The organism is Promicromonospora sp. AC04, assembly GCF_003058225.1.
GTDB lineage: Bacteria > Actinomycetota > Actinomycetes > Actinomycetales > Cellulomonadaceae > Promicromonospora.
Genome location: NZ_QBUG01000007.1, coordinates 163,498 through 219,964, shown reverse-complemented (window position 1 = coordinate 219,964; position 56,467 = coordinate 163,498). Strand labels below are relative to the sequence as shown.

The following is a 56,467-nucleotide window of genomic DNA, read 5'->3' as shown; positions in this document are numbered from 1 at the left end:
TCGCGCTCTGCGTCGACATCCGGGCGAACCTCCGGGACGACCTGGCGATCGTCGCGACCTCGGCCACGGCGGACACGGTCCGGCTGAGCCGCGCGCTGGGCACGGACGTCCCGGCGCCCGTGATCACCGCGTCCGCCGCGCTGTTCGACGTGGCGGTCGAGTGGGCCCCGCCACCGGTCCCCGCGCCGCTGCTCCCTGGCGGGCGGGTCGACCCGCGCCTGCTGGACCACGTCGCCGCCGTCGTCCGGCGAGCATTGACCGAGAATCACGGCGACATCCTCGTGTTCGTACCAGGGGAGGCCGAGATCAACGGTGTGGCTCGCCGGCTCGCCGGTGAGAACGTCCTGCCGTTGTTCGGTCGCCAGTCGCGGGCCGAGCAGGACCGCGCGCTGGCGCCGTCCGCCACTCGCCGGATCGTGGTCACGACGTCGGTCGCGGAGAGCTCGCTGACCGTGCCCGGGGTCAGGGTCGTGGTCGACTCGGGGCTTGCCCGGGAGCCGCGGACCGATCAGTCCCGTGGGCTCGGTGCGCTGGTCACCTGCCGGGTCTCGCGGTCGTCGGCCGACCAGCGGGCGGGGCGCGCCGGTCGGGAGGCGCCGGGCCGGGTCTATCGCTGCTGGTCCGCGACCGACCACGGCCGCCTTGACGAACACGCGGCGCCGGAGATCGCGATCGCAGATCTGGCGGCCTTCGCCCTCGACCTCGCGGCGTGGGGTGCGCCTGGTGGTGACGGTCTGACCTTGCTCGACGCGCCGCCGGCGGTGGCGATGACGACGGCCATCAACCTGCTGCGCCGCATCGATGCTGTTGACGACCGCGGCCGGATCACCGAACGGGGCCGGCGGATGATGGCGATCGGGGCGCATCCCCGGCTGGCTCGTGCGTTGCTGGACGGGGCGCCGCGGGTCGGCGTCGACCGGGCACGCGAGGTCGTCGCGATGCTCTCTGACGACTCCGGCCGGGGCTCCGGCGACGATCTGCCGGCCCGCTGGCGGGCCCTTCGCCGTGGCGAGGACCGCGGAGCCACTGCCCGTTGGCGAGAAGAGACAAAGCGCCTCGGCCGAGGCGCGACCGCCGGCGACCGGCCGGGTGGGCCCGCCGGTCGGGAGACGCACGGCGTTCCGGATGATCTCGCGGCGGGGATCGTGGTGGGGCTGGCGTATCCGGACCGGATCGCGCGGGTCCGGGGGACCGACTCGGCGACGTACCAGATGTCGGGTGGTACGGGCGCCGCGCTGGACCCGCAGTCGCAGTTGCGGACCACGACCTGGCTGGCGATCGCGGTCGCCGACCGGGCACCCGGTCGCGCCGACGCCAGGATCCGTTCCGCGGCGCCGATCGACGAGGGGACCGCGCGAGACATCGCGGGCGACCTCGTCTCGACCACCGACCAGATCCGCTGGGACGACGGCCGGATCGTGACGCGACGCGTCGAGGCGCTCGGCGCGATCGTGCTGGGCGATGTTCCGCTGGCCAAGCCCGACCCGCTGCTCGTCCAGGCGGCCGTCCGTGACGGCCTCCGGCGCAGCGGTCTGTCCGTGCTGCGCTGGTCGGAGGCCGCGCTCGCCCTGCGGGAGCGGCTCGCGTTCTGCCACGCCCACCTCGGCGCCCCGTGGCCCGCGGTCGACGACGACGCGCTGCTGGCCGATCTCGACGGATGGCTGGGTACCGAGCTCGGCGCGGTACGCGGCTCGCGCGATCTGGCCCACATCGACGTGGCCTCGGCGCTCCGGCGACTGCTGCCATGGCCCGCAGCGGCCCGGTTCGGCGAGCTCGCGCCGGAACGGCTCCAGGTCCCGTCGGGCTCCGAGGTCCGGCTCGCGTACGACGGCGTCGAGCCGCCGGTCCTCGCGGTGAAGCTGCAGGAGGTGTTCGGCTGGACCGTCACCCCAGCCGTCGCGGACGGTCGGGTCCCCGTCGTCCTGCACCTGCTGTCGCCCGCCCGCCGCCCGGTCGCGATCACGAGCGATCTCGCGTCCTTCTGGAAGCAGGGCTATCCCCAGGTCCGAGCCGACCTGCGAGCCCGCTACCCCCGCCATCCGTGGCCGGAAGATCCGCTGACCGCCGTCCCGACCAGACGAGTAAAACCTCGCCAGTGAACTGCACCGCGGGGCCTTGTCGTGTCTCCGGAGACCGTGCTCAGTGCGTCGTGACGGGGTTCAGGTAGAGCTGCGGGGAGCAGCCCATCTCGCCTCGGTTCAGCAGGATCCGGTCGAAGTCGGAGAACCGGAACGCACGGTTCGCGGACGCTCCCGGGTCCGGCCCGTACGGCGACCTCTCGTCCACGCGGCACCTCCATCCGGTATCGGCTCGACGAGGACATCGCCGCGCCGTGGCCGTTTCTAGCAGGATGACGGCCGTCCGGACAGGAAAGTCGGCGGCCGGTCCCGCCGGGGCGAGGCCGTGCGGACTCGTCCCGGCCCGCCCGAGGTCCGTATTCTCATCGGCATGACCTGGCACAGCGACCGTTCAGACCGACGAGGAGGGGCCGGAGCCCAGGTGTCGGGTGGTGCGCCGCCCGTGACGACGTCCGTCGCTCGGGCGGACGGGCTCGGCACCGCCTCGGCCCTCGGCGACGACTGGGTCCCGGCGCCGGACGGCGTCCGCGAGCGCTCGGCGGCCCGCGTCATCCTGGTCGACGACGCCGGCCGCGTGCTCGTGCTGCGCGGGCACGACGTGAACCAGCCGGAACGCTCCTGGTGGTTCACGGTGGGCGGCGGGATCGACGCGGGGGAGACCCCGGTGCAGGCCGCCCTGCGGGAGACCCGCGAGGAGGTCGGCATCGTGCTGGCGGACGGCGACCTGGTGGGCCCGGTGCTCACGCGCACGGGCATCTTCGACTTCTTCGCGGAGACGTGCCGTCAGCACGAGGTCTTCTACCTCGCGCGGACACCGAACGCTGTCGAGGTGACCGCCGACGGCTGGACCGACGCCGAGCGCGAGCTGCTCGACGAGGTCGCCTGGCTGACGGCGGCACAGCTGCGCGAGCAGCCGCTGGAGGTGTTCCCGCCGGAGCTGCCGGACGTCGTCGACCACCTCTTGGCGGGATGGGACGGCCAGGTGCGGCACCTGGGTGTGCAGATGGACGACTGAACGGAAAATCTCACGACGACCGGCTCCTGAACGCTTGTTGTTCAGGGGCCGGTCGTCATTTTCCGGGGATTTCGCGTAGAGAAATCATCGATTTTCTTCGGGTAATTGTCCGTCGATTGTTCGGCGTCGCTCGCCGGTATCGGCGCTGCCTGGTGCGCGAAAACTTGGGCGCCGAAGGTGTTGCTCTATGCGTTTTCATGGGCGCTCTAAACCCTCGCAATGCGGGATAGGGCAGGCAAGTCCGGCTGAGGATTACTCGATTAGCCGGGTGCACGGCTGAAAAGCCAGGATCTAGCGCGCGCATTTCCAGGAACCTGCATAACGTGATGAGTGCGAGGGGCAACCATCATGGAAGGTTCCAGTCATGGAAAGACTTACCAAGGCGGCGCTGGCGACGGTCGGTGCCGCCGCGCTGCTCGTCGGAGGAGCCGGGACCCTGGCGTTCTGGACCGATGACGGCCTGTCGACCGGGACCGACGTCACGGCCGGCTCGCTGGCCGTGACCGACGGGGTGTGCGGCGAATGGACCCTCGACGGCGGCGGGGCCGTCACCGACGGCATAGTGCCCGGCGACACGATCACCACCAATTGCAGCCTGACCGTCGCTGGCGTCGGTGACCACATCGCGCTGAGCGACATCACGGTGTCCGCGCCCACCTGGGCGGCGGACAACGCGCTGACAGCCGTGCTGGACGTGGGCACCGACAGCGCGACGCTCGACGGCGCGGAGCTCACCCTCCCGCTGACCGAGCCGGTGCCGGTGGCGGCGGCCTCGCCTCTCGTGGTCACCGTCTCGGCGGAGTTCCCGGCGGACTCCGCGAACGACACGCAAGGGCTCATCGCTGCCCTGGAGGACGTGACCGTCCAGGTGACGCAGGCGCACGTCGTCCCGGCGCCCTGACCGCGCCGAGACTCCGGCCAGAACCATGCAGACAGCCGCCCGTCTCGCTGGGCGCGTGCTCGCCGTCGTCGTCATCGTGGTTGCGGGTGCCGCGCTCGTGCTCGGGGTGATCGTGCCCCGGTTCGCCGGTGCGACCCCGTACGTGGTGCTCACCGACTCGATGGAGCCCAGCCTCCCGGCGGGCACCCTCGTCGTATCGCGTCCGGTGGAGCCCGAGCAGATCCGCACCGGCTCGGTGATCACCTACCAGCTCCGCTCCGGCCAGGAGCAGCTCGTCACGCACCGTGTGGTGGGCATCGGCACCACGGTGGGCGGCGAGCGGACGTACGTCACCCAGGGGGACTCGAACGACGTGCCGGACGCGCAGCCCGTGCGCGACGTCCAGGTGCGCGGCGCCGCCTGGTACCGGGTGCCGTACCTCGGTCACGTCGCCGGTGTGTTCACCGGCCAGCGCGCGATGGTCGGCGTCGCGGCCGCGGTGCTGCTCCTCGGTTACGCGGGCTGGCAGGTGGCGCGTGCGATGCGCGAGCGGTCCGCGCGGGCGCGGGCGCGGCCCGCCGTCGTCGGCCCTGGGGTGGCCGACGACGCGGGTGCGTCCAGCGACGAGGTTCTCGCTCCCGGGGCGGACCCGGTCGAACGGGCTGGTCCGATCGACGACGGAGGGGGACGATGAGGCCGGGACGACGGACGGCCCTGGTCGCGGTGCTCGTCGCGGGGTCGGCCGCGCCGGCGCTCCCCGCGTCCGCCGCGGTGCCGGCGGCCACCGACGACCGGCTGGTCCTCAGCGTCGACGGGCGGACATGGTCGCCCGACGTCACGACGCCCCTGTTCGACCCGGGCCTTGTCTGGGTGCCCGGAGACGTCGAGACCGGCACCCTGTACGCGCGCAACGAGTCCGGCGAGGACGCCCGGGCCGCCGCCTCGGTGGTCCTGGCGGACGGTGAGGGTGCGGCGCTCGCCGACGAGCTGCACGTCAGGACGCGGCTGGGGGCGGGTCCGTGGACCGACGGCGTGCGGTCGGCCGTCATCGACCTCGGACCGGGCGAGGTGCTTCCGATCGGGGTCGAGCTGGCGTTCGACCCCGGTGCGACGAGCGCGCCGAAGGTGCGGACCGTCGAGATCGACGTGGTCGTGACGCTCTCGACCGCGGGACTGGGCGGGCCCGGTTCGGACGTCCCAGGTGCCGACGGGCCGGGCGGCCCGGGCAGCCTGCCGCGGACCGGGGTGGACCTGCTGCTGCCGGCAGTGGTGGCGGTGGCCGCCGTCCTGCTCGGGAGCGCGCTCCTGCTGCTCCGGGAGCGCGGTGGACCGCGCGGGCCGCGTGGGCCTCGCGGGCCGCGCGGGCGAAGGCCCGAGCATGGCTGAGCCCGACCGCTCGTCCTCGCAACGCTCCGGCTGGTGGGGCGCCGCCCGGCGGCGTGGGCTCGCCGCGCTCGCGCTGGCCATGCTGCTGCCTGGCGCCGCGGTGGCGTGGGCATGGTGGGGCGGCGCGGGGGCGGTGACCGCGGAGCAGATCACCGCGGGCACCCTGGACCTCACGGTGGGACCGGTGACGGGCGCGGAGCAGCTGGTCGGTCCGGGCGGGTCGTGGACGTACACGGCGCTGGGGCTCACTGGGATGCTGCCGGGGGAGAGCGTCGCCGCCACCGTCGTGCTGCGCAGCTCCGGTACGACGGCCGTCGACGTCTCCGCGTCGGTCACGTCACCGACCGCGGCGCTGGGGCAGAACCTGCTCCTGAGCACGACCACGGGCGGGGCCGCGACGAACACCACGACGAACGGCCTGCGCACGGGGGCCTGCACCGGCACGGTCTCCCGTGCGACGGCGCCGGTGACCACCACGGCGACCTCCGCCCTGAGCGCGGTGCCGGTGGCGTCCGGTGCGACCGTGACACTGTGCGTGGTGCTCGGCCTGAGCGCCGGCGCGCCGTCGTCGGTCCAGGGCGTGTCCAGCACGGCGACGTTCCTGTTCACCGCGAGCCAGGCCGGTGCACCGTGAGGCGGGCGGCGTTCGCGGTCATCGCCGCGTTCGTGCTCCTGCTGGCGGTCATGGTCCCGCGCGGCCCCGCGTGGGCTGCCTGGTCGGACACGGGAACCGTTGCCTCCGACGCGCTGAGCGCCGGGACGATCCCGGTGACCACGGCGAGCTGCGGGACCCTCGGCATCGGATCTGTGACGTTCACCTGGACCGCCGTGACCGGCGCCACGGGCTACGTGGTGCACTACGGCGCCGGCGGCGCCACGACGCAGACCCTGTCCGCGGGGACCACCTCGTTCCAGGCCACCGGAGCCGTCACGAACGGGACGTTCTACGTCGAGGCGCAGCGGCAGTTCGCATCGACGACCTGGACATCGGCGCAGTCGAACTCCCGGACCTACACGGTGGTGGCGCTCGTGCTCGGCGTCTGCGTGTGACCGGGGTGTCCTGACCCGATGGACCGATGACCCGCGCCGGGCCGCATAGAATCGAATGCTGTGACAGCACCGACCATCGGCGTCCTCGCCCTGCAGGGCGACGTCCGCGAACACCTGGCCGCCCTCGAGTCCGTGGGCGCGCGTGCCGTGACCGTGCGCCGTCCGGCCGAGCTGGCCGCCGTCGACGGGCTCGTGCTCCCCGGCGGGGAGTCCACGACCATGGACAAGTTGCTGCGCATCTTCGAGCTGGACGAGCCGCTGCAGGCCCGGATCAAGGAAGGCCTACCGGTGTTCGGCTCGTGCGCGGGGATGATCCTGCTCGCGGACCGCATCCTCGGCGGCACCGAGGACCAGCGCACGCTCGGGGGCATGGACGTGGTAGTGCGGCGCAACGCGTTCGGGCGGCAGGTCGACTCGTTCGAGACCGACCTCGAGTTCGCGGGCATCTCCGACGTCGGGGACGGCGGCCCGGTGCGCACCGCGTTCATCCGCGCCCCTTGGGTCGAGGAGGCCGGGCCCGAGGTCGAGGTGCTGTCCCGCATCCCGGCTGTGGATACGCAGGGCCGTCCTGTGGCGGCCGCCGGTAGGATTGTCGCAGCACGGCAGGGACCACTGCTCGCCACCGCATTCCACCCCGAGATCACGGGGGAAGCGCGGGTGCACGGGCTGTTCGTCAGCATGGTTGCGGGCGGCTGAGCGGTTCCCACCGCGATCTCGAGAGCCATCGATAGCAAGGAGTCAGGTAGAGGCATGTCAGGTCACTCCAAGTGGGCCACGACCAAGCACAAGAAGGCCGCGATCGACGCCAAGCGCGGCAAGCTCTTCGCGAAGCTGATCAAGAACATCGAGGTGGCGGCACGCACGGGCGGCGGCGACCTCGCCGGTAACCCGACGCTGTTCGACGCGGTGCAGAAGGCGAAGAAGTCGTCTGTCCCCAACGACAACATCGACCGCGCGCTGAAGCGTGGTTCGGGCGAGGGCGCCGACGCCGTCGACTACCAGACGATCATGTACGAGGGCTACGGCACGAACGGCATCGCCGTCCTCGTCGAGTGCCTCACGGACAACAAGAACCGCGCGGCCTCCGAGGTGCGCCTGGCGTTCTCCCGCAACGGCGGCAACCTCGCCGACCCGGGATCGGTGTCGTACCTGTTCTCCCGCAAGGGCCTGATCGTGGTGCCGAAGGCCGACGGCGTGGGCGAGGACGAGGTGATGCTCGCCGCGCTCGACGCCGGCGCCGAGGACGTCACCGACCAGGGCGAGGTCATCGAGGTCCTGACCGAGGCGACCGACCTGGTGCCGGTGCGTACGGCCATCCAGGAGGCCGGCATCGAGTACGACTCCGCGGACGTGATCTTCCACCCGTCGATGCAGGTGGAGGTCGACGTCGAGGGCGCTCGCAAGATCATGCGCCTCATCGACTCGCTCGAGGACAGCGACGACGTGCAGAACGTCTACGCGAACTTCGACGCGAGCGACGAGGTCTTGGCGGCCCTCGACGAGGACGACTGACGTTCCCGCTGGTCGAGCCTGTCGGGACCACGCCCTCAGTCGTGAGAATCTGACGCCATGCGCGTCCTAGGAGTCGACCCCGGCCTGACCAGGTGCGGCGTCGGCGTCGTCGACTCCCTGCCCGGGCGGCGGGCCCGGATGGTCGCGGTCGGGGTGATCCGCTCGGACGCGGACCTGTCCACGGACCTGCGCCTGCTGAAGATCGCGGACGGCCTGGACGCCTGGCTGGACGAGCACGTGCCCGACGTCGTCGCGGTCGAGCGGGTCTTCGCGCAGCACAACGTCGGCACGGTGATGGGGACCGCCCAGGCGGCGGGCCTGGCCATGGTGGCCGCGGCCCGCCGGGGCGTGCCCGTCGCGCTGCACACGCCGTCGGAGGTGAAGGCGGCGGTGACCGGTTCGGGGCGCGCCGACAAGGCGCAGGTGACGACCATGATCACACGCATCCTCGACCTCTCCGATGCGCCGAAGCCCGCCGACGCCGCCGACGCGCTGGCGCTCGCGGTCTGCCACCTGTGGCGTCCCGCGGGCGCACTGCAGGGCGGCGACCGGCACGAGCTCACCCCCGCGCAGCGCGCCTGGGCCGCGGCCGAGCAGGCCGCCAAGCAGCGCCCGCGCCGCTGACCCGCCGCCGACCGCAGACTTGGTCGCCGCCACTTTCGGCGACTGCAGACTTCGTTGCGGATCCGGGCCCGGTATCCGCAACAAGATCTGCAGTCGGCATCCGTGGCCGCGACCAAGTCTGCGGTCGCTGGCTGGCGGCGTGGCCTGCTCAGGTGGCATGGTGGCGCTTGTTAGGCTCCTCGCACGGACGTTCGATCGGGTCCCGGCAAGCTCGACCACCAAGAGCCGGGACCCAGACGCAAGGAGGGGGAGCCCGTGATCGCCTCGCTGACGGGGACCGTGGCCCACGTGGGCCTGGACCGTGCGGTGGTCGACGTCGGCGGCGTCGGCTACCTGGTGCACGCCACGCCCACCACCCTGGCCGGGCTGCACGTCGGCGAGACCGCCGGCGTCGCCACGAGCATGGTTGTCCGCGAGGACTCGATGACGTTGTACGGGTTCGGTGACCCCGATGAGCGCGACGTGTTCGAGGCGGTGCAGACGGTGTCCGGCGTCGGGCCGCGCCTGGCGCTCGCGATGCTCGCGGTGCACACCCCCGACGCGCTGCGCCGCGCCGTCGCGGGCGAGGACCTGGCCGCGCTGACCCGCGTGCCGGGCATCGGCAGGAAGGGCGCCCAGCGCCTCGTCCTGGAGCTGGGCGACCGGCTCGGCCCGCCCTCGGGCGTATCCCCGGCAGGGGCCGCGCCGGGGTCGGCCACCGAGGTCAACGTCGCCGACCACTCCGAGCGGGTGGTGGAGGCCCTGGCGGGCCTCGGCTGGCCCGCCAAGCAGGCCGACGACGCCGTGGCGAAGGTGCTCGCGGAGGCGGGGACCGACGCCGTGACGGCCGACGACGTCGCCTCGACTCTGCGCGCCGCGCTGCGGGTGCTGGGCGGACACCGTGGCTGAGGTCTCGACGGGCTCTGCCACCGGGACGGACGGCGCCGGCGGCCGGATAGTCGCCCCGAGCGCCGACGAGATCGAGCGGGCCGCCGAGGCCGCGCTGCGGCCCAAGGGCCTGGACGAGTTCGTAGGGCAGCGGGTCGTGCGCGACCAGCTCTCTCTGGTGCTCCAGGCGGCGATGGCGCGCGGCAACCCGCCCGACCATGTGCTGCTGTCCGGCCCGCCAGGGCTCGGCAAGACGACGCTGGCCATGATCATCGCGGCTGAGCTCGCCTCGCACATGCGGCTCACCAGCGGCCCCGCCATCCAGCACGCGGGCGACCTCGCCGCCGTCCTGTCCTCCCTCGAGGAGGGAGACGTGCTGTTCATCGACGAGATCCACCGCCTGGCCCGTCCCGCCGAGGAGCTGCTGTACGTCGCGATGGAGGACTTCCGGGTCGACGTAGTGGTCGGCAAGGGCGCCGGCGCGTCCGCCATCCCGCTCGCGCTGCCCCGGTTCACCGTCGTCGGCGCCACCACCCGCTCCGGCCTGCTGCCCGCGCCGCTGCGCGACCGCTTCGGGTTCACCGGGCACATGGACTACTACTCGCCCGAGGAGCTGGAGCGCGTGATCCTGCGCTCCGCCGGGCTGCTCGGCGTGCACCTGGACCACGCGGCCGCGCACGAGATCGCCGGCCGCTCGCGCGGCACCCCCCGCATCGCCAACCGGCTCCTGCGCCGCGTCCGCGACTGGGCGCAGGTGCGCGGCGACGGACGGCTCGACCTGCACGCCGCGAAGTCCGCCCTGGAGGTCTACGAGGTCGACCTCATCGGCCTCGACCGCCTCGACCGCGCGGTGCTCACCGCCCTGTGCACCCGGTTCGGCGGCGGACCCGTGGGCCTGTCCACGCTCGCCATGACCGTGGGCGAGGAGGCCGAGACCGTCGAGACCGTCGCCGAGCCCTACCTCGTCCGCGAAGGCCTGGTCGGACGCACCCCGCGCGGCCGTGTCGCGACCCTCTCGGCCTGGGAGCACCTGGGGCTCACGCCGCCCGCGCAGGCGCCGGGGGGCGGTGCTGGATCCGCGGAGCAGGGAACTTTGCTCGACCCCTGACGTTGTTCTTGTGGCGCCCCTGGTGGGCGACCCGAGGATCCGGCCCCGGCACTACACTGGGTTGGATCCTCGTCGTACTTGCGCCACGTGTACGAGAGATACGTGCGCAGCACATCCGACACAGCAATCGAACAGGGACCTCACCGTGGAAATGCTCATTCTCGTCGCGATCCTTCTCGTGGCGATGTTCTTCATGTCCTCCCGCTCCCGCAAGCAGCAGCGCGCGGCGGCGGAGTTCCGAAACAACCTCACGGTCGGAACCAAGGTGATGACCGCGTCCGGCATGATCGGCACCGTCGTCGACGTCGACGACGCGAACGACCAGGTGACCATCGAGTCCTTCCCGGGCAACCCCACCACCTGGCTCCGTGCGGCCATCTCCAAGCAGATCGACGAGCCCGTCGCCGACGACGCGGACGCCGAAGACGCGACCGATGAGTCCGAGGTCACAGAGAACAGCGAAACGGCAAGTACGATCAGCCCCGACGCGAACGACGTTCCCGACGACCTGTCCGGCCTGGACACCGCCAAGCGCGAGTACCGGGAGCAGCAGCGACGGGACGCGGACGCGGACGGCAAGTGACGGCCGCGCCGTCCGGTAACCCCGGGCGGCGCCGAACCCGCGCCGGACGTACCCCCGGCGCGCACACGAGAAGAGACAGACGTTGGCGACTGACACCCGGCGCTCGCGGCCGGTTCGCACGATCGTTCTCCTGACGATCCTGACGATCCTGCTGCCCTTCGGCGCCCTCTTGGCCGGTTGGCAGCTCGACGAAAAGTCGAGCGACAATCCGAACGGCGCGAGCCTGGCCCCCGGCCTGGCGCTCGACCTGCAGGGCGGCACCCAGGTCATCCTGAAGGCAGTCACCTCCGACGGGTCCGAGGTGACCCCGGAGGCGATGGAAGAGGCCATCGGTGTCATCCGGCAGCGGGTGGACGCCAACGGCGTCACCGAGGCCGAGATCGCCGCCCAGGGCAGCAACCAGATAGTGGTCGAGATCCCCGGCGAGGTGGACGACGAGACCATCGCGCTGATCTCGAAGGCCGCGCAGATGAAGTTCCGGCCGGTCCTGACCTACGGCGCCCCGCAGCCGACGCCGACAGCGGAGCCGTCCGCGTCACCCAGTGCCTCCGGCGACGACGCCGCGGCCGACGACGGCGCGGGGGCGACCGTCAAGGAGATCGCGGCGCTCGAGAAGAAGATCACCGCGGAAGCCAAGGACGTCGACCCGACGGACCCGAGCGACCTGGCGCAGATCACGCCGTCGGTCCAGAAGCTCTACGACGAGCTGGACTGCACCGACCCGAAGAACCTCGAGGGCGGTGGCGGCGACCACCCGGACCAGGTGCTCGTCACGTGCGACCAGACCGGCGCGGCCAAGTACATCCTGGGCCCCGTCGAGGTGGACGGCACCAACCTGAGCGGCGCGGCGTCCGGCCTCATGCCGGGCGCGAACGGCACGGTCACGAACACGTGGGGCGTGACCCTCGACTTCAACTCGGAGGGCGCGACGCAGTTCCGCGAGACCACCGAGCGGCTCGTGGCGCTGGAGTCGCCGCGCAACCAGTTCGCCATCGTGCTGGACGGTCTGATCGTCTCGGCGCCGAGCATCAACGAGCCGATCACCAACGGTGAGGCCCAGATCTCCGGCTCCTTCACCCAGGACTCGGCGGCGACGCTGGCCAACCAGCTGAGCTTCGGCTCGCTGCCGCTCACCTTCGAGGTGGAGGGCGAGAACCAGATCTCTGCGACGCTGGGCTCGGAGCAGCTGCAGCGCGGCCTGTTCGCCGGCCTCATCGGCCTGGCGCTGGTGGTCGTGTACTCGATGTTCCAGTACCGCACGCTCGGCCTGCTGACGGTCATGTCGCTCGTCGTGGCCGGTGCCATGACCTACGTCGTGATCGCGCTCCTGAGCTGGGGCATGGGCTACCGCCTCTCCCTGCCGGGTATCGCTGGTCTGATCGTGGCCATCGGCTTCACGGCGGACTCGTTCATCGTGTACTTCGAACGTATCCGGGACGAGCTACGTGACGGCAGGTCGCTGCGGCTCGCGGTCCAGCGCGGCTGGGTGCGTGCCCGCCGCACTGTGCTGGCCGCCAAGTCCGTGAACCTGCTCTCGGCCGTGATCCTGTACTTCATGACGGTCGGCGGCGTGCGCGGCTTCGCGTTCACCCTGGGCCTGACCACGATCATCGACATCATGGTGGTCTTCTGGTTCACGCACCCGGTCATGGAGCTGATCGCGAAGATCCCGTTCTTCCGGGACGGCCACAAGTGGTCGGGTCTCTCGGCCGACCGTCTCGACCTGAACAGCGGCCCGCGGTACCGCGGGGCCGGCCAGTTCTCCGGCCCGAAGCAGCCCGCGGCGGACGCTCCCGACCTCGGCGCGCCGAGCGAGGAGCGCGAGCTGGTCACGGCGCAGTCGGTCACGCCGGTGCCACGCACGGCCGAGGACGGCCGAAGGATGACTATCGCGGAGCGGCGTGCCGCCGAGCGCAAGGCTGCCGCCGAAGCGGCTCAGAACGAGGAGAAGCACTGATGGCCGGCAGCTTCGCTCATTGGGGCAACGACCTCTATACCGGGCGCAGGTCCTACCCGATCATCCAGCGGAAGAGCCTCTGGTTCTCGATCGTCGGCCTCTTCTCGGTCGCCTCGATCCTCGTGCTGGTGTTCCAGGGCCTGAACCTGGGCATCGACTTCCGCGGCGGCTCCGAGTTCACCGTCTCGGGCGTGGCCAGCACGGACGAGGACATCGCCCTCGACACCGTCGCGGAGGTCGCCCCGGGCGAGGAGCCGCACGTCACCCAGCTCGGCTCCGACTCGGTCCGCGTGCAGGTCTCGCAGCTCGACAACGACGAGACGGGCCGGCTCCAGGACGCCCTGGCGCAGGCGTACGGGGTGGATCCGTCAGAGGTCACGTCGAACTTCATCGGCCCCACCTGGGGTGAGTCCGTGAGCATGCGGGCCCTGTGGGGCACCGTCGCGTTCGTGATCGCGGCGGCGATCTTCATGGCGCTGTACTTCCGCGCGTGGCGCATGTCGGTGGCCGCCATCGTGGCGATGCTCATCGACGTGCTGGTCTCGGCCGGCGTGTACGCGGTGATCGGCTGGGAGGTCACGCCGTCGACGATCATCGGCTTCCTGACCATCCTGGGCTTCTCGCTCTACGACAAGATGGTCGTCTTCGACAAGGTGCGCGAGAACACGGTCTCCGTGACCGAGCAGTCCCGCAGCACCTACGCCGAGCGGGCCAACCTCGCGGTGAACCAGACCCTGGTCCGGTCCATCAACACCTCCGTGGTGGCGCTGCTGCCGGTCGCGGGCATCCTCTTCGTGGGTGGCTTCCTCCTCGGGGCGGGCACGCTGAACGACATCTCGCTGTCGCTGTTCGTCGGCATCGCGGTGGGTGCGACGTCGTCGATCTTCCTGGCCACACCGCTGGACGTGGCGCTGCGCGAGCGTGAGCCCAAGATCGCCGCGCACACCAAGAAGGTCATGGACCTGCGCGCGGGCCTCGTGGCCGAGGGCGCCGACGAGGGTATGCTCGCCGCCGCCGCGTCGGGTTCCGCCCAGCTCGTCCCCGGGCACCACCAGGGACACACCGCCCAGCCCAAGCGACGCCGGTAGGCTCCGCTTCGTGGCAGACGACATGACCGCCGTCGCCCTCTCCGGCCTTGCGCCGGAGAGGGCGACGCGCATTCGCGACCTGATCTCAGACGTACCGGACTTCCCCTCGCCGGGAATCCTCTTCAAGGACATCACGCCCCTCCTGGCCGACGCCGAGGGGCTGGCCGACGTCGTGGAGGCGTTCACCCGCCTGGCGCTGGCCGACGGCGTAGATGTAGTGGCCGGTATGGAGGCCCGCGGCTTCCTGCTCGGCACGCCGGTGGCCCACGCGCTCGGCCTGGGGTTCCTGCCCCTGCGGAAGGCGGGCAAGCTCCCGCCGCCTACGCACCAGGTGTCGTACGACCTGGAGTACGGCTCGGCGTCGATCGAGCTGCGCTCGGGAACACTCACCCCCGGTGCGCGTGTTCTCATCATTGACGACGTCCTCGCCACGGGCGGTACCGCGGCGGCCGCAGCAGAGCTGGTGGAGCAGTGCGGAGGAGTGGTCGCCGGGCTCGCGTTCCTGCTCGAGCTGGAGGCGCTCCACGGACGTGACAGGCTCCAGGGCCACAACGTCGATACTCTCCTGCGAGTGGACACGACGTCCGGTGAGTGAGCCGATCGGACGGGGAATAGAGGTCCAGGGATAGACTGGCGATTCCGGGTCTCACCCGGGTAAGGAGGCGCGTACATGGCGGAGAACACGGTGTCACGCGCTCCTGTGCCCGAGAAGAACCCGACCACCCCGCCCGGTGGCAACAGGATGCGCAACCGGCTCGTGCGCCTCGGCGTGCGCAGCGTGGGCGGGGGTACCCCCGCGGCGATCGAGCCGCTCCTGCAGGCGATCCGCAGCAACCACCCCAAGGCCGACGTCGCGCTGATCGAGCGCGCGTACGTCGTCGCGGAGAAGGCCCACCGCGGGCAGATGCGCAAGAGCGGCGACCCGTACATCACGCACCCCGTCGCCGTCTCCACGATCCTCGCGGAGCTCGGCTTCGAGGGCACCACGATCGCGGCCGCGCTGCTGCACGACACGGTGGAGGACACCGACTACTCGCTGGACACGCTGCGCGGCGAGTTCGGCGACGACGTCGCGCTGCTCGTGGACGGCGTGACCAAGCTCGACAAGGTGAAGTACGGCGACGCGGCGCAGGCCGAGACCGTGCGCAAGATGGTCGTGGCCATGGCCAAGGACATCCGCGTGCTGGTCATCAAGCTGGCCGACCGCCTGCACAACGCCCGCACCTGGAAGTACGTGCCGTCCAAGTCGGCGGAGCGCAAGGCGCGCGAGACCGTCGAGATCTACGCGCCGCTGGCCCACCGACTGGGCATGAACACGATCAAGTGGGAGCTGGAGGACCTCTCCTTCCAGACCCTGTACCCCAAGGTGTACGACGAGATCGTGCACCTCGTGGCCGAGCGGGCCCCCGCGCGCGAGGAGTACCTCGGCGTGGTGAAGGGCCAGATCGAGTCGGACCTGCGCAGCGCGAAGATCAAGGCCACGGTGACCGGCCGGCCGAAGCACTACTACTCGATCTACCAGAAGATGATCGTGCGCGGTCACGACTTCGCGGAGATCTACGACCTCGTCGGCACGCGCGTCCTCGTGGACACCGTGCGCGACTGCTATGCGGCGCTCGGCGCCATGCACGCGCGGTGGAACCCGGTCCCCGGCCGGTTCAAGGACTACATCGCGATGCCGAAGTTCAACATGTACCAGTCGCTGCACACGACGGTGATCGGCCCGGGCGGCAAGCCCGTGGAGATCCAGATCCGTACGCACGACATGCACCGGCGGGCCGAGTACGGCGTCGCGGCGCACTGGAAGTACAAGGAGAAGACACCGGCCGGCGGCGCAGGCGGGAACGACCCGAAGAACCAGGACATGGCCTGGCTGCGCCAGCTCGTGGACTGGCAGCGCGAGACGGCCGACCCGGCGGAGTTCCTTGACTCGCTGCGGTTCGAGATCGGTGGCGACGAGGTCTACGTCTTCACGCCGAAGGGCATGGCGATGGCGCTGCCGGGCGGCGCGACGCCGGTCGACTTCGCCTACGCCGTGCACACCGAGGTGGGCCACCGCACCATGGGCGCCCGCGTGAACGGCCGCCTGGTGCCGCTGGACTCGCCGCTGGAGAACGGCGACGTCGTCGACATCCTCACGTCGAAGTCCGAGACGGCGGGGCCGAGCCGCGACTGGCTCGGGTTCGTGAAGTCGCCGCGCGCGCGCAACAAGATCCGGCAGTGGTTCACCAAGGAGCGTCGCGAGGAAGCCGTCGAGACCGGCAAGGACGCGATAGCGAAGTCGATGCGGAAGCAGGGCCTGCCGATCCAGCGGCTCATGTCGCACGAGACCCTCCTCGGGGTCGCGGACGAGATGAACTACCAGGACGTGACCGGCCTGTATGCGGCCGTCGGCGAGGGGCAGATCTCCTCAGCCCACGTGGTGGAGAAGCTCGTCAAGGCGCTCGGTGGCGCGGACGGCGCGGAGGAGGACGTCGCCGAGGCCGCCAGGCCCGGTGGGCTCACCGCCCGGCGGGTGCGCTCGGGCGACCCGGGCGTCAAGCTCAAGGGCTCCGACTCCGCGGACGTGTGGGTCAAGCTCGCCAAGTGCTGCACCCCGGTGCCGGGCGACGACATCGTCGGCTTCGTGACCCGCGGCCAGGGCGTCAGCGTGCACCGCACGGACTGCGTGAACCTGGACGGGCTGCGCAAGCAGCCGGAGCGCCTGGTCGACGTGGAGTGGACGCAGGGCGCGAACACGATGTTCCTGGTCCAGATCCAGGTCGAGGCGCTCGACCGGTCGCGCCTCCTGTCGGACGTCACGCGAGTGCTGTCCGAGAACCACGTCAACATCCTCTCGGCGTTCGTCTCGACGTCGGACGACCGGCTGGCGGTCTCCCGGTTCATCTTCGAGATGGCCGAGCCCGCGCACCTGGCGACCGTCCTCGCGGCGGTCCGGAAGGTCGAGGGCGTGTTCGACGTGCACCGCATCACCGGCACCAAGCCGGTCGAGCGGCCGCAGCTGCCGGTCTGACCCCTCTGGCTGTGGGCGCGATCGTCGTGACTTCGCGTCCGCCTGAGACGCAAACTATCGCGCCCACAGCGAAGGGGATCACGGCGCGGGAGTGGTCCCCGGCGCCCCCGGGAGCAGCTCGGCGAGGTCGAAGCTGACCGGCTCCTCCAGCTGCTCGTACGTGCAGGACGCCGGCTCGCGGTCCGGGCGCCAGCGCTTGAACTGGGACGTGTGGCGGAACCGGGAGCCCTCCATGTGGTCGTAGCCGACCTCCAGCACGCGCTCCGGCCGCAGGGGCGTGAACGACAGGTCCTTGCCCGAGCTCCAGCGCGACTGCGCGCCCGGCAGCCGGTCCCCGGCCTCGGCGTTCGCCGGGTCCGTCCACCCGTGCCAGGGATGCTCGTCCGCTGCGGGCGTGCCGGGCTCGACGACGAGGGGCGCCAGCTCCGCGACGAGCTCCGCGCGCCGGGCCGCCGAGAACGACGCCGCGACGCCGACGAACTGCAGCCGCGGCCCGTCGTCGGACTCGTCCCACAGGCCCAGCAGGAGCGAGCCCAGCAGCGGCTCCTCGGGCGTCGACGTCTTGTGCAGCCGGTAGCCCGCCAGCACGACGTCGGCCGTCCGGGTGTGCTTGATCTTCAGCATGGCGCGCTTGTTGGGCGCGTAGACGCCGTCCGCGGGCTTGGCGACGACGCCGTCCAGGCCCGCGCCCTCGAACGAGCCGAACCACTCGGTCGCCACGGCGGCGTCCAGGGTGCGGGGCGTCGCGAACACGAGCGGGCCCTTCAGCCCGAGCCCGTCCAGCGCCTCGAGCCGCTCGGTCAGCGGCCGGTCCATGAGCGATTCGTCGCCCAGGGCCAGGACGTCGAACACGACGAGCGCGGCCGGGGTGGTCTCGGCGAGCATGTTCACGCGGGACGCCGCCGGGTGGATGCGCTGGGACAGCAGCTCGAAGTTCAGGTGCGCCGCGCCCGCCGTCGGGCCCTCGGGGGTCTGGGCGATGACGATCTCGCCGTCGACCACGCACCGCTCCGGGAGCGCCTCGCGGACCGCGGCGACGACGTCCGGGAAGTAGCGGTCCATCGGCTTCGCGTTGCGGGAGTCGATCTGCACGTCGTCGCCGTCGCGGTACACGATGGCGCGGAAGCCGTCCCACTTGGGCTCGTAGACGTAGGCGGGGCCGGCGTCGTCGCCGGCGGGCTGGGCGGGCACCGACGCCACGCTCTTGGCGAGCATCGGCCGGACCGGGGGCTGCACGGGCAGGTTGAGTGTGGTCACGGAACGAGCCTGCCTCAGCGCGGCACGTAATGCAGGTAGACGCACCCGTCCGCGAACGTCCGGGAGTCCACGAGGCGCAGGCTGAGCCGTGTGTCAGGGGGCAGGGCCGGCAGGCCGCCGCCCACGACCTCGGGATAGACGAAGAAGGTGAAGTCGTCGACGAGCCCGTGCCGGATGGGTGCGGCGGCCACCGTGGGCCCGCCCACGGAGACGCCGCCGGCCGCACAGTCGGCGATCCGCCGCAGCTCGCCGAGCTGCAGGTCACGCACGAGCCTGGTCCGCGCCGACGTGATGGCCTCCTCGGGCAGGGACGACGACGCGACGACCTTCTCGACCCCCTGCCAGATCTCCGCGTACCGCGTCATGTTCGGGTTCGGGTCGGCGCCCGGATCGTGGGTCTCCCAGTAGACCATCGTCTCGTACATGCGCCGCCCGTGGACGTACACGGCGACGTCCGACTCGAGCTCGTTGATGAACGCGAGCACCTCGTCGGTGGGCACTATCCAGTCGAACTTCCCGTCGGCGTCGACGGTGTACCCGTCGGCGGACATGTTCGCGAAGTACCGCAGGGTTCCCATGTACGGTCCGACGCCGCAGCGGGGCGGAACTCATCGGTCCGCGGCCCCACTGCCCCTGGATCAGTCGCCTGCGGCGTCCTTCGACCTGTCCCGGTCCTTGTCCCGGCTGGGCTGGACCCGCTTGGGCTCGCCCGGCATCTTCGGGTACTCCGGCGGATAGGGCAGGTCCTCGAGCCCGTCGGCCTCGTCGCGGGCGGCCAGGTCGAGGGCGGCGTCCAGCGAGCAGTCCAGGGCGGGGTCGCGGTCGGCGCGCAGCGCGGCGAACAGGTCGCCCCGCTCGGCGAACCGGTCCGCCGCGGTCAGGACGTCGAAGTCGTCGGGGTGCACGTCGGCGACCTCGTCCCACTCCAGCGGCATCGACACAGTGGCCTTCCCGTTGGCGCGGATCGAGTACGCGGAGGCGATGGTGCGGTCCCGGGCCATCTGGTTGTAGTCCACGAAGATGGCCTCGCCGCGCTCCTCCTTCCACCACCGCGTCGTGACCTTGCCGGGCAGGCGGCGTTCCAGCTCGCGCCCGATGGCGATGGTCGCCCGCCGTCCCTCGGTGAACGTCCACCGGGGCTCCAGCGGCACGAAGACGTGCAGCCCCCTGCCGCCGGAGGTCTTCGGGTACCCGGTCAGGTTCAGCTCGCCGAGCAGCTCCCGCAGGTGCGGGGCGACTACGGCGGCCTCGTCGAAGCTGGTGCCGGGCTGGGGGTCCAGGTCGATGCGCAGCTGGTCGACCGCCTCGACGTCGTCCCGCCGCACCGGCCACGGGTGGAAGGTGAGCGTGCCCATGTTGGCGGCCCAGGCCACGACGGCGGGCTCGGTGGGGCAGACCTCGTCCGCCGTCCGGCCGGACGGGAAGGCGATGGTCGCGGTCTCGACGTAGTCCGGCGCGCCCTTCGGGATGCGCTTCTGGTAGAAACCGTCACCCTTCGGGTCGTCCGGCTTCGGCATGCGCGTCGCGAGGTGCGCGCCCTCGTGCCAGCCCTTGGGCCAGCGCTCCAGCGTGGTGGGGCGGTGCAGCAGGGCGCCGGTGATGCCGTCCGAGACGGCGACGAAGTACTCGACGACCTGCAGCTTGGTGATTCCACGGGGGAAGACGACGCGGTCCGGGCTCGTCACGCGCACCGTGCGACCTGCGACGTCGAGCTCCACCGCTGGTGTCTTGGATCCGGCCATGCCCCGAACCTAGCCGTTCAGCCGTTCCAGCGCTGCCGCGAACGCCCGGTGCGCCGCGGGACGGCCGATCACGCGGACGCGCTGGTCGAGCACGCGCCGCGCGTGCCGCAGGTCCACGCCACGCCCGGACAGGGCGACGAGGACCGGCACGGCCGCCTCCAGCGGCGCGGTGCACGCGACGTCGACAGCGGTGCGGGCGAGCCGCGTCACGGGGACGCCCGCGAGGCGGACGGTGTCCCGCGCGAGCCCCCGTGCGCGCCGCGCGACCTGCCCGGGGCGCGGGACGGGCCGGTGGGTGTCGGGGGAGTAGGCCAGCTCGATCGGCGCGCCCACGGGCCAGGCCGGGGCGACGACGCCGTCGTGCAGGCCGGTATGCACCCACGCGGCGGTGGAGGCGGCCAGGACACAGCGCGCGGGCACCTCGTGCGCGAGCGCCAGGGCACGGTGCCGGGGCCCGACGACGACTCCGACGCCGACCGCCGCGCCGTCGTGCAGCTCGACCAGGGCACCCCGACGCCGCAGGTCGGACCACGCCACCGGACCGCCGACGTGCGCGGGGGTGACCACGAGCGGCGCCGCCGTCGGCCCCGGGTCGAGGAGCGCGGCGAGGGAGGTGCACTGGGACGGCATGCGCAGAACCTACGTGCAGCGGGCCCGGTCGCGCAGTGCGCGACCGGGCCCGCTGTGGACAAGCGGTCCGAGGTCAGCCGCGGGAGTCCTCCGCGGCCTTGACGACCTGCTCGAGCCACGAGCGGCGGGCCGCGACGGCGGCCTCCAGCTCGGAGACCTTGCGCTTGTCGCCCTTGGCCTGGGCCTTCGCGAGGTCCTCCTCGAGGCCGGCGATAGCGGCCTCGAGCTGCGCCGCCGCGCCCTCGGCGCGCGCACGCGTCTCGGGGTTGCTGCGCTTCCACTGGGCCTGGTCGGCGTCGCGGATCGCGGTCTCGACCGCGCGCAGGCGGCCCTCGATGCGCTGGATGTCGCCGCGCGGGACCTTGCCGGCCTCCTCCCAGCGCTCCTGGACGTTGCGCAGCACGGCCTTGGCCTTGTTCAGGTCCTTGACCGGCAGCAGCGCCTCCGCCTCCTCCAGCAGGACCTCCTTGACCTTCAGGTTCTCGCCGTACTCCGCGTCGATGACGGCGTTCTCGGCGTCCCTGGCCTGGAAGAACCGGTCCTGCGCGGCCCGGAACCGGGCCCACAGGGCGTCGTCGTCCTTGCGGGACGCACGGCCCGCAGCCTTCCAGCGCGTCATGAGGTCGCGGTACGCACCCGCGGTGTAACCCCAGTCGGTGCTGGTCGACAGCGACTCCGCCTCGGAGACCAGCTTCTCCTTCTCGACCTTGGCGGCGTTGTTGCGCTGCTCGAGGTCGGCGAAGAAGTGCCGGCGCTCGCGGTCGAACGCGGTGCGGGCGTGGCTGAACCGCTTCCAGAGCGACTCCTCCGACGGCCGGTCGATACGCGGCCCGGAGCGCTGAGCGTCCTTCCAGCGGTCCAGGAGCGACCGCAGCTCCTCGCCCGCGGGGCGCCACTGCATCTTGCTCGGGTCGGTCGCCGCGATCTTCTCGGCGGCCTCCACGATCGCGGTGCGGGACGCGACGGCCTCGGCCTTGGCCGCGGACCGTGCCTCCTCGAGTGCGGCCCGCCGCTCCGCGGCGCGGCCACGCAGCGCCTCGACCCGGGTCCGGAGGCCGTCCAGGTCGCCGACGGCGGCCGGCTCGGCCGTCTCCTCGCCCAGCTTCTGGAGCGTCTGGTCGATCTCGCGCACCGCCAGGTCCGCGCTCTCCAGACGGGCCTCGAACAGGCCGACCTTCGCGCTCAGGTCGAGGTACCGGCGCACGTAGAGGGCGAGTGCCTCCTCGGTGGTGACGCCGGGGAACTGGCCCACGACGCGCTCGCCCGCGGACTCGCGCACGTACACGTTGCCCTCGTCGTCGACGCGGCCGAACTTCTCCGCCTCGGCGTGCGCCACGGCGTCGGCCGCAGCGGGCACCACCGGGGTGGGCGCCGTGACCGGAGCAGCGGACTGCGCCACGGGAGCCGACGGCGTGCCCGGCTTGGGCGGACGCGGCCTCGCGAGCGCGGCCGGCGACGGGATCGCCGACGGCTTGGGCGTTGCGGGCTTCGGAGCAGGAGTTGAGACCGGTGCGGGGGTCTCCTCGGCTGGAGCCTCCTCGGTGGGGGCTTCGGCGGCGGGAGCCTCTTCGACGGGAGCAGCGGCCTCGGCGACTGGGGCTTCCTCGGCGGGGATCTCGGCGGCGGGAGCCTCCTCGGCGGCAGCCTCCTCCGTCGGGGCCTCCGCCGGAGCTTCCTGTGCGGGAACCTCGGCCTCGGCAGCCGGAGCCTCAGCGGGAGCAGCTGCCTCGGCGGCCGGCGCTTCCTCGGCCGGGGCCTCGGCGGCGGGAGCTTCCTCTGCCGGAGCTTCCGGCGTGGGAACCTCGGCCTCAGCGGCCGGTGCCTCCTCAGCGAGAGCCTCCTGCGCCGGTGCCTCCTCGACAGGCGCCTCTTCCGCGGGAGCCTCCTCGGCGGGAACCTCGGCCTCGGCCACGGGGGCCTCATCGACGGCCGGGGCCTCCGCTGGGACCTCGGGGGTCACCTCTGCGGCGTCCGCCGGGACGTCCGCTGCCGCGTCCGTCTCGACGACTGCCTCAGCCGCCTCGCTCACCGCCTCGGCGGGAGCCTCGGCTGCGGTCGGAGTCTCGGCCACGGGCTCGGCGGGCGCGTCCTGCTGGACGGGCTCTGTCGAGCGAGAAGTGGGTTCGCTCACTGGGTCTCAACTCCTTCGATGGTGACCGGGGTGGCGGGCGCACCGTCTGATGCGCCGCCCTCCACCCCCGCGTCAGCGACTGCTTGGACAAAGTCCAGGCCGGATGTGATCGTGCCGAAGACCGTGTACCCGCCGGCAGAGTCGGAGGGGATGGTCGATTCCTCGTAGACGAGGAAGAACTGGGAGCCCATGGACTCGGGGTCGTCGCCGCGGCGCGCCATCGCGACCGTGCCGGCGGGGTAGACGTCGTCCTCCGGGGCGTTCTCGACGGGGCCGAAGTAGTAGCCCGGGCTGCCGGAGCCGGTGAACGTCGGGTCGCCGCACTGGAGCACGAAGATGCCCTGCGTGGTGAGCCGGTGGCAGCCGGTGCCGTCGAAGTAGCCGCCCTGGGCGAGCGTGACGAAGCTGGCGACGGCCTGCGGTGCGGCCGCGCCGTCGAGCTCGAGCACGATGTCGGCGGTCGTGTCGCCCGAGCATGCCTGCAGCGTGACGGTCCAGGTGCGGTCCTCGGCCACCGAGGGCTCGGCGAGCTCGTAGGTGTCCCGAGCCGCCTCGACACCGGCGGGGCAGGCGGCGTCGGGCCCATCGCTGTTGACCAGGGCGGCGACCGCGAAGGCGCCTACGAGCGCGAGCACCGTGAACAGGGCGACGAGGGTCCAGACGCGCTGTTTGCGGGCACGCCTCGCTGCCTGTCGCTGCGCCTGCTTCTGGGCCTGCTTGACCTGCTGCGCGCGCTGCCGCTGTCTGGTGGACGCCACCGCGTTCCCTTCTCCGTGGTCTCTTGTGCTCGCCTCGACCCGGGGAACGGTCACTGGACCGATTCACCTGCCGGATCCGGGGCGAATCACCCCGTGCGGGGACAGTGTAGGCATCGGAGGCCAGGTGACACTGCCTGAGAACACCGGCCGACGGGTGAAGAAGGGGTCTGCCTGCGGGATCGTCTGCCGTTAACGTGGGCCGCGTGGAGCTCCGTGTAGTGGTCGCACCAGTGTTCGGTACCAACTGCTGCGTCGTGTCCTCCGGTACCGACTGCGTCGTCGTGGACGCGGGCGCGGGAGTGGCCGACGCCGTCGGGCAGCTGATCGACGACGCGGGCCTCACCCCGCGCGCCGTCCTCGCCACGCACGGCCATGCCGACCACACGTGGGACGCGGGAGCCCTGTGCGCGCGGTACGGGATCCCGATGCGGCTGCACGAGGCCGACGCCTACCGCCTGGCCGACCCGTTCGGCATCCTCAGCCCCGCCCTGGAGACCGCGCTCGGGCTGCACCGCGAGGACTACCGGGCACCCGCCGTCGTCGAGCCGTTCGCGACGCCCGGCGGGTCCGCCGTGCTGACGTTCGGCGAGGTCACGCTGCGCGCCCTGCACGCGCCCGGCCACACCGAGGGCTCCACCCTCTACCGGCTCGACGACGACGTGGTCCTCACCGGCGACGTCCTGTTCGCCGGCTCCGTGGGCCGGACCGACCTGCACGGCGGCTCGGGCCAGGTGATGGCCGAGACGCTGCGCGACGTGGTGAGCGGCCTGGACCCGGCGCTCGCCGTCGTTCCCGGGCACGGCCCCACCAGCACCATGGGGCACGAGCTGGCGACGAACCCCTTCCTCGCCGCGGGCCGCGCGTGAGGGCGTAGGCCGACCGGCGCGGCGGGATGGCCCGGACGACTGTTCGCGCTCTCCTGGGCCAACAGCGACGGCCGGAGGTTGGGCACGCGGGGAATCGCCATGAACCAGGCCGGCGACTACGTCTGCCGGACACGATTCACCTCCGCCTGCACGGTGTACAACGGCTTCGTCACCATCACTCAGCCGTAGGATGTGGCGCACTGCGGCGAGCCGCTAGTGCGTGGCTCTACCGCCGTCGTACGCGGGCACGGTCCGTCCCACTGCCGTGGCGCACGAGTTGGAGACCGATCCCTTCTCACGGGAGGCGCCTATGAGGGCGTACCTCGACCAGCGTGCCGGCATGGCCGACGACGGCTGGTCGGCCGCTTGGACGTTCGACGTCGAGCACTGGGGAACGTGCGGGCAGGGGCCGGACGACGACGCGGCGCTGGCCGATCTCGCCGCGCGGTGCGAGCTCGACGCCGGCGGTTCCGATACTGCCGCACTCGAGGTCGTGGAGCGTGTGGACCGGGCGCGCACCGGGGACGAGACGGTGTTCGACCGGGACCGCGTTCCGGCGTCGGAGGCGGAGCGGGAGGCGACGCTCGCGATCCTGGAACGCATGCGGGCCAGGACTCTCGCGCTGGTGCGTGACGCGCCGCCCAGCGTGCTGGCGTACCGCGACACAGAACGGGTGCTCCCGTCCTACGCCTGGTGGCACACGGTGGGGCAGCTCGCGTTGCACATCGCCGACACCGAGTCGCGCTACTACCTGCCGCTGCTCGGGCTGCCCGCGCGCGAGCGGGCGAGCGACCTGGTGACCGAGCTCGAGGAGTCCGGCGCGCACGTGCGCCGCGTCGTGGCCCGGATGGCGCCGGACCTGGCCGCGTCGTCGGACCGGCACGGGAGCTGGACCACCGTGAAGGTGCTGCGGCGCCTGGCGTGGCACGAGCGCGGGGAGCTGGACGTGCTCGCCCGGCTGGTCGAGCAGGCGGCTGTGGAAAAGCTGGGCTGACCGGTCCGTGCTCATGGGAAGATCTGTGGCATGGCAAAGCCCACTCCTCTCTCCGGTTTCCCCGAATGGCTCCCTGACGGTCGCATCGTCGAGCAGCACGTGCTCGACACCCTGCGCCACACCTTCGAGCTGCACGGGTTCGCCGGGATCGAGACGCGGGCCGTGGAGCCGCTGGACCAGCTGCTCCGCAAGGGGGAGACCTCCAAGGAGGTCTACGTGCTGTCGCGCCTCCAGGAGGAGGGCGGCACGGCCCGCGCGAGCTCCGAGAAGCAGCTGGGCCTGCACTTCGACCTGACCGTGCCGTTCGCGCGCTATGTGCTGGAGAACGCCGGCAAGCTTGCGTTCCCCCTGAAGCGCTACCAGATCCAGAAGGTCTGGCGCGGCGAGCGCCCGCAGGAGGGCCGCTTCCGCGAGTTCATCCAGGCCGACATCGACGTCGTCGGCGCGGGCGAGCTGCCGTACCACTTCGAGGTCGAGGCCCCGCTGGTCATGGCCGAGGCGCTCGGCGCGCTGAGCAAGATCGGCCTCCCGCCGGTCCGGATCCTGGTGAACAACCGCAGGGTCGCCGAGGGCTTCTACCGCGGTATCGGCCTGGACGACGTCGAGGGCGTGCTGCGCCAGATCGACAAGCTCGACAAGATCGGCCCGGACAAGGTGTCCGAGCTGCTCGTCACCGAGTGCGGCGCCACCGACGACCAGGCCAAGGCGTGCCTGGCGCTCGCGTCCATCTCGGGGTCCGACGTCGGCGTGATCGCCGAGGTGCGGGCGCTGGCCGAGTCCCACGGCGCGGTGACGGAGCTGCTGGAGACTGGTCTGGCCGAGCTGGAGGCGCTGATCGCTGCCGCTTCCGAGCGCGCTCCGGGTGTGGTGGTGGCGGACCTGAAGATCGCGCGCGGCCTCGACTACTACACGGGCTCGGTCTACGAGACGGTGCTGGTGGGGCACGAGCAGCTCGGCTCGGTCTGCTCGGGAGGCCGGTACGACACGCTCGCCTCCGACGGCAAGAACACCTACCCGGGTGTCGGGCTGTCGATCGGCGTGTCCCGCCTGGTCTCGCGGCTGCTGTCCGCGGAGCTGGTGCAGGCGACCCGGCCGGTGCCGTCCGCCGTGCTGGTGGCGGTGTCGTCCGAGGAGGAGCGTGCGGCGTCCGACGCGGTGGCCACGGCCCTGCGGGCCCGCGACATCCCGGTCGAGGTGGCGCCGAGTGCCGCGCGGTTCGGCAAGCAGATCAAGTACGCCGACCGGCGCGGTATCCCGTTCGTGTGGTTCCCGGGATCCGCGGGTGAGGACGGCGCGGTCGGTGCCGACCAGGTCAAGGACATCCGCTCGGGCGACCAGGTCGACGCCGACGCCGCGACGTGGGAGCCGCCGGCGGAGGACCGCTGGCCGCGGGTGGTCCCGAAGGCTTGACGCCTGTCGTTCGCCTCGTCAGAGTTACGCCCCGGACGCATGACCTGCGTCACGATCGTGCGCCCAGGGCTCTCCCGTTGTACCTCCCCACGGACTACGCCGCGTGAACTTGCTCCTCGATGAGCTGGCGCAGCCACTTGGACACGCTGACACCTTCTGCCTTGGCGCGTTCCTTGACCAGGTCCCTAATTTCGCGCGGCAACGTCACCGTGACCGTTGGGGAGTGTGATCCGTCCTTGGACAAGGAGACTCCACCTCGGGACAGGCCGCGTGTGCGAGTGGCCTCGGCGTCCCGCTCGGCGTCGGCTTCGGTGTATCGCTTCCCGTCAATCCGAACATCGACCTTGTCGAGGTCGACATCTTCCAGGGTGTCCTTGTCGGGTGTGAACCGGTAGCGGCTGGTGTCGATCTTGCTCATGGTTCTCACTTCCTCAGTGCGGTCGGCTCGCCAGCGTCCGCCAGGGCTGCCTGAAGGTGACCTCTGCCGATCTTGTGGCGACGGGCCGAGCGCGCTACTTGGAATCTCACCCGACCAGTGTCACAGCGATACCCGTACTCAGCAACGGGTATCACAGCGATACGCGCAACCATAGCCTCAGCATTGTCGACCTGGCTACCCCTTGGCCCGACAACTTGACCCGCGCTAGAACACGTGTTCGAATCAAGCATGCGTTGGAACGGTCAGGCAATCACTCACGACGACGGTGCGCTGCCCGGGCTCGAACTGCCCGGGCTGCGCACCGCAGGGCTGCTGCGGACCGTCCGGTCGCCGGATTTCGCGGGCGTGACGTTCCACGAGGTGCTCGCCAAGAGTGCGCTCTCCAAGGTGCCGGCGGCGTCGCAGATGCCGTTCCGGTGGACGGTGAACCCTTACCGTGGCTGCTCGCATGCGTGCACATACTGCGTGGACCCGTCGACGCTCGTGCTGATGGCGGACGGCGGCCAGAAGGCGATCCGCGACATCGTCGTGGGTGACCGGATCGTCGGGACGAAGCGTGACGGCGCCTACCGGCGCTACGTGGAGACCGAGGTTCAGGCGCATTGGGGCACCACCAAGCACGCTTACCGGGTGACGCTCGAGGACGGCACCGAGATCGTGGCCAGTGGCGACCACCGGTTCCTGACCGAGCGCGGCTGGAAGTACGTCGCCCCGCTCCCCAGTGGTGAGAGGCAACGCTCCTACCTGACGACCAACAACCAGCTCCAGGGTTTCGGCCAGGGGATGGTTGCCGAGGCTTACACCTCCCCACCGGAGTCCCGGCTCAAGATCATCGGCGCCGCCGTCAAGACCTCCCTGTCGCTGCGGATCGTCTCCGTCGAGAACCTCGGGACGGACTCGGAGATGGTCGACATCACGACCGGAACCGGCGACTTCATCGCCAACGGCGTGATCAGCCACAACTGCTTCGCGCGTCCGACCCACGAATATCTTGACCTGGACGCCGGGCACGACTTCGACTCGCAGGTGGTCGTCAAGGTCAACGCTGACCAGGTGCTGCGCGCCGAGTTGGCCAAGCCCTCCTGGACCCACGAGCCCGTCGCGCTCGGCACCAACACCGACCCGTACCAGCGGGCCGAGGGCCGTTACAAGCTCATGCCCGGCATCATCTCGGCCCTCGCGGACTCGGGCACGCCGTTCTCGATCCTGACCAAGGGCACGCTCCTGCGGCGCGACCTGCCGCTGCTGACGCGGGCCGCCGAGAAGGTCGACGTCGGTCTCGGGGTGTCGCTCGCGTTCGCCGACTCACCAGCCGGCAAGGAGCTGCAGCACGCCGTCGAGCCCGGCACCCCGTCGCCACGCGCCCGCCTCGATCTGATCCGCGCGATCCGGGCCGCCGGCCTGCCGTGCGGCGTCATGGTCGCACCGGTCCTGCCGTGGCTCACGGACTACCTCGCCCACCTCGAACGGCTCCTCGACGCCCTTGTGGACGCCGGCGCGACCGGCGTCACCGTCCTGCCCCTGCACCTGCGGCCCGGTGCCCGCGAGTGGTACCTGGGCTGGCTCGAACGGGACCACCCGCACCTGGTCGAGGGCTACGGCCGGGTCTACGCGCGCGGCGCCTACGCGCACAAGGGCTACCGGGACTGGCTCTGGGAGCGGGTGCGCCCGCTGCTCGACGAGCGCGGGCTGGGCGGCGCGGCCATGCATCGCGCCGGGGCGGACCAGGGTGATCAGCACGCCGAGGGCGACTACCCGCGTGGCGCCTTCGGCGGAGTGCGCGCCGACGGCACCGGTGCGGCGTCCTTGGCCGGGGACGTGGGAAGCGAGACCCTGTTCTGATGCAACGCCAGCTCGTAGACCCGCGCCTCGCCGGCTACACCCTGGAACCCCTGGCTGGCGGGTGGTCGGGGGAGACGTTCCTCGCGGTCCCCGACGGAAGCCCTGGCGCAGGGGAACGGCTGGTGGTCAGGTACTTCGCCGATGCGCGGCACGCGGCAGGTGCCGCCGGGATCCAGGCGGCGCTGCTCGCCCGGGTCCGCGACGTCCTCCCCGTCCCGGCGGTCCACGAGGTGCACGAAGGCGACGCCATCCTGCCGGGGCTGCTGATCACGGAGCTGGTGGCGGGGGATCGAGGCGACCTGGTCCTCGCACGGCTGACGGCAGGCGGACCGGAATCCAGGCGGCCGGCGGACGCCCTGTGGACGATGGGCCGCGCGCTCGGCCGGATCGCCGGGGTGCTCGCCGCCGTCCCGATGCCGGGGACCGGGATGTTCGCGGACGCCGCGCTCAGGATCGAGCCGTTCCACCTCTGGCTTCCGGACTGGGTCGACACCCACGCCCCGCGGCTAGAGGGGACCGGCTGGGCCGGCAGCGATATCGGCGCGCTCCGGGCCGTCGCCGAGCGTGCCGCCCGCGAGCTCGACGGCGCCCCGGCCCGCCTCGTGCACAGCGACCTGAACCCGAAGAACGTGCTGGTCGACCCCGTGACGCTCGAGGTGACGGCTGTGCTCGACTGGGAGTTCGCGCACGCAGGCCACCCCGCCACCGACCTGGGCAACCTCCTGCGCTTCGACCGCGAACCGGCCTACGTCGAGGGTGTCCTGGACGGCTACCTCGCTGCGACCGCGGGCGTAGCCCAGGGTGAGGGTGCCGCCCAGGGCGAGCCCGGCCGCCGTCGGGCAACCGACCTCGCCCGGGCCGCCGACCTGGTCGCCCTGGTGGACCTCGCCGCCCGCCGGGCGACCAACCCGGTGGTTCGTCGAGCGCGGGAGCACCTGTTGGCGATCGCCCGTACCGGGGACCTGCACGCCGCACCCTGACCTGCGGCGCTACCGTGTGGCCGTGACCGAGCTCGTTCCCCACCCGTGCCCGGCGACGGTCGGCCGCACCCTCGGCCAGCAGCCCAGGAAGGCACCACCATGACCTCCGACTCAGTCCCCGAGTGGCCCCGCATCGAGGCCGTAGCCCGGCTCGACGGCACTGGCGAGCTCACGATCGACGGCATCAGCCACCCGATCCAGGCCCTCACCGTCGAGGAAGCGCGTCTGACGATCCTCACGCGCATCGCCGACACCGCTGCCGAGCTCCGGCGCCCCGTACGTGCGCTGGCCAGCGGGCCGGACGGGGAGTGGCCCCTGATCGTGCACCCCGACGGCCGCGTCCAGGCCGACGACAGCCGTCCGGCGAGCCCTGCACCCATCGCGCCGCCGCCATCGGTCTTCGCACCGAAGACAGCAGACACGGGCGAGACGGCAGCCCCCGAGCCGCCCGTGACCGGCGCAGCCGAGCCCGACGTCGAGAAGCCCGACGTCGAGAAGCCCGACGGCGCCCCATGGGCGCGTGCCGCTCGCTTGGCTCAGGCGACAGCGATCTCGACCGAGCCCCAGGAGATCACCGATTCCACTCCGTTCGACCAGCCGACGTCGCTCGAGCTGCCCGACGAGGAGACGGTTGCACGAGCCGGTGGGGAAGTCGTCGATGCCGCGCCCTTTGAGCTGCCCGACGAGGAGACGGTTGCACGAGCCGGTGGTGAAGTCGTCGACGCCGCACCCTTTGAGCTGCCCGACGAGGAGACGGTCGCACGGGCCCGTGGCGAGGTCGTCGATGCCGCACCCTTTGAGCTGCCCGACGAGGAGACGGTCGCACGGGCCCATGGCCAAGTCGCCGACACCATGCCTGCCCCTGCCGAGCCAGCGGTACCGCGCCGACGCCGCATCATCCGGCTCACGGTCGTCGCCGCGGGGGCCGTCGTGCTGGTCGCCGCTGGGACGTTCGCCGTGGTCGCCCTGACCGGCAACCCTCCTGAACCTGGACCGACCGCTTCCGTGGCGGCCCCGCCTGGCAAGGGAGCGAAGCTCCTGGTCCAGGCGCCCGCGGGCTATGGCCAGACCGCTGTCTGGTCGGTCCCGGTCGGCGACGAACCGCAGATCCTGCTCACCCCCGACGGCGGAGTCCTTGCCGCACCCGTGGAGGACGACAAGATCACCGTCCTCGACCAGGCCACGGGAGTCGTGACCTGGGAAGGGCGCGACCCTGTCGAGGGCCTCCACGTCTCGCAGGTCGGCGAGGAACCCGTGCTGGTCGCCGACAGCCCCGGCACTCTGCACCTGTGGCCGCTGGACACCCCCGATCCGGCGGGCGTGGCTCCCACCACTGTCGAGCTCGGCAGCGATCAGGCCGAGGTCACCTACGACGGCACCGCCCCGCTGATCGTGCTCCCGGACCAGACCGTGGGCCTTCTTGACGGGAAGAGCGAGACCCCGATCAGCCGCGACGTACCCGAGGGTGCGAGCCCGGTGGCTGCGACCCCTCAGCACGTCGTCGCGGTCGGCCCTGACGCCTGGTGGACCATCACCGCTGATGCGGATCCTGTCCGGCAGAGCCTGCCCAAGCCCAAGCAGGCCGTCGGCGACCCGACGGCGGCGATCCCCGTCGGCGGCAACCAGCTGGCCGTCGTCTGGCGTACCGAGGACTCGGCCGAGGACGTCCTCGCGCTGGTCGGCCTGAACCGCAACGCCATCCGCGCGACCAGCCTGATTCGGTCGTCGGCGGTCCCGCCCGACGCCGAACCTCTCCGGGACCGCGCCGGCTCCATCCGGACGATCGGGCCGGTACTCCTGGACGTCGGTCCCAAGCCTGTGATCGCCGACCTCGGGGACATCGCCCCCGAAGCAGTGGTCGGGCGCACCGTCTACGGCACCAGCAAGAGCAAGCCGGCCGTCGCGACGTGGAGCCCCGACGGCGTCAAGCTCAAGGTCACCGAGAACCCCGGCGAGACCGCGCAGATCGCAGCGCTGACCAAGGACATCGCGTTCGTCGTGGCGTCGAAGGACGACGAGACCTTCCTGTACGCGCTGCCCCGTACCGAGGGGAACAAGCCGTAACCGGGCGCACCAGGGGCTGCACGGTGGTCGGCGGCGAGCCGCGCGGACGGGCAATCAGGCCCGCAGCGTCTCCAGGTGCTCCGCGATCCGGCCGATCGCCTCGGTGAGCACGTCGACGTCGGGCAGCGTCACCAGGCGGAAGTGGTCGGGCTCCGGCCAGTTGAAGCCGGTCCCGTGCGTGACCAGGATCTTCTTGTCGCGCAGCAGGCCGATCACGAACGCCTCGTCGTCCTTGATCGGGTACATCTCGGGGTCCAGGCGCGGGAAGCAGTACAGCGCGCCGCGAGGCCGCACGGACGTGACACCCGGGATCTCGTTGAGCAGCTTGTCGGCGAGCATCGACTGTTCGTAGAAGCGGCCGCCGGGCACGATCAGCGCCTCGATCGACTGGTAGCCGCCCAGTGCCGTCTGGATCGCGTGCTGCGCCGGCACGTTGGCGCACATGCGCATGTTCGCGACGAGGGTGAGGCCCTCGAGGAAGTCCCTGGCCCGGTGCTTGGGACCGGAGATCATGGCCCAGCCCGACCGGTACCCGCAGACCCGGTACGCCTTGGACAGGCCGCTGAACGTGACGCACAGGACGTCGTCGTCGGCGTACGTGGCCGTGTGATGGTGAGTGGCGTCGTCGAACAGGATCTTCTCGTAGATCTCGTCGCTGAGCAGCACCAGGTCGTGCTTGCGTGCCAGCTCCGCCAGGCCCTTGACCGTGTCCTCGCTGTAGACGGCGCCGGTCGGGTTGTTCGGGTTGATGACCACCAGGGCCCTGGTGGCGGGGGTGATGAGCGACTCGATGTTCTCCAGGTCCGGGTTCCACCCGTTGTCCTCGTCGCAGCGGTAGTGCACCGGCTTGCCGCCCTGCAGGCTCACCGCCCCGGTCCACAGCGGGTAGTCCGGTGCGGGAACCAGCACCTCGTCGCCGTCGTCGATCAGGGCCTGCAGCACCATGCTGATCATCTCGGAGACGCCGTTGCCGATGTAGACGTCGTCCACGCGCGTGTCGAGGCCGTGCGTCTGGTAATAGTTCGCGACCGCCGTGCGCGCCGAGTAGATGCCGCGGCTGTCGCTGTAGCCCTGCGCCTCGGGCAGGTGGTGGATCATGTCCGCGAGGATCGCTTCCGGCGCCTCGAACCCGAACGGTGCCGGGTTGCCGATGTTCAGCTTGAGGATCTTGTGACCCTCCGCCTCCAGCCGGTACGCCTCCTCGAGGATGGGACCCCGGACGTCGTAACGGACCGACTTCAGCTTGCGGCTCTGCCTGATCTCTCGCACAGGCACATGTTCTCAGGCCCGAGCGCCTGCTCGCGCACCGTCACCCGTCGGCGAGACGCGCCGGGAACCCGCCCGTCGCCACCGGCCCCCAGCGCTCGATCGTGATCCGCACGAGCGACTTGCCCTGCTCGACCATGGCCGCGCGGTACTCGTCCCAGTCGGGGTGCTCCTTGCCCGCGGCCGCGCGGAAGTAGTCCACGAGCGGCTCGACGGACTCCGGGACGTCGAGCACCTCGGCGGTGCCGTCCACCTGGACCCACGCCTCGTTGAAGCCCTCGCCGAGCGTCATGAACGACGCCGCGGGCCGCTTCTTCAGGTTCCGCACCTTGGCCCGCTCGGGATAGGTGGAGACGACGATGCGCCCGGCCGGGTCCACCCCGTACGTCACCGGGCTGAGCTGCGGGGCGCCGTCGGCCCTGCTGGTCACGAGGATCCCGTTGCGGTGCGCGCGAAGGAACTCAAGCAGCTCGTCGCGGGTCACGGTGGTGTTGGTGGCGATCGTCCTGGGCATGACCCGCACCGTACACCGCGGCCGGACGGCGATTCCGGGGAGGGGAGTTCCGGCCGCTTTTGTTGACACCTCACGTCGGTATGACGGAATGATGGCGAAATGGTAGGTATTTTCCGACGCCGGGTCGAGGACGCGCCGATGGTGGTGGCCCAGAGGCTCGAACGAGCCCGGCCGCGCACCGTCATCCTGTCCACCCTCTACGGCACCGGGTGGCAGCCCGTCGAGGGGAACGGCACGCTGCCGCCGAGCGAGAACCTCAGCTTCGGGCGCCTGGAGCGGTACTACGACGACGCGGAGCAGCTCCTGCCATCGGCGACCGTGCGCCCCTGGGCCGGCGACGAGGTCGGCTTCACCGACGGGACGGCCGGCATCGACGTGGTCTGGGCCCGGCTGTGGATGTTCCGCACGGCATCCGGGCAGTCGGTGCCGGCCCTCAGCCTGGGCCTGAACGCGGCAGGAGCCGACGACAAGGGACGGCCGGCCGGTGAGGCGTACCTCACGCTGCTCACGAAGATCATCGATCTGCTCAACACGTGCCGCGACCTCCAGGTCACCCTCGGCGACGTGCCGCTCGCCGAGCGGATCGAGCAGCTCGCCCGGGAGACGGGCGTGGAGGACCCGGGTGCCGTGTCCCGCGAACGCCACCAGCTCGTCATCGGGCACGCGCTGCCGGACCGCCTGGCGGCCGACGACCGGCGGATCCTGATCGAGCAGCTCGTCTACCGCACGCACCAGCGATTCCGGGACACGCCGGAGACGTTCGCCTACCCGGAGGAGCTCAACAAGCGGCCGGGTGCGACGGTCGTCGTCGGCCCGTACGTGAGCCTCCTGTTCGGCACCGACGACGAGGAGGACAACGCGGCGTTCGTCTCGGCCGCCCAGCTCGTCGCGAGCGCCGCGCGCCTGCGCTACATCCGCGAGGCGGCCCACCGGAACCTGGAGACGTTCCGCGACGCGCAGCGGCACCCGCCGGGTGGGCGGCTCGGCAACGTGGCCAAGCGCCGGATCCTCGGGCAGGCCGCCGACACGCTCGGTGATCTGGAGCTGGAGCTGAGCTTCTCCGTGGAGGCCGCGGCGGACATCAGCCTGATCGTCCCGGCATGGCGTGTCACGGCCTATCACGACGCGCTGTTCGTGCAGATGGGGCTCAAGCGCAAGTTCCGGATCGTGAGCCGGATGCTGCGCCGGCTCGCCCGGTCGATCGAGGCCGAGACGCTCTCGCTGGACGCCCTGGACCGGCACGGCGAGGGCGAGCGGCGGCGCCGCTGGGAGGCCGCGTACTTCTACCTGGCGACGATCCCCCTCGCGGCGGCGCTGGCCCTGGGCTATCTCGGCATGAACGCGAGCCAGGTGGCGATCGATGAGTCCATGTGGGCGCCGCGGTACTACGCCATGTACATGGTGGTGACGATAGTGGTGCTCGGCGGGATCCTGGTGCCCGGCGTGGTCGCGCTGTGGCAGCTCGTCAGCCGCTGGCTGGTGAGCCGGCGCGAGGACGTGGAGCCGGTGACCATGCGTACCCGCTGAGGGGGGCGGGAGCCGCGGCCCACCGACTAGACTCGCTTCCGCGTCCTCAGGGGCGCCCACGCGCCGTCGTGCAGCCCACCAGGGTGGCCAACGGCGGAACCCCTCCCGTACGAAAGGAACCCCTCCGTGCTCCGCACCCACACGGCCGGCTCGCTGCGAGCCGAGCACATCGGCCAGACCGTCACCCTCACGGGCTGGGTCGATCGCCGCCGTGACCACGGGGGAGTGGCGTTCATCGACCTGCGTGACGCGTCGGGCATCGCCCAGGTAGTCATCCGCGACGAGGAGATCGCCCACCCGCTGCGCGCCGAGTTCGTGCTGCAGGTCACCGGTGAGGTCGGCCGCCGCCCCGAGGGCAACGCCAACCCGAACCTCGCCACCGGCGAGATCGAGGTCGTCGCCACCGAGGTCGTCACGCTCAACGAGTCGGCCCCGCTGCCGTTCCAGGTCTCGACCGCGCTCGCGGACACCGAGGTGATCGGCGAGGAGGCCCGCCTCAAGCACCGCTACCTGGACCTGCGCCGTCCGGCCCCGGCCGCCGCGCTGCGCCTGCGCGCCAAGGCCAACCAGGCCGCCCGCCGCGTGCTGGACGAGCAGGACTTCGTCGAGATCGAGACGCCGACCCTTACCCGGTCCACCCCGGAGGGCGCCCGCGACTTCCTGGTCCCGGCCCGCCTGGCCCCCGGCTCCTGGTACGCCCTGCCGCAGTCGCCGCAGCTGTTCAAGCAGCTGCTCATGGTCGGCGGCATGGAGCGCTACTACCAGATCGCGCGCTGCTACCGCGACGAGGACTTCCGCGCGGACCGCCAGCCGGAGTTCACGCAGCTCGACGTCGAGATGAGCTTCGTGGACCAGGAGGACGTGATCGCCCTGGGCGAGAAGATCCTCGCCGCGCTGTGGGACCTCGTCGGCTACCGGATCACCGCGCCCATCCCGCGCATCACCTTCCACGAGGCGATGCGCCTGTACGGGACGGACAAGCCGGACCTGCGCTTCGACAACCCGATCGTCGAGCTCACCGACTACTTCAAGGCGACGCCGTTCCGCGTCTTCCAGGCGGAGTACGTCGGCGCCGTCGTCATGACGGGCGGGGCGGCGCAGCCGCGCCGCCAGTTCGACGCCTGGCAGGAGTGGGCCAAGCAGCGCGGCGCCCGCGGCCTCGCGTACGTGACGTTCACCGAGGACGGCGAGCTGGGCGGCCCGGTCGCCAAGAACCTGTCCGACGACGAGCGTGCGGGCCTGGCGGCCGCGACCGGTGCCCAGCCGGGCGACGCCGTCTTCTTCGCCGCGGGCAAGACGTCGGAGGCGCGGGCGCTGCTCGGCGCCGCCCGCCTTGAGATCGCGCACAAGACCGGTGCCATCGACGAGGACGCCTGGTCCTTCGTGTGGGTCGTCGACGCGCCCCTGTTCAAGCCGGCCGGCGAGGACGACGACGTCGACCTCGGCTCGTCCGCCTGGACCGCCGTGCACCACGCGTTCACGTCGCCCACGCCCGAGTGGATCGACACGTTCGAGAAGGAGCCGGGCGAGGCCCTGGCCTACGCCTACGACATCGTCTGCAACGGCAACGAGATCGGCGGGGGCTCGATCCGTATCCACCGCCGCGACGTGCAGGAGCGCGTGTTCGAGGTGATGGGCATCGGGCACGAGGAGGCGCAGGAGAAGTTCGGCTTCCTGCTCGACGCCTTCGCGTTCGGCGCCCCGCCGCACGGCGGTATCGCGTTCGGCTGGGACCGCATCGTGTCCCTGCTGACCAAGTCGGCGTCGATCCGCGACGTCATCGCCTTCCCGAAGTCGGGCGGCGGGTTCGACCCGCTGACCGCGGCCCCGGGGCCGATCACGCCGGAGCAGCGCAAGGAGGCCGGCGTCGACTTCGAGCCCGAGGCCGCCGTGCCCGTGGCGGCGCCAACGGCGTGACCCGGCTGGGCGGTCACGGGCTCGGCCACGTCTTCCACCGGGCGCGCTCCGACTTCTTCGAGGTCATGGGGGCCTGGACGGACAGCACGGGGTCCGGCGACGCCGGTGCGGCCGCCGTCGTCGAGCTCGCCGACCCGACGGGGGAGCGGGCCGGCCGATGGCTGAACGCCGTCGGCCGCCCCATGCGGCTGGCGCGCCTGCTGGCCACGGTGGTGCCCGACGGCGACGTCGTGGCCGCCACCGTGACCCGCGGCACCGGGGCCCTGGCCCAGGACGTCCTCTCCGGCTGGGGCCTCGGGTCCGCCACCACCTGGGACCGCATGGTCACCGAGGTGGCGCCGCCGGTGCCCGAGGACGCCGCGCCCGCCGTCGAGGTGCTCGACCTGGACCGCCACGCCGACGAGATCGCCGACCTGCTCGCCGAGGCGAACCCGCACGCGCGGCTCGGCGTGCACGACCCCAGGGCGCGCCGCGCCCGCTGGTACGGGATGCGCGATCCTTCGGCAGGCTCGGGACGGCGCTCCTCCACGGGCGCGGGACGGCGCGCCGGGTCGCTGGTCGCCGTCGGCTCGGCGACGCCCGTCCCGGCCGGCACCGTTCACCTCGGGTCGATCGGGACGCTGCCCGCGTTCCGCGGCCGCGGGTACGCCGGCGTCCTGACGGCCCGCATGACGGCGGACGGCGTCGCCGAGCGCGGTCTGGTCACGCTCGGTCTGTACGACGACAACGTCCCCGCGCGGCGCGTCTACGAGCGGCTCGGATTCGTGGTGGCGCACGAGGTGGAGACATGGCGGAGCGGGTGACCCGGGCGCACCTCGGGCGCGTATGCGCTCAGCCTGGTTAAGTGGAGGCGGGGCGCCGGTCCCGACGCCTCTGGTTCTGTGACCAGGAAGGCAGCCTGATGACCCAGAACGACGGCGACAAGCCGTACGAGCCCAAGCCAGATCCCGAGACGCCGCCGACGCAGCCGTTGCCGGACCAGCCGTACGGCGCGGAGCCGCCGGCGGGCACCCCGCAGCAGCCGACCCCGCCCGCGCCCGCGGGCCCCGACGTGAACGCGCCCTACGAGCAGCCCGGCGCACCCGCGGCCTACGGACAGCCCGGCGCCCCCGCCGCGCCGCAGTACGGATACGCGCCCACCCCGCCCAAGAACGACCTGGCCGTGTGGTCGCTGGTCTCGGGCATCCTCAGCTTCATGATCTGTCCGCTGCTGCTCGGCATCGCCGCGGTCATCACGGGCACCATGAGCCGCAGGGCCGCCGACGAAGGCCTGGCGAACAACCGCGGGATGGGCACCGCCGGCCTGATCCTGGGCTGGGTCAACATCGGGCTGGTGGTGATCGGCATCGTCTTCTTCATCATCGCGCTGGCGATCGGGCTGTTCGCCGGAGGCATGAGCGGCTGGGACAACATGAACAACCCGAACGACTGGAACTACTGACGCTCCCACTCGCCTGAACGTGGGTAGGCCTCCCCATGCGTATTTCGTGCCGCATGGGGCGTCCTACCTGTAGGTTTGGCTCCTCCGTGCCGGTTCAGCCCCGGCCCACCGCAAGCAGAGAGGCAGCACGATGACCCAGCCTGACGGCGGCCAGTCGCCGTACGACCCGCCGCAGCAGCCGCAGCAGCCTGAGCCGGGCCAGCCGGTACCGCCGGCGGGGGCAGCTCCCGAGCAGCCCGCCCCGTACCAGCAGCCGTACCAGCAGCAGGCGCCGTACGGACAGCAGCCGCCGTACGGCGAGGCACCGCAGGCCCCGGTCTACGCGCAGGGTGGTCAGCCGTACGGCTACGGTGCCGCGCCGCTGCCGAAGAACAGCCTCGGCGTCTGGTCGCTCGTGCTGGGCATCCTGTCCGTGCTGGGCTGTGGCCTGCTCACCGGCATCGCGGCGATCATCACCGGCCACAAGAGCCGCAAGGCGCAGCAGGAGGGCGAGGCCGACAACGGTGGCATGGGCCTCGCGGGCATCATCACCGGCTGGGTCGGCATCGCGTGGACCACCATCTACGTCGTCTTCCTCATCGTCCTCGCGGCCTTCGCCGTGAACGACCCGTCGTTCCAGGACAGCTTCGAGCAGGAGTTCGACAGCGGTTACTCCCAGGACTACTGAGTCCGTCCCGCAATCCTCGGTCGGCCCGTCCCGCCCGCGGCGAGATACCTCATCTCACCCGGTGCGCGGCGGGCTGACCTGTACGTTGATGCCCCGTGCCACCCGGCGCGCGCGACCATGGAAGGCAGCACGATGACCCAGCCCGACGGTTGGCAGCCCCCGAACGACCCACGGCAGCAGCCGAACGTCCCGCCGCAGCAGCCGAACGCTCCGGTCCCGCCGCCGCCCCCGGACGCTCAGGTCCCGCCGCAGCCCGGCGGGCAGCCGCAGTACTACTCGGGGCAGCAGCCCCAGTACCAGTCCGGGCAGCAGCCCCAGTACCCGTCGGGGCAGCTCCAGCAGTACTCGTCGGGGCCTCTCACCCCGTACGGCGGGCCTCCGCCCCAGTACGTCTACCACCAGACGGTCACCCCGCCGAAGAACGACCTCGCCGTCTGGTCCCTGGTGACGGGCATCCTGAGCTGGATCCTCTGCCCCATCGTCCTGGGTATCGTCGCGATCATCATGGGGCACGCGAGCAAGCGAGCCATCAAGGAGGGGCAGGCGAACAACTCCGGCATGGCGACGGCCGGCCTGATCCTCGGCTGGATCAACGTCGGCCTGATCGGCGGGTTCTTCGTGGCGTGGCTGCTCTTCGCGCTCGTCGCGTTCCTCGGGGCCGGTGTCGCGGTCACCAACGAGCTGTAGGGCGCGTCAGGCCGCGTCGGCGACGTAGCCGTCGGGCCGGACCAGCAGCGTGGTCGTGTCGCCGTCGGCCCGGCGGGCGAGCACACGCTCGGCGGGGTCCGCCTCGCCGGGCGCGCGACCCATCTCCGGCAGCGGCGCGCCCGCGGGGGCGACCAGCACGAACCGGCCCGCCCGGAGCGCCTCGGCGAGGCGCGACCCGCCCTCCAGCGGCAGGTCGGGCACGCGCGTCCCGACCAGCGGGTGCGCCCCGCCGGGGCGTGGGTAGGCGACGCCCAGCGCGGACACGGTGAGCGCCGCCCGACGCCGGATCGGGGCCACCCGCGACACCAGGCCGATGGCGACGCCCCGCACGGCCGCGACGACCGGCCCCGGCAGCGTGGCGGCCCGCAGGATGCCACCGCTGGCGCGCAGCACCTGCTTGCCCACGGGGTGCCGCTCGGCCTGGTAGCTGTCGAGGACGGCGGCACGCTCGGCGTCGGGCAGGCGCAGCGCGGCGGCCAGCTTCCAGCCGAGGTTCGCGGCGTCCTGCATGCCCGTGTTCATGCCGAGCCCGCCCGCCGGGCTGTGCACGTGCGCGGCGTCGCCGGCGAGGAAGACGCGGCCCGCGCGGTAGGTGGGGGCCTGACGCTCGTCAGCATGGAAGCGGGACAGGAAGCGGGTCTCGCCCATGCCGTAGTCGTCGTGCAGCGTGGCGCGGGCGATGGAGCGCACCTCGTCGAGGTCGACCGGCTCGTCCTCGCCGACGTCGCGGTTGCCGTGCCAGCCGATGAACCGGTACCAGCCGTCGCCGAACGGGGCGAGGAAGCCGAGCGAGCTGTTCGCGGCCGCGACGGTGAGCGGGTCGGCCGGCTCGCGGGCCAGCCGGACGTCGGCCAGGACCATCGAGCGGATGACGGCGTGGCCGGGGAACGGGATGCCGACCGCGCCCCGCACCGTGGAGCGGGCGCCGTCGGTGCCGACCAGGTACTGGGCGCGCAGGGTCGAGCCGTCGGCGGTGGTGACGGTGACGCTCTGGTCGTCCTGGACCAGGGCGGTGACCTCGGTGTCGTGCCGGAAGCCGGCGCCCGCCTCCTCGGCGCGGCGGCGCAGCAGCCGCTCCACCTCGTACTGGGGCACGACGAGCACGTACTGGAACCGGGACGGCAGGTCAGCCAGGCTGATGGTGAGCCGCTGGAAGAGCCGGAGGCTCGGGACCTGCTGCCCCTTCGTCAGCAGCTCGTCCGCGAGGCCGCGCGCGTCGAGCATCTCCAGGCTGCGGGCGTGCACGGCGAACGCGCGGGTCAGGTTGCTCAGGCCGGCCGGGCGCTTCTCCAGGACGGTGACGCGGGCCCCGGCCGTGGCCAGGTCTCCGGCGAGCACGAGGCCGGTCGGCCCGGCCCCGACGACTACGACGTCCGCGTCCATGATGTCCTCCTGGTGGGTCGGGTCAACGGTTGTTTGCCAACGCTTGTTGACCACGGTAACGGACCGCGCGGCCAGAGGTCAACGGACGTTGGCATACAGTTGTTGGCATGGCAGACCCTGATGCTCCGCGCCGCCGCTCCGACGTGACCCGCACCGCGATCCTGGAGGCGGCCCGGCAGCGGTTCGCGGCCGACGGCTACGAGCGCGCCACGGTGCGCGCCATCGCGCAGGACGCCGGGATCGACCCGTCGATGGTCATGCGCTACTACGGCTCCAAGGAGGGTCTGTTCGCGGCGGTGATCGACGTCGAGCTGATCCTCCCGGACCTGAACGCGCTGCCGGTCGACGACGTCGGCGCCGTGCTCGTCGGGCACTTCCTCGACCTGTGGGAGAGCGACAGCGTGCTGCAGACCCTCCTGCGCGTCGGGGCGACGAACGAGGCCGGGGCCGCGCGGATGCGCGACGTGTTCGCCGGGCAGATCCTGCCGCTCGCCGAACGGTTCGTCGTGACCAGGAAGGACGCCGCGCGGCGCGCAGCGCTCGTGGCCTCGCAGGTGCTCGGCATGGCGCTCGTGCGGTACGTGCTGAAGTTCGCCCCCGCCGCGGACATGCCCAGGGCCGACGTCGTCGCCTGGCTCGGGCCGACCGTGCAGCGGTACCTCACGGCGAAGGCGCCGTGAATCACGTTGCACCCCGGCGTCGGGCCGTGTCAGGATCTGATCGCTCCTGCGGGCGTGCCGCGGTGTGAGGGAGCGATCCGAAGGACTGTGATGACAGGCATCTCCCGGTACGAGACCACCTCGCGCTGACGCCTGCCCTGCTGCACCTCCTGTTGCGGTACCCGGCGTCGGCACCTGCCACCACCCGGGAGTCCTTCCATGTTGTCCAACCCTTCTGTCGTGCTGCACGACGTCACCTTCGCCTGGCCTGACGGCGCCGTCGCGCTCGATCACGTCTCCGGCGCCTTCGGCCGCGGCCGCACCGGCCTGACCGGCCTCAACGGCGCCGGCAAGTCCACCCTGCTGCGCCTCGTCGCGGGCCTGCTCGCGCCGACGTCGGGACGGGTCGCCCTGAGCGGTACCGCCGACTACCTGCCGCAGCGCATCACGCTCGACACCGAGGCCACGGTGGCCGACCTGCTCGGCGTCACGCCCGTCGTGCGCGCGCTGCGCGCCATCGAGTCGGGCGATGTCGACGTCGCGCACTTCGACGTCGTCGGCGACGACTGGGACGTCGAGGAGCGGGCAGCCGCCCTGCTCTCGGCGACCGGGCAGCCCACGGGGCTCGACCGGTCGGTCGCCACCCTCTCCGGCGGCGAGGTCATGCTGACCGCGATCACCGGCGTCCGGCTGCGCCAGTCGACCGGGGGCGCCGCCGTCGCCCTGCTCGACGAGCCGACCAACAACCTCGACGGCGCCGCCCGCGAGCGCCTCTACGATCTGGTGCGGGGCTGGCGGGGCGCGCTCGTCGTCGTCTCGCACGACCTGGCGCTGCTGGAGCTGATGGACGACACGGCGGAGCTGCGGGCCGGTTCGCTGACCACGTTCGGTGGTCCGTACTCGGAGTACCGGGCGTGGCTGGCGGTGCAGCAGGAGGCTGCGGCGCAGGCGCTGCGCTCGGCCGAGCAGACGCTGCGCCGCGAGAAGCGGCAGCGGATCGAGGCCGAGGAGCGGATCGCGCACAGCGAGCGCAAGGGGCGCAAGGACGCCGCGAACAGCAAGTACGTCAAGGCCGTGATCAACGATCGGCGGAACAGCGCGGAGAAGTCGCAGGGTTTCCGGCGCGGGCTGCTGGACGACAAGGTGGACGCCGCCCGCGCGGCGGTCGACGTGGCGGAGCGTGCGGTGCGCGACGACGACCGGATCTCGGTGGACCTGCCCGACCCGGGTGTGCCCGCCGGGCGGCGGCTCGCGGTGCTGCGCGGTGCGGACGGCCGGGAGGTCGTGATCCAGGGTCCGGAGCGGATAGCGCTGACTGGCCCGAACGGCGTCGGCAAGACGACTCTCCTGGAGCGTCTCCTGGCGAGCGTCCCGGCCGCCTCGTTGGGTGCTGGGTACTTGTCGCGTGACGCCGCTCCCGAGGCGCAGACGTCCAGCACCCAGCGGGGTGGGGCGGCGGGCGGGGTGGTGTTGACCGAGCGGACGGCGTATCTGCCGCAGCGGGTCGATGTGCTGCCCGAGGCGTCGCCCGTGCTGGACGCCGTGCGGGAGGGTGCGCCGCACGTGCCGCCGGGGGAGCTGCGCAACCGGCTTGCGCGCTTCCTGGTGCGGGGGGCCGCGGTGGACCGGCCGGTCGCGACGCTGTCGGGCGGCGAGCGGTTCCGGGTGGCTTTGGCGCGGCTGCTGCTGGCGGACCCGCCGGCGCAGCTCCTGGTGCTGGACGAGCCGACGAACAACCTCGACATCGCGAGCACGGACCAGCTGGTGGACGCGTTGTCGGCGTACCGGGGCGCGCTGCTGGTGGTGAGCCACGACGCGGCGTTCCTGGAGCGGCTGGGCCTGGACGCGGAGATCCGGCTGGACGCGGCGGGCAACCTGACGGAGGTCCGGAGGTAGCGAGGTACGGGATAACCCTGATGCGCCAAATTTCACCCGGGTTGTACGGTCTCTTTACTTATCCGACCGACATCTTCGGGAGACGACGATGAAGACCAACCCGAGGCGCCTCGCCCTGCTGAGTGCCGTGACCGCGATCGTCCTGGCGGCTGGTGGTATGGCCGGTGCCGTTGCCATGGAGGTCGCCGGTCCCCGGGCGGACACCCAGGCCGAGGCGGCGAAGATGCCCGGCGCACCGTACCTCTACCTCGGCTGGGGCGACCCGCAGAGCGCCACCTCGGTGATGAGCGAGACCGGCGTCTCCGCCTTCACGATGGCGTTCATGCTGTCGTCCGGCGGCTGCACGCCCGCATGGGACGGGCAGCGGCCGTTGACCGGCGGTACCGACCAGCAGACGATCGACGCGATCAAGGCCGCGGGCGGCCAGGTGCAGATCTCGTTCGGCGGCTGGTCCGGCAACAAGCTGGGCCCGAACTGCTCCAGCCCCGAGGCGTTCGCCGGGGCCGTGCAGCAGGTCATCGACGCGCACGGGCCCGACGTCGTGGACTTCGACATCGAGAACACCGACGAGCTCGAGGACTTTGCCGTCCAGGACCGGATCCTGCAGGGGATCGCGATCGTCAAGCAGAACAACCCGGACGTGCAGGCCGTCGTCACGATCCCGACCTCGATCAGCGGGCCGGCCGGCGCCGGGGCACGCCTCATCACGCGTGCCGCCGAGCTGGGCACACCGATCGACAACTACACGATCATGACGTTCGACTTCGGCGGCTCCGACATGGTCGCCGACTCGATCAGCGCCGCCCAGGGCCTGCGGGACCAGCTCAAGTCCGCGCACGGCTGGTCCGACGCCGAGGCGTACGCCCACTCGGGCATCTCGGGAATGAACGGGGTGTCCGACGTCGGCGAGACCACCACGCCCGCCCAGTGGACGCAGATCCGCGACTGGGCCAGCGCCCAGGGCCTGACCCGGTTCGCGTACTGGGCGGTCAACCGCGACCGGGCCTGCCCGGGCGGCGGCGTGGTCTCGAACTGCAGCGGCATAGACCAGGCCAACCTCGAGTTCACGCGGATCACCGCGGGGTTCTGACCGGACCACACCTACCGCGTCATGCCGGGACCTCGGGCCACCACGGTGGCCCGAGGTGCTCGTGCGTACGTGGAAACCCCAGTGTTGCCGTCGTCCGACCACGCAGTAAGGTCTCCTCACTTATTCGCATGTAGGTCAAGGAGGACGACCATGCAAGCACGCCGACGGCACCGGGTAATTGGTGGCCTCACTGCTCTGACGACTGCCCTGCTGACTGTGTTCGCACTCGGCGTCGGCGCGTCCTCCGCGCAGGCGGCAACGGGCGCGATCACGGGATTCGCAGGCAAGTGCGTGGATGTCGACGGCGCGAACAGCGCCGACGGCACCCAGGTCCAGCTGTACACCTGCAACGGCACGGCCGCGCAGAGCTGGGACGTCCGCTCCGACGGGACGATCCGCGCGCTCGGCAAGTGCCTCGACGTCGCGTGGGCGAACCCCGCCAACGGAACCAAGGTGCAGATCGTGAGCTGCAACGGCAACGCCGCGCAGCAGTGGACGCACCAGGCGGACGGCACGCTGCGGGCACTGGGCAAGTGCCTCGACGTGTCCGGCTGGAACAGCGCCGACCGCACCCCGCTGATCATCTGGGACTGCCACGGTGGCGCCAACCAGGTGTGGAACCTGCCGGCGGGCGGCGGCGACCCGGGCACCGGGCGCATGCCGGGGAGCCCCTACCTGTACCTCGGCTGGGGCAACCCGCAGAACGCCGTCGACGTCATGAACCAGACCGGCGTCCGGTCGTTCACGATGGCGTTCATGCTGTCCTCCGGTGGCTGCAACCCCGCTTGGGACGGCAGCCGGCCGCTCACCGGCGGAACCGACCAGCAGACCATCAACGCGATCAAGGCCGCGGGCGGCCAGGTGCAGATCTCGTTCGGCGGCTGGTCCGGCAACAAGCTGGGCCCCAACTGCGCGACGCCGGAGGCGTACGCCGGGGCGGTGCAGCAGGTCATCAACGCGCACCAGCCCAACGTCGTCGACTTCGACATCGAGAACTCCGACGAGTTCGAGAACGAGGCGGTCCAGGACCGCATCCTGCGCGGCCTGGCCATCGTCAAGAGCAACAACCCCGGTGTCAAGGTAGTGGTCACCTTCGGCACCGGGCAGAGCGGCCCGAACTGGTGGGGCACGCGCCTGATCAACCGCGCCGCCGAGCTGGGCGTGCCGATCGACAACTACACGATCATGACGTTCGACTTCGGCTCGTCGAACATCGCCCAGTCGACGATCAGCGCCGCCGAGGGCCTGAAGAACCAGCTCAAGACCGCGCGCGGCTGGACGGACGCCCAGGCGTACGCCCACATGGGCATCTCAGGCATGAACGGGCTCTCCGACCAGAGTGAGCTCACCTCGCCCGCCGCCTGGACCCAGATCCGCGACTACGCCCGGGACAACGGCCTCACCCGCCTGGCGTTCTGGTCGGTCAACCGTGACCGGGCCTGCCCCGGTGGGGGTGTGGTCTCGAACTGCAGCGGTATCGACCAGGGCAACCTCGAGTTCACCCGGATCACGGCCGGCTTCTGACCCGACCCCTCATGGTTGTGGGCGTGATCGTTGCGACAACGTGCCCGTCTTGGGCGCAACGATCACGCCCACAACCATGAGGGCGTACGGGGAACCCCCAATGTTGCCGGTGTCAAAGAAGCCGTACGGTCTCCTTACTTACAACCCTGAAAGTTTTCTGGAGGAACCATGCGAGCACGTCTACGGCGCCGTGTCTTCGGCGGCCTCACAGCTCTGGCGATAGCCTTCGGAACCGTTCTCGCGTTCGGCGGCGGCACGCTGCCGGCCCAGGCGGCGACGGGGTCCATCACGGGATACGGCGGCAAGTGCGTCGACGTCGCGGCGGCCAGCTCCGCGAACGGCACCCAGATCCAGCTCTACGGCTGCAACGGCACCAGCGCACAGACCTGGGACGTGCGCACCGACGGCACGGTCCGGGCGCTCGGCAAGTGCCTCGACGTGGCGAGCGGGAGCTCCGCGAACGGCACCCGCATCCAGCTCTGGGACTGCAACGGCAGCGCGGCGCAGGCCTGGACGGCGCTCGGGGACGGCACGCTGCGTGCGCTCGGCAAGTGCCTCGACGCGACCGGGCCGAGCTCGGCGGACGGCACGCCCCTGCAGCTGTGGGACTGCTTCGCCGGGGACAACCAGCGCTGGACGCTGCCGACGGGCGGCGGCAACCCCGACCCGAACCCGGCGAAGATGCCGGGCGCGCCCTACCTGTACCTGGGCTGGGGCAACCCGCCGAGCGCCACGTCGGTGATGAGCCAGACGGGCGTGCGGGCGTTCACCATGGCGTTCATCCTCTCGTCCGGGGGCTGCAACCCCGCGTGGGACGGCAGCCGCCCGCTCACCGGCGGCGTCGACCAGCAGACCATCAACGCGATCAAGGCCGCCGGTGGCCAGGTGCAGATCTCGTTCGGCGGCTGGTCCGGCAACAAGCTCGGCCCGAACTGCTCGACGCCGGCGGCGTACGCCGGGGCCGTGCAGCAGGTCATCAACGCGCACCAGCCCAACGTCGTGGACTTCGACATCGAGAACTCCGACGAGTTCGAGAACACAGTCGTGCAGGACCGCATCCTCCAGGGCCTGACCATCGTCAAGCAGAACAACCCGAACGTGAAGATCGCCGTCACGATCGGCACGGGCCGCGGCGGCCCGGAGGGTGCGGGCACCCGGCTGATCAACCGGGCCGCGCAGCTCGGCGTCCCGATCGACAACTACACGATCATGCCGTTCAACTTCGGCTCCTCGAACATCGCGCAGGACACGATCAACGCGTCCGAAGGGCTGAAGAACCAGCTCAAGTCGGCCCGCGGCTGGACGGACGCCCAGGCGTACGCCCACATGGGCATCTCCGGCATGAACGGGAGCTCCGACCAGGGCGAGATCACCACCACCGCCGCCTGGACGCAGATCCGGGACTACGCGCGGAACAACGGGCTGACCCGGCTGGCGTTCTGGTCCGTCAACCGGGACCAGCCGGGGTTCGAGTTCACGCGCATCACGGGAGGCTTCTGATGAGGATCCGCAGCAGCAGGGCGTCCGCCCGCACCCTGGTCACGCTCGCGGTCGCCGTCGGGCTGGTCCTGCCCGCGGCCGCGGCAGGTGCGGCGAGCGCCCCGCCCGGGGCACGCGCCGCCGTCGGGCAGCAGGCGCCCGCCGTCCCCGACGCCGCTCCCGGGGCCGCCCCCGCCGACGTGCCCACGACCTTCACCCACCCGGGCGTCCACGTCAGCCGGCCGCAGCTCGACTTCGTCCGGCAGCAGGTGCAGGCCGGTGCGCAGCCGTGGTCGAACGCCTACAACGCGATGATGGGGAGCCGGTACGCGTTCCTGTCGTACACGCCGCACCCCCGGGCGGTCGTCGAGTGCGGGTCGTACTCCAACCCGAACTACGGCTGCACCGACGAGCGGGAGGACGCGATAGCGGCCTACACCCACGCGCTGGCCTGGTCGGTGACCGGGGACACGCGGTACGCGCAGAAGTCGATCCAGATCATGAACGCCTGGTCGCCCGTGATCCAGGACCACACCAACTCGAACGCGCCGCTCCAGACGGGGTGGGCCGGGTCGGTGTGGCCGCGGGCCGCCGAGATCATCCGGTACACCGGCGCGGGCTGGGCCGCGGCCGACGTCGACCGGTTCGAGACGATGCTGCGCAACGTCTACCTGCCCGAGGTCATCAACGGCTCCAACAGCAACGGGAACTGGGAGCTGTCGATGATGGAGGCCGCCGTCGGCATCGCGATCTTCCTCGACGACCGGAACGCGTACGCCTCCGCCCGCCAGCGGTTCCTCGTGCGGGTGCCAGCGTTCATCTACCTGACGTCGGACGGGTCGGTGCCGCGCACCGTGCCCGGATCCGGCCGGGACACGCCGGACGAGATCTTCTCCTACTGGCACAACCAGCGCACGCTGGTCAACGGCCTGGCGCAGGAGACCTGCCGGGACTTCACGCACACCGGCTACGGCATCTCGGCGATCTCCCACGTGGCCGAGACCGCCCTGATCCAGGGTGACGACCTGTACCCGCAGGTGGGGGAGCGACTGCGGTACGCGCTCGGGTTCCACTCGACCTACCAGCGGGGCGCCGCGGTGCCATCATGGCTCTGCGGCGGTTCGCTGCACCTGGGCCTCGGCCCGGTCACCGAGGTCGGCTTCAACGCCCTGCACAACCGGCAGGGCCACGCCATGACCAACACGCAGGCCCTGACGGAGTCCACCCGTCCGCAGGGCACCAACAACCTGTTCGTGGCATGGGAGACGTTGACCCACGCGGAGAACCCGAACGTGATCCCCTGACGGTCGGGTACCTGACGAGCAGGCACTGAGTCGGCAGCTTGCATCGAGATCGGTCCAGACCTGGACCGATCTCGACGCAAGCTGCCGACCTCCGCCCGGGGCCGACGGTCAGCGGGGGCGGGAGTAGCGGGTGGTCATCGTGTAGTTCTTGTCCGGGCCCTTGACGCGCCAGTGCAGCTCCCACTCCGGCGCCGACGGCGGGGCCGGCTCCGCCGGGACGTCCACACCGCCCCGGTAGAGGTCGCGGCCGCACAGGTGCTCGACCGCCCCGGCCGTCCAGGGGTGGAAGTCCCGGCCGTCCTCGAAGGTCACCAGCCACGCGGGCGCGGACGCGCCGTCGTCGGCCGGATCCTCCCGGGCCAGGAAGAGCGTGCGGCTCACCGGGGTGCTCCCCGCGGCCCAGCGCAGGGTGCCGCGCTCGGCCCAGCGCACCCGGCCGTCGTCCTCCAGCGTGAACTCGGCCCTGCCCTGCGCGGTGTACTCCGCGCCGTCGCGGTGGTCGTGGACCCCCCGCAGGAAGTCCCAGGTGCCGACGAGCCGGAGCGGATCCACCGCTCGACCTTAGCGGCCAAGCACCCGGGACGGGCTCGACGACGATCGCCCGACCACGTTCCGAGACACTTCTAGCCGGTCGAGGGATTGGCTGCGGCGGCGACCCGGTTCCGGCCCGAGGACTTCGCGCGGTACATGCAGACGTCGGCGAGACTGACGGTCGCGTCAGCAGTACCTGCGGGGCCGGCCGCACAGCCTCCGCTGACGGTGACGGTGATGCTCTTGCCGTCGACGACCACGGGCGACGCGGCTGTCGCCGAGCGGATCCGGTCGGCGACCACCAGCGCGCCGTCGAGACCGGTGTCCGGCAGGATGACGAGGAACTCCTCACCGCCCCAGCGGCCGCCGATGTCCCCGGCGCGCAGCTCGCCCCGTAGGTGTCCGGCGAAGGCGCGGAGCACCTGGTCGCCGGCCGAGTGCCCGTAGGTGTCGTTGACCCGTTTGAAGTGGTCGAGGTCGAACAGCACGACGCACAGGGGGTACTGGCGACGGACCGAGTCGCTGTGCAGGCGATCGAGCTCCTCGGCGAGGTGCCGGCGGTTGTAGAGGCCGGTGAGCGAGTCGGTGCGGCTGAGCTGCTCCAGCTCGGCGTTGCGCTGCTGGAGCTGGTCCTGCAGCTTCTTGACGTGGGCCGCCGCCGCGACGCGGGCGAGCAGCTCGGGATCCTCGAACGGCTTCCTGAGGTAGTCGTGGGCGCCGCCGCGCAGCCCTGCCACCACATCGTCCAGTGTGCTCCGGCCGGTAAGGAACACGACCGGGATGTCGCGGAGCTCGGCATCGCCCTTGAGCTCGCTCAGCACCTGAAATCCGTCGAGACCGGGCATCTCGACGTCGAGGAGCACAACATCGGGCGGATCCTCGCGGCACCGTCGAACCGCGTCGACCCCGTCCACGGCCTCGACGACCCGGTAGCCCTCGCTCTCCAGGCCGTCCCGGACCACTGCGCGGATCACGAGCGAGTCGTCGGCGACCAGGACCGTCGTGGTGGTCATAGTCGTCCGGCCAGTGCTGTCGGGTCGGCGACGAAGACGAGGTGGCCGCCGGAGTCGACAGTCCCGGAGACGAGAGGGTGGCCCTGGCCCCGTGGTGCGGGCCGGATCTCGGCGTCGTCGAACTGCCGCAGGCCGGTGACGACGTCCACGAGCAGGCCGAAGGTCTGGTCGTGCGCCTCGATCACCAGGATGTACGAGCCGTCGGACGTGAGCGGTGAGATGACCGTCAGAGGAGGGTCTCCCGGGATGATGCCGGCGACGTCGGCGGCCGGGTCCGGCAGCGAGATCAGGTCGGCGGCGGTGCGGACCGCGAGAGTCGCCAGCAGGGGCACGCAGTACGCCGCGCCTGCCGCCCGGAAACAGACCATCGTCGACATGGCGGGTCCTCACGACCTCGAGTCGAGCAGCTTGAGGATCTCGGCCGAGGCGTATCCCTCGAGACCGGCCGGCGTGTGGTCGGGACCGGCGTCGGCCAGGGCGCGGCGAGCGGTCGCGAAGGCACGCCTCGCCGAGCCCAGGTCACCCGCTGCTTCGAGCGCCAGGCCAAGGTGCAGCTGCGTCACCGGGTCGTGCGGCCTGAGGTAGGCACACTTGCGAAAGGCCACGACAGCCGCGTCGTAGTCGCCCGTGGCGATCGCAGCCTGAGCCGCCTGCTCCAGAAGATCGGCCGGTTCAGGTGACTCGGACCGAGCCGGCTCCCGTTCGGCTCGTGTGACGGGGCGGCCGGACCGGCTCGCGGTGACCGGGGACGTCCGCGCTCTGACGGGGCTCGTCGAACGCGGGCGCGTTGTGACCGACTGGGCCGCGCGCCCGTCCGGCTGGTTCTGGCCGGGGCTCTGTGGAGAGGAGGCCGGCTCGGCGAGCCGTTGGCGGTAGATGAAGGTGTCGCCCACATGGATGGCTCGGAAGCGATCGGAGACCTGCCAGATCGTCTCGGCCGCGCCGACGAAGAGGGTTGTGGTCGGGGCAAGGTTCGTGGCGATCCGGTCGAGGAACCGGCGGACCTGGTCGGGGGAGAGGTAGATGAGCACGTTGCGGCAGAAGACGACCTCGCAGGACAGGACGTCGGGTGGAAGCGGGTCGAGGAGGTTGTGCTGCAGCGCGCTGACCCGGGCTCGAACCCGTTCGTTGACCTCCCAGCCGTCCCCGACGCGCGTGAGGTGTCGCTCGATCCGGTCGGCCGACAGACCGGCCACCTCGCGGTCGGAGTAGCGGGCGGCCGAGGTCCGCCGCACCGCGTCGGTCGAGAGGTCCGTCGCGACGACAGTGCCCTCGATGCCCTGGTCCTCCAGCAGCATCGCCAGGGTGAAGGTCTCCTGGCCGTTGGCGCAGCCCGCGCTCCAGATCCGCACCGGACGGGACAGCTCTGGCAGCACGTCGCGGACGAGTACCTCGAACTGCTCGGGATGGCGGAAGAACCCGGTCTCCTGCACGGTGACGCGGTTCAGCAGGCCCTGGAGCCACCCGGCATCCACCATCAGCCTGTCGGCGTACGCGGTGGGATCCTGGCCCCTGCGTGCGGCCTCGTCACGAATGGCGCGGCGCAGGCGTCCCCGCATGGTCCTGTCCGGACGCAGGCCGATGCGCAGGTGGAGAAGGTCGGCCACCCGGTCGACAACGGTCTCGAGGGCTCGGCCGCCCGTCATGCGCGCGTCACCTCGCGCACGGCCCGCTGCACGGCGTCGGCCATCTTGTCGATCCGGACCAGCTCGGTCACCGCACCGACTCCGACGGCGGCCTTCGGCATCCCGAACACCGTGGACGAGGCCTCGTCCTGGGCGAGGGTCGCGCCGCCGCTCTGGTGGATCGCCAGCAGTCCCTGCGCCCCGTCGTCGCCCATGCCGGTGAGCTGCACGCCGATCGCGGCCGAGCCGGCGGTGCGGGCCACCGATCGGAACAGCTCGTCGGCCGATGGCCGATGCGTCGTGGCCGGCGACTCGACCAGCTCGAGCCGGCCGCCTGCCGCATAGTGCAGGTGACGTTCCCCGGGGGCGAAGTAGACCCGTCCGGGTCGGGCGACCTGCTGGTGACCGGCGATCTCGACGGGGAGGGCGGAGACCCGGGACATCCATTCGACCAGGCCCGCGGTGAATCCAGGATCCAGGTGCTGGACCACCAGCACCGGAGCCTCGAGTCCGGCCAGCCCACCCAGCAGGGTTACCAAGGCACTGGGCCCCCCGGTCGAGGCGGCGATCGCCACGACCGGTTGTTGCCCGACGCGCGCCGCGGTGCCGCGCGGTTGGCCCGGCACGTGGCTGCCCCGCGGGTGGCGGATGACCTGGACCTTGCTGATCTGGCGAACGGTTCGCCGAAGCTCAGCACCCTCCGCGGGTGTCCACCGCGGCGGGCGCTGCCGGGCCTCGAGGGCACCGGCGACCAGGGCCTCGACCGCCGAGGCCGCGTGCCGGTCGGGGAGTTGGGTCGACAGGATCAGGATCGGCGTGGGCGTCCGCGCCATGATCTGCTCGATGGCTCGCTGGCTCTGCCCGTCCCGAAGGTGCAGGTCGAGGACGACGACATCGGGACGAGTCGTCGCGACGAGCTCGATGGCCTCGGCGGCGGTGGAAGAACAGTCCGCGATGACGATGTCACCCTGAACCTGCAGGATCGACATGAGCTGGCTCCGCTGCGCGGACTCGTCCTCGACGAGCACCACGCGAATCCTCGCACCAGCGGCTCTTCCGCTCATGCCTTCATCCCCAGGAGGCGGTTCACGGCGCTCAGCAGGCTTGCTTCGTCGAATGCGGTCTTGGTGATGTAGCCGTCCGCCCCTGCGTCCATCCCCCGCTGCCTGTCGGCGTCGCTGGAGCGGGAGCTGACGATCAGCACGGGAGTGTTGGCCAGCTTCGGATCGGCCCGGATCGCCTCGGTCAGCGCGAAGCCGTCCATCGTCGGCATCTCGATGTCGGTCACGACCAGGTCGCTGGGTTCCTGGACGAGCTGCGACAGGGCGTGCTGCCCATCGGTCGCCACCCGTACGTCGAACCCGGCTCGCTCGAGGATGCCGCGCTGCAGCTCGCGGACGACGAGCGCGTCATCGACTACGAGCACGCTGCGTCGTGCCGTGTCCGGTCCCTCGGTGGGCGTTGTCGGCATGCTCGTCCGACTCGTCTGGCCGGCCCGCCAGATCAGGCCGGGCGGGTCCAGAACCAGCAGGATCGAACCGTCGGGCTCCACGCTTGCGCCGGCGATCAACGGCAGGGGAGGAAGCAGCGGGCTGAGTGCCTTGATGACCACGTCGCTCTGTCCGATCAGCCGGTCGACGCCGAAGGCGTGTCGTCGGGAGGTGCTGGCGAGCACCACGACCGGTCCGTCGGCCGCCTCGCCTCCGGCCAGTCCGAGCGTCTCGCCGAGCGGTTGGACCGGCACCGGATGACCGTCCACCCACAGCACCGGTCTCCCCTCCGCGTGCGCGATCCGGGAGGGCTCCGGCGCCTGGGAGTGCACCACCCGATGGAAGGGCAACGCAAAGCGCTGGCCGGCGACCTCGACGAGCAGGCATCGCAGCACGGCCACGGTGATCGGCACGATGATCCTGAACTCGGTGCCGACGCCGGCCTCCGAACGAACCTCGACCCGGCCATGGGTTGCCTCCACGCTGGTCCGCACGACGTCGAGGCCGACACCGCGCCCGGAGACGTCGGTGACGAACTGCGCGGTGGACACGCCGGCCCGGAAGGTAAGCCCGACACGCTCGTCCTCGGTGAGCTCCTCGGTGTCGATGCCGAGGCGGTTCGCCTCCCGCTCGACGCCCTCCGAGTCGATGCCCCGGCCGTCGTCGCTCACCGCGAGGATCACCTCCGGGCCGAGCTGCATCGCGTGGAGGCGCAGGGTTGCCTGGGGCTGCTTCCCGGCCTGTTGCCGTTCCTCGCGCGACTCGATGCCGTGGTCGACCGCGTTGCGGACCAGGTGCATGAGGGAGTCCGACAACCGGTGCAGCACGCCGCGGTCCATCTCGGTGTCGACGCCTTCCGCCGCCCAGCGGACGTCCTTGCCCTGGGCGCGTGCAAGGTCTCGCACCGCCCGATGCAGCTGGTCGGTGACCGTGGACACCGGCACCATCTGCGCGCGCATCGTGTGGTCGCGGAGGTCGTTGAGCGAGCTGGACAGCTCGTTGAACTCGGCACAGCCAGCCGGGTCGACGTCGAACCTGTCGTTGAGCATCCGCCCGACGCGCAGGTGGGCCGAGGCGGTCTCACCGACGAGGCGAGTGAGCTCGTCCAGGCGTTCGACGGGAACCATGATGAAGTCGGCGCCGCTCGCGGGGTTCCGGGGAGGTTCGGGGCGTGCGCCGTCGGGTACCGGAGCCCGGCTCACGGGTGGGGGAGCGGCTTGCCGGGCAGGCGGGTCCGGCACGTCGGCCGGCGTTCCCGAGACGGCTCCGCGCAGCTCGTCAGTGCCCCGCAACAGGGTGTCGATCACCTCAGCGGTGACCGGCCGCCGCCCGGCTCGTACGTCGTCGACCACTTCCTCGAGGCGGTGCGCCATACGGCTCACCTCGTCGAGCCCGGCGACCGCGGCGGAGCCCTTGAGGGTATGCAGCTCGCGAAAGACGGACCCTATGAGCCTCTCGCCGTCAACGCCCTGCTCCAGCTGGAGCAGCAGCCTGCCGAGCTCGGCGAGTCGAACCGCGGCCTCCTGCCCGAACAGCTGACGCACCTGCTCTTGACTCATTCCCGACATCAGTCGTCCCACGTCGGTGTCGGGTCAAGGCGTGAACCCGGATCCCGGACCCACTCGGGGGACAGCAGTGCGGCAAGGTCGAGCAACGTGGCCACGTGCGGGCCCACCCGATGCTGCCCCGTGGTACCCGGCAGCTCCGCCGGGCCGATGGGAGCATCGAGCAGCTGACGCCGAGGAAAGCCGGTCGTCGCCAGGCCGGTGAGCCCTTGCGCGGAGGCCACGACGACGGCGAACGCGGTCGTCTCGACCCTGCCCAAGCCCAGCAGCGCTGCCGTGTCGAGCAACGGGACGATCTGACCCCGCAGATTGAACAGGCCGATCACCACCTGTGGCGCGGTCGCCAGCGGGGTCAGGGTCGGAGCCGCGACCACTTCGCGAGCCCAGTCCACCGGCAGGGCATACAGATCGGCCCCCACCGGGAGCAGCAGAGCGTGAACGGCGGTCATCGGAGCACGTCGCCTTCGCCTGTCGTGGCTGGGGTAGCCGGGGTGGCTGGGGTGGCTGCGGTGGTTTCGAGGTCGCCGGCGAGGTCGGCGAGGTTGCCGGCGGCGTCGGCGATCTGTTGGGCGGTTGCTGAGACCTGTCGGCTGG

At 71.5% G+C, this 56,467-nt stretch carries 53 protein-coding genes (1 of these 53 cut by a window edge); 35 read left to right on the top strand and 18 right to left on the bottom strand.

Features of this window, described 5'->3' with window-relative positions; all coding sequences use genetic code 11:
- On the top strand, positions 1 to 2,099 hold the 3' portion of the coding sequence (hrpB, locus tag C8K30_RS19270) for an ATP-dependent helicase HrpB (protein WP_199230574.1). Its footprint begins 427 nt before the window's first position; only the last 2,099 of its 2,526 coding nucleotides appear in the window; the start codon falls outside the window, past its left edge; it ends in the stop codon at positions 2,097 to 2,099.
- 40 nt (positions 2,100 to 2,139) lie between these two features.
- Here hrpB and C8K30_RS30745 read toward each other — a convergent pair whose 3' ends face one another.
- On the bottom strand, positions 2,140 to 2,286 hold the full coding sequence (locus C8K30_RS30745) for a hypothetical protein (protein ID WP_158281058.1): 147 nt from the start codon (positions 2,284 to 2,286) through the stop codon (positions 2,140 to 2,142).
- A 162-nt stretch (positions 2,287 to 2,448) separates the two neighbouring features.
- On the opposite strand from C8K30_RS30745, the gene C8K30_RS19265 reads away from it, so the two are divergent.
- The 16 genes from C8K30_RS19265 (at position 2,449) to C8K30_RS19190 (ending at position 17,161) form a co-directional block, all read left to right on the top strand.
- Positions 2,449 to 3,093: an NUDIX hydrolase gene (locus C8K30_RS19265; protein WP_108494532.1), complete on the top strand. Its 645-nt coding sequence runs from the start codon at positions 2,449 to 2,451 to the stop codon at positions 3,091 to 3,093.
- Between the two features lie 364 nt (positions 3,094 to 3,457).
- Entirely contained in the window at positions 3,458 to 3,994 is a 537-nt protein-coding gene (locus tag C8K30_RS19260) for an alternate-type signal peptide domain-containing protein (RefSeq protein ID WP_108494531.1), read from the top strand.
- 25 nt (positions 3,995 to 4,019) lie between these two features.
- Entirely contained in the window at positions 4,020 to 4,667 is a 648-nt protein-coding gene (locus C8K30_RS19255; protein WP_108494530.1) for a signal peptidase I, read from the top strand.
- Positions 4,664 to 5,359: a hypothetical protein gene (locus C8K30_RS19250; RefSeq protein WP_108494529.1), complete on the top strand. Its 696-nt coding sequence runs from the start codon at positions 4,664 to 4,666 to the stop codon at positions 5,357 to 5,359. The genes C8K30_RS19255 and C8K30_RS19250 overlap by 4 nt, the downstream gene beginning before the upstream one ends.
- Entirely contained in the window at positions 5,352 to 5,993 is a 642-nt protein-coding gene (locus tag C8K30_RS19245; protein WP_146197528.1) for a hypothetical protein, read from the top strand. The genes C8K30_RS19250 and C8K30_RS19245 overlap by 8 nt, the downstream gene beginning before the upstream one ends.
- A complete protein-coding gene (locus C8K30_RS19240; RefSeq protein WP_108494527.1) occupies positions 5,990 to 6,409 on the top strand; it encodes a hypothetical protein in 420 nt (139 codons plus the stop codon). The genes C8K30_RS19245 and C8K30_RS19240 overlap by 4 nt, the downstream gene beginning before the upstream one ends.
- A 60-nt stretch (positions 6,410 to 6,469) precedes the next feature.
- Positions 6,470 to 7,105, top strand: a complete 636-nt coding sequence (pdxT, locus tag C8K30_RS19235; protein WP_108494526.1) for a pyridoxal 5'-phosphate synthase glutaminase subunit PdxT — start codon at positions 6,470 to 6,472, stop codon at positions 7,103 to 7,105.
- A gap of 54 nt (positions 7,106 to 7,159) precedes the next feature.
- Positions 7,160 to 7,921, top strand: a complete 762-nt coding sequence (locus C8K30_RS19230) for a YebC/PmpR family DNA-binding transcriptional regulator (protein ID WP_108494525.1) — start codon at positions 7,160 to 7,162, stop codon at positions 7,919 to 7,921.
- 57 nt (positions 7,922 to 7,978) lie between these two features.
- Positions 7,979 to 8,545 (top strand): crossover junction endodeoxyribonuclease RuvC, encoded by a 567-nt coding sequence (ruvC, locus tag C8K30_RS19225; protein ID WP_108494524.1) that lies wholly within the window; start codon positions 7,979 to 7,981, stop codon positions 8,543 to 8,545.
- Between the two features lie 255 nt (positions 8,546 to 8,800).
- The gene (ruvA, locus tag C8K30_RS19220) at positions 8,801 to 9,433 is read left to right on the top strand and encodes a Holliday junction branch migration protein RuvA (protein ID WP_108494523.1); all 633 of its coding nucleotides are present in this window, start codon (positions 8,801 to 8,803) and stop codon (positions 9,431 to 9,433) included.
- Complete coding sequence (gene ruvB, locus C8K30_RS19215) at positions 9,426 to 10,520, top strand: Holliday junction branch migration DNA helicase RuvB (protein ID WP_108494522.1); 1,095 nt, start codon at positions 9,426 to 9,428, stop codon at positions 10,518 to 10,520. Before ruvA ends, ruvB begins: the two co-directional genes overlap by 8 nt.
- Positions 10,521 to 10,671: 151 nt before the next feature.
- Complete coding sequence (gene yajC / locus C8K30_RS19210; protein ID WP_108494521.1) at positions 10,672 to 11,103, top strand: preprotein translocase subunit YajC; 432 nt, start codon at positions 10,672 to 10,674, stop codon at positions 11,101 to 11,103.
- Positions 11,104 to 11,185: 82 nt separating this feature from the next.
- Positions 11,186 to 13,060 (top strand): protein translocase subunit SecD, encoded by a 1,875-nt coding sequence (secD, locus tag C8K30_RS19205; RefSeq protein ID WP_165919529.1) that lies wholly within the window; start codon positions 11,186 to 11,188, stop codon positions 13,058 to 13,060.
- Complete coding sequence (gene secF / locus C8K30_RS19200; protein WP_108494520.1) at positions 13,060 to 14,148, top strand: protein translocase subunit SecF; 1,089 nt, start codon at positions 13,060 to 13,062, stop codon at positions 14,146 to 14,148. The genes secD and secF overlap by 1 nt, the downstream gene beginning before the upstream one ends.
- Before the next feature lie 22 nt (positions 14,149 to 14,170).
- Complete coding sequence (locus C8K30_RS19195; protein WP_108494519.1) at positions 14,171 to 14,743, top strand: adenine phosphoribosyltransferase; 573 nt, start codon at positions 14,171 to 14,173, stop codon at positions 14,741 to 14,743.
- Between the two features lie 75 nt (positions 14,744 to 14,818).
- A complete protein-coding gene (locus C8K30_RS19190) occupies positions 14,819 to 17,161 on the top strand; it encodes a bifunctional (p)ppGpp synthetase/guanosine-3',5'-bis(diphosphate) 3'-pyrophosphohydrolase (protein ID WP_108494518.1) in 2,343 nt (780 codons plus the stop codon).
- Positions 17,162 to 17,239: 78 nt separating this feature from the next.
- Here the strand turns inward: C8K30_RS19190 and C8K30_RS19185 are convergent, their stop codons facing one another.
- From C8K30_RS19185 to C8K30_RS19160, 6 genes are all read right to left on the bottom strand, one after another.
- A complete protein-coding gene (locus tag C8K30_RS19185; RefSeq protein ID WP_108494517.1) occupies positions 17,240 to 18,418 on the bottom strand; it encodes an ATP-dependent DNA ligase in 1,179 nt (392 codons plus the stop codon).
- 14 nt (positions 18,419 to 18,432) lie between these two features.
- Entirely contained in the window at positions 18,433 to 18,996 is a 564-nt protein-coding gene (locus tag C8K30_RS19180; RefSeq protein WP_108494516.1) for a dihydrofolate reductase family protein, read from the bottom strand.
- Between the two features lie 60 nt (positions 18,997 to 19,056).
- The gene (locus C8K30_RS19175) at positions 19,057 to 20,160 is read right to left on the bottom strand and encodes a DNA polymerase domain-containing protein (RefSeq protein WP_108494515.1); all 1,104 of its coding nucleotides are present in this window, start codon (positions 20,158 to 20,160) and stop codon (positions 19,057 to 19,059) included.
- A 9-nt stretch (positions 20,161 to 20,169) separates the two neighbouring features.
- Positions 20,170 to 20,790 (bottom strand): hypothetical protein, encoded by a 621-nt coding sequence (locus tag C8K30_RS19170; RefSeq protein ID WP_108494514.1) that lies wholly within the window; start codon positions 20,788 to 20,790, stop codon positions 20,170 to 20,172.
- Positions 20,791 to 20,863: 73 nt separating this feature from the next.
- Positions 20,864 to 22,921 (bottom strand): DUF349 domain-containing protein, encoded by a 2,058-nt coding sequence (locus C8K30_RS19165; protein WP_108494513.1) that lies wholly within the window; start codon positions 22,919 to 22,921, stop codon positions 20,864 to 20,866.
- Positions 22,918 to 23,679 carry a peptidylprolyl isomerase gene (locus C8K30_RS19160; RefSeq protein ID WP_108494512.1) on the bottom strand — a complete coding sequence of 254 codons (762 nt, stop codon included), beginning with the start codon at positions 23,677 to 23,679 and terminating at the stop codon, positions 22,918 to 22,920. Before C8K30_RS19160 ends, C8K30_RS19165 begins: the two co-directional genes overlap by 4 nt.
- A gap of 203 nt (positions 23,680 to 23,882) precedes the next feature.
- Here C8K30_RS19160 and C8K30_RS19155 point away from each other — a divergent pair, with 203 nt between their 5' ends.
- The 3 genes from C8K30_RS19155 (at position 23,883) to hisS (ending at position 26,949) form a co-directional block, all read left to right on the top strand.
- Complete coding sequence (locus C8K30_RS19155) at positions 23,883 to 24,545, top strand: MBL fold metallo-hydrolase (protein ID WP_199230573.1); 663 nt, start codon at positions 23,883 to 23,885, stop codon at positions 24,543 to 24,545.
- Between the two features lie 310 nt (positions 24,546 to 24,855).
- Entirely contained in the window at positions 24,856 to 25,539 is a 684-nt protein-coding gene (locus C8K30_RS19150; RefSeq protein ID WP_108494510.1) for a DinB family protein, read from the top strand.
- Between the two features lie 30 nt (positions 25,540 to 25,569).
- Positions 25,570 to 26,949 (top strand): histidine--tRNA ligase, encoded by a 1,380-nt coding sequence (gene hisS / locus C8K30_RS19145; protein WP_108494509.1) that lies wholly within the window; start codon positions 25,570 to 25,572, stop codon positions 26,947 to 26,949.
- Positions 26,950 to 27,043: 94 nt separating this feature from the next.
- Here hisS and C8K30_RS19140 read toward each other — a convergent pair whose 3' ends face one another.
- Positions 27,044 to 27,367 (bottom strand): ribbon-helix-helix protein, CopG family, encoded by a 324-nt coding sequence (locus C8K30_RS19140; RefSeq protein WP_108494508.1) that lies wholly within the window; start codon positions 27,365 to 27,367, stop codon positions 27,044 to 27,046.
- Positions 27,368 to 27,616: 249 nt separating this feature from the next.
- On the opposite strand from C8K30_RS19140, the gene C8K30_RS19135 reads away from it, so the two are divergent.
- The 3 genes from C8K30_RS19135 (at position 27,617) to C8K30_RS19125 (ending at position 32,274) form a co-directional block, all read left to right on the top strand.
- On the top strand, positions 27,617 to 29,230 hold the full coding sequence (locus C8K30_RS19135) for an Rv2578c family radical SAM protein (RefSeq protein WP_108494507.1): 1,614 nt from the start codon (positions 27,617 to 27,619) through the stop codon (positions 29,228 to 29,230).
- Positions 29,230 to 30,210 carry a phosphotransferase family protein gene (locus C8K30_RS19130; RefSeq protein ID WP_108494506.1) on the top strand — a complete coding sequence of 327 codons (981 nt, stop codon included), beginning with the start codon at positions 29,230 to 29,232 and terminating at the stop codon, positions 30,208 to 30,210. The genes C8K30_RS19135 and C8K30_RS19130 overlap by 1 nt, the downstream gene beginning before the upstream one ends.
- Positions 30,211 to 30,309: 99 nt before the next feature.
- The gene (locus tag C8K30_RS19125) at positions 30,310 to 32,274 is read left to right on the top strand and encodes a hypothetical protein (RefSeq protein WP_108494505.1); all 1,965 of its coding nucleotides are present in this window, start codon (positions 30,310 to 30,312) and stop codon (positions 32,272 to 32,274) included.
- 54 nt (positions 32,275 to 32,328) lie between these two features.
- Here the strand turns inward: C8K30_RS19125 and C8K30_RS19120 are convergent, their stop codons facing one another.
- Together C8K30_RS19120 and C8K30_RS19115 are read right to left on the bottom strand one after the other, a co-directional pair.
- Positions 32,329 to 33,543 carry a pyridoxal phosphate-dependent aminotransferase gene (locus C8K30_RS19120; RefSeq protein WP_108494504.1) on the bottom strand — a complete coding sequence of 405 codons (1,215 nt, stop codon included), beginning with the start codon at positions 33,541 to 33,543 and terminating at the stop codon, positions 32,329 to 32,331.
- Between the two features lie 40 nt (positions 33,544 to 33,583).
- A complete protein-coding gene (locus C8K30_RS19115; RefSeq protein ID WP_108494503.1) occupies positions 33,584 to 34,054 on the bottom strand; it encodes a PPOX class F420-dependent oxidoreductase in 471 nt (156 codons plus the stop codon).
- 99 nt (positions 34,055 to 34,153) lie between these two features.
- Between C8K30_RS19115 and C8K30_RS19110 the strand changes: the two genes are divergently transcribed.
- The 6 genes from C8K30_RS19110 to C8K30_RS19085 all read left to right on the top strand — a co-directional run bounded on the left by C8K30_RS19110 (position 34,154) and on the right by C8K30_RS19085 (position 40,293).
- Complete coding sequence (locus C8K30_RS19110) at positions 34,154 to 35,581, top strand: hypothetical protein (protein WP_132234181.1); 1,428 nt, start codon at positions 34,154 to 34,156, stop codon at positions 35,579 to 35,581.
- Between the two features lie 126 nt (positions 35,582 to 35,707).
- Positions 35,708 to 37,498 (top strand): aspartate--tRNA ligase, encoded by a 1,791-nt coding sequence (gene aspS / locus C8K30_RS19105; RefSeq protein WP_108494501.1) that lies wholly within the window; start codon positions 35,708 to 35,710, stop codon positions 37,496 to 37,498.
- Complete coding sequence (locus C8K30_RS19100) at positions 37,495 to 38,301, top strand: GNAT family N-acetyltransferase (protein WP_108494500.1); 807 nt, start codon at positions 37,495 to 37,497, stop codon at positions 38,299 to 38,301. Before aspS ends, C8K30_RS19100 begins: the two co-directional genes overlap by 4 nt.
- A 98-nt stretch (positions 38,302 to 38,399) precedes the next feature.
- Positions 38,400 to 38,939, top strand: coding sequence for a DUF4190 domain-containing protein (locus C8K30_RS19095; protein ID WP_108494499.1), 540 nt, complete (start codon positions 38,400 to 38,402; stop codon positions 38,937 to 38,939).
- Between the two features lie 130 nt (positions 38,940 to 39,069).
- Positions 39,070 to 39,606 carry a DUF4190 domain-containing protein gene (locus C8K30_RS19090; RefSeq protein WP_108494498.1) on the top strand — a complete coding sequence of 179 codons (537 nt, stop codon included), beginning with the start codon at positions 39,070 to 39,072 and terminating at the stop codon, positions 39,604 to 39,606.
- 132 nt (positions 39,607 to 39,738) lie between these two features.
- Positions 39,739 to 40,293, top strand: coding sequence for a DUF4190 domain-containing protein (locus tag C8K30_RS19085; protein ID WP_158281057.1), 555 nt, complete (start codon positions 39,739 to 39,741; stop codon positions 40,291 to 40,293).
- A gap of 6 nt (positions 40,294 to 40,299) precedes the next feature.
- Here the strand turns inward: C8K30_RS19085 and C8K30_RS19080 are convergent, their stop codons facing one another.
- Complete coding sequence (locus tag C8K30_RS19080; RefSeq protein ID WP_108494496.1) at positions 40,300 to 41,697, bottom strand: FAD-dependent monooxygenase; 1,398 nt, start codon at positions 41,695 to 41,697, stop codon at positions 40,300 to 40,302.
- A 107-nt stretch (positions 41,698 to 41,804) separates the two neighbouring features.
- Between C8K30_RS19080 and C8K30_RS19075 the strand changes: the two genes are divergently transcribed.
- The 6 genes from C8K30_RS19075 to C8K30_RS19050 all read left to right on the top strand — a co-directional run bounded on the left by C8K30_RS19075 (position 41,805) and on the right by C8K30_RS19050 (position 49,649).
- On the top strand, positions 41,805 to 42,377 hold the full coding sequence (locus tag C8K30_RS19075; RefSeq protein ID WP_108494495.1) for a TetR family transcriptional regulator: 573 nt from the start codon (positions 41,805 to 41,807) through the stop codon (positions 42,375 to 42,377).
- A 198-nt stretch (positions 42,378 to 42,575) separates the two neighbouring features.
- Positions 42,576 to 44,252: an ABC-F family ATP-binding cassette domain-containing protein gene (locus C8K30_RS19070; protein ID WP_108494494.1), complete on the top strand. Its 1,677-nt coding sequence runs from the start codon at positions 42,576 to 42,578 to the stop codon at positions 44,250 to 44,252.
- Positions 44,253 to 44,340: 88 nt separating this feature from the next.
- Positions 44,341 to 45,342, top strand: a complete 1,002-nt coding sequence (locus tag C8K30_RS19065; protein WP_108494493.1) for a chitinase — start codon at positions 44,341 to 44,343, stop codon at positions 45,340 to 45,342.
- Between the two features lie 150 nt (positions 45,343 to 45,492).
- The gene (locus tag C8K30_RS19060) at positions 45,493 to 46,866 is read left to right on the top strand and encodes a chitinase (RefSeq protein WP_108494492.1); all 1,374 of its coding nucleotides are present in this window, start codon (positions 45,493 to 45,495) and stop codon (positions 46,864 to 46,866) included.
- A 168-nt stretch (positions 46,867 to 47,034) separates the two neighbouring features.
- Positions 47,035 to 48,366 carry a ricin-type beta-trefoil lectin domain protein gene (locus C8K30_RS19055; protein ID WP_233257284.1) on the top strand — a complete coding sequence of 444 codons (1,332 nt, stop codon included), beginning with the start codon at positions 47,035 to 47,037 and terminating at the stop codon, positions 48,364 to 48,366.
- On the top strand, positions 48,366 to 49,649 hold the full coding sequence (locus C8K30_RS19050; RefSeq protein ID WP_199230572.1) for an alginate lyase family protein: 1,284 nt from the start codon (positions 48,366 to 48,368) through the stop codon (positions 49,647 to 49,649). Before C8K30_RS19055 ends, C8K30_RS19050 begins: the two co-directional genes overlap by 1 nt.
- A 108-nt stretch (positions 49,650 to 49,757) precedes the next feature.
- Here the strand turns inward: C8K30_RS19050 and C8K30_RS19045 are convergent, their stop codons facing one another.
- The 7 genes from C8K30_RS19045 to C8K30_RS19015 form a co-directional block, all read right to left on the bottom strand.
- Complete coding sequence (locus C8K30_RS19045) at positions 49,758 to 50,201, bottom strand: DUF6314 family protein (protein WP_108494491.1); 444 nt, start codon at positions 50,199 to 50,201, stop codon at positions 49,758 to 49,760.
- A 71-nt stretch (positions 50,202 to 50,272) separates the two neighbouring features.
- Positions 50,273 to 51,193, bottom strand: coding sequence for a diguanylate cyclase (locus tag C8K30_RS19040; protein WP_108494490.1), 921 nt, complete (start codon positions 51,191 to 51,193; stop codon positions 50,273 to 50,275).
- Positions 51,190 to 51,570: a chemotaxis protein CheW gene (locus C8K30_RS19035; RefSeq protein ID WP_108494489.1), complete on the bottom strand. Its 381-nt coding sequence runs from the start codon at positions 51,568 to 51,570 to the stop codon at positions 51,190 to 51,192. The genes C8K30_RS19040 and C8K30_RS19035 overlap by 4 nt, the downstream gene beginning before the upstream one ends.
- Positions 51,571 to 51,579: 9 nt before the next feature.
- Positions 51,580 to 52,839, bottom strand: a complete 1,260-nt coding sequence (locus C8K30_RS19030; RefSeq protein WP_108494488.1) for a CheR family methyltransferase — start codon at positions 52,837 to 52,839, stop codon at positions 51,580 to 51,582.
- Positions 52,836 to 53,882, bottom strand: a complete 1,047-nt coding sequence (locus tag C8K30_RS19025) for a chemotaxis protein CheB (protein WP_108494487.1) — start codon at positions 53,880 to 53,882, stop codon at positions 52,836 to 52,838. The genes C8K30_RS19030 and C8K30_RS19025 overlap by 4 nt, the downstream gene beginning before the upstream one ends.
- On the bottom strand, positions 53,879 to 55,867 hold the full coding sequence (locus tag C8K30_RS19020; RefSeq protein WP_158281056.1) for a response regulator: 1,989 nt from the start codon (positions 55,865 to 55,867) through the stop codon (positions 53,879 to 53,881). Before C8K30_RS19020 ends, C8K30_RS19025 begins: the two co-directional genes overlap by 4 nt.
- Before the next feature lie 8 nt (positions 55,868 to 55,875).
- Positions 55,876 to 56,322: a chemotaxis protein CheW gene (locus C8K30_RS19015; RefSeq protein WP_108494485.1), complete on the bottom strand. Its 447-nt coding sequence runs from the start codon at positions 56,320 to 56,322 to the stop codon at positions 55,876 to 55,878.
- Positions 56,323 to 56,467: the final 145 nt, after the last annotated feature.

Bases quoted from the DNA above. Each gene is read 5' to 3' on its own strand.
- C8K30_RS19265 (WP_108494532.1), top strand. From the start codon at position 2,449: ATGACCTGGCACAGCGACCGTTCAGACCGACGAGGAGGGGCCGGAGCC.
- C8K30_RS19260 (WP_108494531.1), top strand. From the start codon at position 3,458: ATGGAAAGACTTACCAAGGCGGCGCTGGCGACGGTCGGTGCCGCCGCG.
- C8K30_RS19255 (WP_108494530.1), top strand. From the start codon at position 4,020: ATGCAGACAGCCGCCCGTCTCGCTGGGCGCGTGCTCGCCGTCGTCGTC.
- C8K30_RS19250 (WP_108494529.1), top strand. From the start codon at position 4,664: ATGAGGCCGGGACGACGGACGGCCCTGGTCGCGGTGCTCGTCGCGGGG.
- C8K30_RS19245 (WP_146197528.1), top strand. From the start codon at position 5,352: ATGGCTGAGCCCGACCGCTCGTCCTCGCAACGCTCCGGCTGGTGGGGC.
- C8K30_RS19230 (WP_108494525.1), top strand. From the start codon at position 7,160: ATGTCAGGTCACTCCAAGTGGGCCACGACCAAGCACAAGAAGGCCGCG.
- ruvC (WP_108494524.1), top strand. From the start codon at position 7,979: ATGCGCGTCCTAGGAGTCGACCCCGGCCTGACCAGGTGCGGCGTCGGC.
- yajC (WP_108494521.1), top strand. From the start codon at position 10,672: ATGCTCATTCTCGTCGCGATCCTTCTCGTGGCGATGTTCTTCATGTCC.
- secF (WP_108494520.1), top strand. From the start codon at position 13,060: ATGGCCGGCAGCTTCGCTCATTGGGGCAACGACCTCTATACCGGGCGC.
- C8K30_RS19195 (WP_108494519.1), top strand. From the start codon at position 14,171: ATGACCGCCGTCGCCCTCTCCGGCCTTGCGCCGGAGAGGGCGACGCGC.
- C8K30_RS19190 (WP_108494518.1), top strand. From the start codon at position 14,819: ATGGCGGAGAACACGGTGTCACGCGCTCCTGTGCCCGAGAAGAACCCG.
- C8K30_RS19180 (WP_108494516.1), bottom strand. From the start codon at position 18,996: ATGGGAACCCTGCGGTACTTCGCGAACATGTCCGCCGACGGGTACACC.
- C8K30_RS19175 (WP_108494515.1), bottom strand. From the start codon at position 20,160: ATGGCCGGATCCAAGACACCAGCGGTGGAGCTCGACGTCGCAGGTCGC.
- C8K30_RS19170 (WP_108494514.1), bottom strand. From the start codon at position 20,790: ATGCCGTCCCAGTGCACCTCCCTCGCCGCGCTCCTCGACCCGGGGCCG.
- C8K30_RS19150 (WP_108494510.1), top strand. From the start codon at position 24,856: ATGAGGGCGTACCTCGACCAGCGTGCCGGCATGGCCGACGACGGCTGG.
- hisS (WP_108494509.1), top strand. From the start codon at position 25,570: ATGGCAAAGCCCACTCCTCTCTCCGGTTTCCCCGAATGGCTCCCTGAC.
- C8K30_RS19140 (WP_108494508.1), bottom strand. From the start codon at position 27,367: ATGAGCAAGATCGACACCAGCCGCTACCGGTTCACACCCGACAAGGAC.
- C8K30_RS19135 (WP_108494507.1), top strand. From the start codon at position 27,617: ATGCGTTGGAACGGTCAGGCAATCACTCACGACGACGGTGCGCTGCCC.
- C8K30_RS19130 (WP_108494506.1), top strand. From the start codon at position 29,230: ATGCAACGCCAGCTCGTAGACCCGCGCCTCGCCGGCTACACCCTGGAA.
- C8K30_RS19125 (WP_108494505.1), top strand. From the start codon at position 30,310: ATGACCTCCGACTCAGTCCCCGAGTGGCCCCGCATCGAGGCCGTAGCC.
- C8K30_RS19115 (WP_108494503.1), bottom strand. From the start codon at position 34,054: ATGCCCAGGACGATCGCCACCAACACCACCGTGACCCGCGACGAGCTG.
- C8K30_RS19110 (WP_132234181.1), top strand. From the start codon at position 34,154: ATGGTAGGTATTTTCCGACGCCGGGTCGAGGACGCGCCGATGGTGGTG.
- C8K30_RS19095 (WP_108494499.1), top strand. From the start codon at position 38,400: ATGACCCAGAACGACGGCGACAAGCCGTACGAGCCCAAGCCAGATCCC.
- C8K30_RS19090 (WP_108494498.1), top strand. From the start codon at position 39,070: ATGACCCAGCCTGACGGCGGCCAGTCGCCGTACGACCCGCCGCAGCAG.
- C8K30_RS19085 (WP_158281057.1), top strand. From the start codon at position 39,739: ATGACCCAGCCCGACGGTTGGCAGCCCCCGAACGACCCACGGCAGCAG.
- C8K30_RS19080 (WP_108494496.1), bottom strand. From the start codon at position 41,697: ATGGACGCGGACGTCGTAGTCGTCGGGGCCGGGCCGACCGGCCTCGTG.
- C8K30_RS19075 (WP_108494495.1), top strand. From the start codon at position 41,805: ATGGCAGACCCTGATGCTCCGCGCCGCCGCTCCGACGTGACCCGCACC.
- C8K30_RS19070 (WP_108494494.1), top strand. From the start codon at position 42,576: ATGTTGTCCAACCCTTCTGTCGTGCTGCACGACGTCACCTTCGCCTGG.
- C8K30_RS19065 (WP_108494493.1), top strand. From the start codon at position 44,341: ATGAAGACCAACCCGAGGCGCCTCGCCCTGCTGAGTGCCGTGACCGCG.
- C8K30_RS19060 (WP_108494492.1), top strand. From the start codon at position 45,493: ATGCAAGCACGCCGACGGCACCGGGTAATTGGTGGCCTCACTGCTCTG.
- C8K30_RS19055 (WP_233257284.1), top strand. From the start codon at position 47,035: ATGCGAGCACGTCTACGGCGCCGTGTCTTCGGCGGCCTCACAGCTCTG.
- C8K30_RS19050 (WP_199230572.1), top strand. From the start codon at position 48,366: ATGAGGATCCGCAGCAGCAGGGCGTCCGCCCGCACCCTGGTCACGCTC.
- C8K30_RS19040 (WP_108494490.1), bottom strand. From the start codon at position 51,193: ATGACCACCACGACGGTCCTGGTCGCCGACGACTCGCTCGTGATCCGC.
- C8K30_RS19035 (WP_108494489.1), bottom strand. From the start codon at position 51,570: ATGTCGACGATGGTCTGTTTCCGGGCGGCAGGCGCGGCGTACTGCGTG.
- C8K30_RS19030 (WP_108494488.1), bottom strand. From the start codon at position 52,839: ATGACGGGCGGCCGAGCCCTCGAGACCGTTGTCGACCGGGTGGCCGAC.
- C8K30_RS19025 (WP_108494487.1), bottom strand. From the start codon at position 53,882: ATGAGCGGAAGAGCCGCTGGTGCGAGGATTCGCGTGGTGCTCGTCGAG.
- C8K30_RS19020 (WP_158281056.1), bottom strand. From the start codon at position 55,867: ATGAGTCAAGAGCAGGTGCGTCAGCTGTTCGGGCAGGAGGCCGCGGTT.
- C8K30_RS19015 (WP_108494485.1), bottom strand. From the start codon at position 56,322: ATGACCGCCGTTCACGCTCTGCTGCTCCCGGTGGGGGCCGATCTGTAT.